The following is a 57033-nucleotide window of genomic DNA, read 5'->3' as shown; positions in this document are numbered from 1 at the left end:
CCGTCGGCATTGGTGGCACGCCACATCAGGCCCTGGGTGATGCCGGCGATCCACATCGAGACGATGTAGAACACCACGCCGAGGGTGTGCATCCAGAAGTGCACGTCGATCAGCTTGGTCGAATACATGCCCGGCAGGCCCAGCAGGCGCGGGTACAACGAGTAGAGCGAGCCGATCGAGATCATCGCCACCCAGCCCAGGGTGCCGGCGTGGACGTGGCCAACGGTCCAGTCGGTGTAATGGGAGAGCGAGTTGACGGTCTTGATCGACAGCAGCGGGCCTTCGAAGGTGGCGATCATGTAGAAGCTGATCGCCACGATCAGGAACTTCAGGATCGGATCGGTGCGCAATTTATGCCAGACGCCGGAGAGCGTGAGGATGCCGTTCATCGCACCGCCCCAGCTCGGCACCAGCAGGATCACCGAGAACACCATGCCCACCGATTGCGCCCAGTCCGGCAGCGCGGTGTGGTGCAGGTGGTGCGGGCCGGCCCACATGTAGATCGAGATCAGTGCCCAGAAGTGCACGATCGATAGACGGTATGAATAGATCGGACGCTGCGCCTGCTTGGGTACGAAGTAATACATCATCGCCAAGTAGCCGACGGTCAGCAGGAAGGCCACGCCGTTGTGGCCGTACCACCACTGCGCCATCGCATCGACCGCGCCGCTGTAGACCGAGTAGGACTTCCACAGCCCGGCGGGCATCACGATGTTGTTGACGATATGCAGCAGCGCCACCGCGATCACGTAGGCGCCGTAGAACCAGTTGGCAACGTAGATGTGCTTGACCCTGCGCTTGGCCACGGTACCGAAGAACAGCCAGCCGTAAGCGACCCAGACGATCGCGATCAGCAGGTCCAGCGGCCATTCGAGTTCGGCGTATTCCTTGCTCTGGGTGATGCCCAGCGGCAAGGTGATGACCGCCCCCAGCATCGCCGCTTGCCAACCCCAGAACACGAAGCTGGCCAGCTTGTCGGAGATCAGCCGAACATGGCAGGTGCGCTGCACCACGTACAGTGAGGTCGCGAACAGCACCGAACCGCCGAAGGCGAAGATCATGCCATTGGTGTGCAGCGGACGGATCCGGCTGTAGGTCAGCCACGGAACGTCGAAATTGAGCGAAGGCCAGTACAACTGCGCGGCGCACAGCACGCCGACGGCCATGCCGATGATGCCCCAGGCCACGGTGGCGACCGCGAATTGGTGGACGACCTTGTCGTTGTAGGTGCCGGAACTGGCGTGCATGCGGGACTCCGGGGTGCTGGACAAGCCAGAGCCATGCCATTTGATCGCGGCACGGACAGGGCATTGGGCGAAGGCAGGCCGAACGGCTCGATGCGGAGCCGTGGCTCATGCCGGGCGAAAAAAAACGCATTTGCAGGCATAATTGTACGGAAGAATCCTGCGGATTTGCAGTCGATGAATGAACCGGTCTCGTTGAGTCTCGCGCGCTTGCGCCGAAGCTGTGCGGAATGTTCGCTCCAGCAACTGTGCCTGCCGACCGGGATGAACGGCGAGGACATCGGGCGCCTGGACCTGGTCGCCCGCCGGCGGCGTCCCTTGGCCAAGGGAGAGACCTTGTTCCGCCCGGGAGATCCGCTGCGGGCGGTCTATGTCGCCAGCGAAGGCAGTTTCAAGACGATCGTGGTCAATGCCACGGGCGATGAGCATGTTCTTGGGTTCCACCTGCAGGGCGAACTGTTCGGGCTGGACGCGATCGGCACCGGCGCGCATCGCTGCGAAGCGATCGCCCTCGTCGATGCACGGGTCTGCGAATTGCCGTTCGACAACCTGGCGACGATCGCAGCCAAGCTGCCCAGCCTGCAGCAGCAGTTGCTGCGCGTCATCGGGCAGAGCGCAAACCACGACCACGATCACGTCGAAGTGCTTGCGCGCCGGCAGGCCAACGAGAGGATCGCCATGTTCGTGCACGGCCTGTCGGAGCGCTACCGGCGCATCGGGCGTCCTGCGAATGATTTCCACCTGCCGATGAGCAGGGATGAAATCGCGCGCTATCTCGGCCTGGTGCTGGAAACCGTGAGCCGTGGCTTCAGCCGCCTGCACGAGGATGGAATCATCGAGGTGCATGGACGCAGGATATGCATCCTCGACGAGAGTGCACTGCTCGCTGCCGCCAACGGTGGCGATGGTGGCGAAACCCCGGAGCCGCGCAAGCGTAGTAATGCTTGATCGACGGGTCAGGTTCATTTCCTGATGGCCCATATCGAGTAGAACTCACAAGAACTCAGGACACCCACCATCCGTTCTGCCCGCGGTCTGTTCCGGTGATGGCACCACCACCGCCATGCGCGATCTGGCATAGGCCCACGCTTCGATTTCCGGGTCGGTCGCCAAGCGCCACGCACGCGCCATCCTCACGCAAGCTCAGGCAATCCCCCCGACCTGTTGCCTGCATGTGCGTGATGGCGCGTCGACGGGTATCCTGTTGCCCCCGATGCGCCAGGTTGCAAGCATTCAGCAAGCGTTGCCCCGAGTGCGCTCCCATGGATCCCACACCCGCCACTGCAGGCGCCCACCCGCGCCAGCGCCTGCCTGCATGAGACCCGGATGAACACGAGAACCGCCCCCGCCTGGAGTCCCGAACTGGAAGCGCGCTACGCGCCGCTGGCCGCGCAGCTGGAACGCCTGATCCCGTGCATGGAGGTGCCGCTGCACCTGCCGTGGATCGATGCGATCAATACGCTCAAGCAAGAGCGCGGCGCGGTGATCATGGCGCACAACTACCAGTCGCCGGAGATCTTCTACGGCGTTGCCGACATCACCGGCGATTCGCTGGCGCTGGCACAGCAGGCTGCGACCTGCGGCAGCGACATCGTGGTGATGTGCGGCGTGCACTTCATGGCCGAGAGCGTGAAGGTGCTGGCGCCGGACAAGACCGTGCTGATTCCCGACATGGAGGCTGGCTGCTCGCTGGCGGCGTCGATCACGGCGGCCGACGTGCTGGCCCTGCGCGCCAAGCATCCTGGCATCCCGGTGGTGACCTACGTCAATACGTCGGCGGCGGTGAAGGCGGTGTCGGATTCCTGCTGCACCTCGGCCAACGCGGTGCAGGTGGTGGAATCGGTGGCCGCCGAGCACGGCGTGAAGCAGGTGATCTTCCTGCCGGACCGTTACCTTGGTGCCTGGGTGGCGCAGCAGACCCAGCTCGACCTGATCCTGTGGCAGGGCGCCTGCGAGGTGCATGAGCGCTTCACCGGGATCGAGGCACGGCACGCCCGCGAACAATTCGACGCCAAGATCGTCGCGCATCCGGAGTGTCCGCCGGACGTGCTGGCCGAGGCCGATTTCGTCGGTTCCACCACGGCGATGGGCAAGTGGCTGGAGAAGGCCAAGCCCGAACGGGTGGCGATGATCACCGAGTGCTCGATGGCCGACAACCTGCGCAATGAGTTTCCGCAGGTGGAGTTCATCAAGCCCTGCAACCTGTGCCCGTACATGAAGAAGATCACGCTGCCCAAGATCCACGCCGTGCTCAGTGACCTGAGCAACGAGGTGGTGGTGGCGCCGGAGGACATCGTCGGCGCGCGCCGGTCGCTGGATCGGATGCTGGCGGTCGGGCGTCGCGACCGGGTGTGAGTACGCACGATCCGATCATCGTCGTCGGCGGAGGCATCGCCGGCATTGCCACTGCGCTGGCCGCCGCACCGGCGCCGGTGCTGCTGTTGACGCGTGCGCCGGGTGCGCGCGGTGCCGCCAGCCTGCTGGCCCAGGGTGGGATCGCGGCGGCGATAGGACCCGGCGACACTCCTGACGACCATGCCCGCGACACCCGCGTGGCCGGCAGTCACCACAATGATCCGGCCGTTGTCGATGTGCTGGTCAAGGGTGCGGCCGAAGCCGTGCATTGGCTGCAAGCGCTGGGCGTGGCCTTCGACCGCAACCCCGATGGCAGCCTCGCGCTCGGGCGCGAGGGCGGGCATGATCGCAACCGGATCGTGCACGCCGGTGGTGATGCCACCGGGGCCAAGGTGATGGACGCGCTGGTCGCCGCGGCGCGTGCGTCCGGGCACATCACCCGCCGCGCCGGGGTCGAGGTCGATGGCCTGTTGCTGGACGATGGCAGCGTGCGTGGCGTGACGTTCACGACGGCCGATGGCGCACGCGAACAGGTGCGTGGTCGTGCGGTGGTGCTGGCGACTGGCGGTATTGGTGCCTTGTTCGCGCAGACCAGCAATCCACCTGATGCCGATGGCAGTGGCCTGGCATTGGCTCTGGCAGCCGGCGCCGCGCTGCGTGATCTGGAATTCGTGCAGTTCCATCCGACTGCGTTGATGTTGCCGGGGCAGCACAGCCTGCCGCTGGTGACCGAAGCGCTGCGCGGTGCCGGTGCGCACCTGTTCGACAGCAAGGGCCACGCCTTGATGGACGGTGTGCACCCGCTGGGCGATCTGGCCCCGCGCGACATCGTGGCGCGTCAGGTCTGGCAGGCCTGCCAAGCGGGCGGCGCGGTGCTGGATGCGCGGGTGGTCGGGGCGGCGTTTGCGGAAAAATTCCCGACCGTCCTGCGTGCCTGCCTCGATCACGGCATCGACCCGCGCGTGCAGCCGATCCCGGTCACGCCGGCGGCGCATTTCCATATGGGTGGGATTGCGACGGATGTCGATTGCCGCAGTTCGCTGCCAGGCTTGTACGCGGTGGGCGAAGTGGCCTGCAACGGCGTGCATGGTGCCAACCGGTTGGCCAGCAATTCCTTGCTGGAAGGCTTGGTGTTCGGACGCAGGCTGGGGCTGCAGTTGCGCGCCGACAGCACGGCCTCAGGTGAAGCCGCGTCCAGCATCGAGGCAGGCATCGAAGCGCGACGGCCGCCATCGCTCGACGCAGATGCACGCACGCTCCTGCGCAACCTGCTGTCGCAGGCGATGGGCCCGATGCGCGATGGGGCGGCCATGCAGACGGCGCTCCGCGAGCTCGAGCTGCTTGCAGGCGAAGGTTGGCAGGTGGGCGTGGCCCGCGCATTGCTGACGGCGGCATTCAAGCGCAAGTCCAGCCTCGGAGCGCATTTCCGCAGTGACGATGCATTGGCTTCCGGCTGAGTCTGTCGCTGTTCGATCCGAGTTCATCACCCTCGATTCTGGAAAGACCGTTCCATGCGGCATGCGTGAACGATCGCCGAGACACGACGGCATGGTTTGACCAGGATCAATCGCATTGCCCCCGCAGGGATGCCACGCTATCGCCATAAACGCCAACCCACGGAGACACCCGATGCGCCTCCAGACTGTAATTCCGATGTGTGTGCTTGGCACTCTGCTGGTGTCTGCGCCGGCATGTGCGCAATCGACTTCACACGCCGACCATGCGGCACATGCCACCCATGCCGTACACAGTGGAGCGCAAGCGGCTCCGACACAGCGCTGGGCCACCGATGCACCGCTGCGCGCCGGAATGCGCGAGATTCGCGCGGCCACCGGCATCCTTGGCCACATCCATGCCGGTCGCCTGAACACGCGCCTCCGCCCGGTCGCGGTGGCAAGGATCGATGCCGCGATCAAGAACATGATCGCCAACTGCAAGCTCCAGCCGCAGGCAGATGCCGCCCTGCACGGCTTGCTGGCCAAATTCATCGCAGGTGCCGATGCTGCCCGCCAGGGGCGGTTGAGCCCGGGTGACCTCGCGGCGATGCAGCAGGCGTTGGCGCGTTATCCGCAGTTGTTCAACGATCCGGGTTGGGCCGCGGGCAGATAACCCCGGTCCATTGCGGGCTTCACCTGCGTCGGGTGGCGCGATCGGCCGTGCGATCAGCCGTGGGTGTCCAGAGGCTTGCCTTCGGCCAGCGTGGCCTGCAGTGCGGATTGCCAAGGTGCGATGTCGAGCCGGTGGGCGACGCGCCAGTCCGGGTCGAACAGGGTCTCCCGATAGCGCTTGCCGCGGTCGCACAGCAGGCTGACGATGCTGCCGGACTCGCCCTTGGCGCGCATGGCGATGGCCAGTTTGAGGCAGCCGATGAAGTTGACGCCGGAAGAACCGCCGTAGCGGGTTCCGAGCAGGTCATCGAGCTGCAGTGCGGCTGCAACAGCGGCGGCATCGTCAACCTCGATCACGTCGTCCACGACGTCGAACAGGAAGCCCGGCTCCACCCTGGGGCGACCGATGCCTTCGATCAGGGTGGGCTGGCTGGCGATCGCGGTCCGGTCGCGCGTGCGCCAGCCGTGCACAAAGCCGCTGCCGGTGGGTTCGGCGATGCACAGTCGGGTGTCCAGTCTGCGGTAGCGAAGGTAGCGGCCGATGGTGGCCGAGGTGCCGCCGGTGCCGGCACCGCAGACGATCCAGCTCGGTACGGGTTGCGATTCGCGGCGCAGTTGGCCGAGGATCGATTCGGCGATGTTGTTGTTGCCGCGCCAGTCGGTGGCGCGTTCGGCCAGGCCGAACTGATCGAGGTGGCAGGCGCCTTCGAGGGCGTGCTGCGCCGCGCGTGCGTGGACCTGCGTCGGGTCATCCACGAGGTCGCACTGGCCGCCCAATTCCTGCACGGCGTGGATCTTTTGTGGGGCGGTGCAGGCCGGCATCACCGCGATGAACGGCAGACCCAGCAGGCGCGCGAACCAGGCTTCGGAAATCGCGGTGCTGCCGGACGAGGCGTCGACCACGGTTTGTCCGGCGCACAAGCGACCGTTGCACAGCGCGTACAGGTACAAGGAGCGCGCCAGTCGGTGCTTCAGGCTGCCGGTGGGATGGCTGGATTCATCCTTGAAATAGAAGGCGATGCCGGGGAAACCCGGGAAATCCAGCCGCAACAAATGGGTGTCCGCCGAGCGCGTGGCTTCCTGTTCCAGACGAGCGACGGCAGCGTGCAGCCAAGCGCGGCTGCCTGCTGTGACGGGGGGCGTGAGCGTGGACATGGCGTCCATGATTGCCGCTTGCGGGGCGAGGCTCAAGTGGCATGCCCCAGTGCACGCACGCGTTTGGCCAAATACTCGAAATACAGGTCGATGTAGCTGATGCCGTTTTCCCGGTCGATCAGGTACGGGTTCATCAGGGTGTGGCGGAGGATCACCAGCTTGCCGTCGCGGTCGTCGTCGAGCGTCGCCGCATCGAGTCCCAATGCGTCGAAGATGCGCAGGATCCCTTCCTCCCCCAAAGCCTCCGGCTTCAGGGTCGTGGCCGAGGCAAAGAACTCCTTGTCCTGCAGCGGATGGCTGGGGTCGATGCGCAGCTCATCGTGCAGGCGGCGGACAAAGGCGTTGGCAACGGCGACCGAGCGGTTTCCTGCCGGATTGAGGGCGAGGCAGACCAGGTTGCTGTCGGGATCGAACGGCATGATTGCCTGCGCCACGCCGGCGATGTCCCGGGTGAAGCGCTGCGCACGCGTGCGGAAATGCTCCGCGGCGCGGATGGTCTGTGCGGACAGCAGTCCGAAGTTGGCATGATCGAGTGGCAGGACACGGTGGGTCACGTACACGGCGGCGGCCGCCGCACCCGGCTTCGAGCCCTCCGGGATGATCTGGCCAAGGCTGCGGTAGCGGGTCATGTAGTCGGGCGCAGACTCGCCGTGGAAGACGTAGTCCGCAGCCTCGGTCAGCAGGGCGGTGGCGCGGTGGTCGCGACAGATGAAGGCGCCCGAGCCATAAGGAAGGTAGCCGAGCTTGTGCGGGTCCACCGTGGCCGAATCGGTGGAACCGATCGCGGCAACCGCGGCGTGGACTTCGGGCGTGGGAAAGGTCTGGAACCCGCATGCGACGTCCTCGAGTGGACGCAGGCTACCGTCTTCGTTGCGGAACAGGGTTGCGAGATAACCACCCCAGGCTGCGTCGACGTGCACGGAAAAGCCGAGGCCACGGCGAGCAAAACGCTCGCGGGCGTCCACCACCGCATCGATCGGATCCACCGTGCCGTATTCGGTGGTGCCCAGCACCGCCACCGCCATGAGCACCGGTTGCCGATCACGCAAGCAGCGTTCCAGCGTGGCCTCCAGCGCATCGATGTCGATCCGCATGCCGCGCTCCGGAAGCTGTTCAAGCTGGCCGCGCCCCAGCCCCAGCAGCTTGCAGCCCTTGCTCCACGAATAGTGCGCCGTTACCGGCGCAAGGACTTTCGGGACCTTCAGGTCAGCGTGGAGGGCGAAGAAGTCCACCAGGCCAAGGTGTTCGATTCGTTCCTTGGCCACCTTCGATTGCCAGCGCTTGCGCTCCGTTGGCGTGGCCTGCGCCAACCAGCGACCCCAGCGGTCGACCAGTGCGATGGCAGCTTGCGGATGCAGGTTGAATGCCGCCCAGTCGTCTTCGGGCAATTCCAGTTCGTCGATCCCTGCTGCGCGCAGTGCGACCGGGAAGGCCTTCTGCGCCAGCGCCAGTCGCAATGCCTGGTAGTTGGCGACGGTGCCGCCCGAGGTCAGGTGGCCAAAGGCGCAGTCTGGACGCGTCGGGTCGTCGACGTAGCCGAGCATTCGCGCCAGCTGCAGGCCGACCTTGATTTCCAGCTCCACCGTCACCGGAGCGGTGTCCTCGGTGACGTTGTTGGGGTTGTAGGGGAGGGTCAGGATCTGCGCGGCAAGTCCCGGCAGCAGCAGGTCGGAGGCCATGTGGCCGATGTAGCGCGGGCTATGGAAGGGCACGGATTTCTTCAGCGCCGCCGACAGCAGGTGCAGCTCGCGACGCATCTTCGCTTCGAAGGCGAGGTAGTCCGGGTGCAGTGCCGCGGTGGTGGAGATCGCCAACGGATCTTCGGGATGGAAGTTGCGCCGCCAGTAGACGTGGTCGCGCAGGAATTCGACCACGAGCTTTTCCAGCAGGGTGTCGTTCTGCGCATAGGGGCCGAGGAAGCAGGCATCCAGCATCCGCTGGCGCTCGCGGTCCAGGTCGTTGCTCGGTTCCGGCGGGGACAGCGTTGCGGCCATTGCGTTCTCTCGAAAGATGGAATCTTGAGCGGTGCATCAGGAGGGGCGATGCAGTCCCGGCAGGGGGGTGATTCTGCGTATTCTGAAATCAGTTTGCCAGCAGCGACAGCCAGCCAAGCGGATTGTGCATGCGGGCAATCCCGTAGATGAATCCGAAGGTCGCAAGCGCCGCCAGGTAGAACCCGAAACGCGCGCGCTGGGATCGTTTGGGGCGCATGGCGAGCACGCCGAGGACGACATACACGACCACCAGCGTGAGCTTGACTGCCAGCCATCCATTGGCGAACACCCCGCTGGGCAGGATCGCGAACAGGGTCAGGCCGGTGGCCAGCAGGGTGGTGTCGACCACGTAGCTGCCATGGCGCGCGATGGCATGCCGGGGCCAGGACGCACCCAGCAGTGAGGCGCCGCAGCGCAACGCGAAGACCAGCCCGCTGCATTGCACTGCGTGCACATGCACCCATTTGATTTGCGGGAAGTACTCCATCAGGGCCATTGCGAGGCACCGTGGGATGGCCGTGCCAGGTGCCGTGGCGAGGCGGCAGGGGTCGACCGACTCCGAGTGGACAAGCGCGCAGTCTTCATCCCGGCTTGCCGTCTGCGCGCGGATGCAGGTAGATCGACAGCGAGCGCAGCGCCCACGGCAGGAAGGCGACCAGCCATCCTGCTGCAGCAACCATCTGCCAGAGGTAGGTGTCGGGCGTGGCCTCTGCGGCGATTCGCGTCACTGCCACCAGTTGCAGCAGGGCAAAGGCGAACCAGGCAACCTTCGACATTTCGATCGGGCGTCCGGAATGACCCAGGGTGACCCGCGTGACCATCGCCACCAGCAGGCTGCCGAAGAATCCGATGTAAATCGCGTGCTGCGGTCCGCGACCGAGGATGAATTCCCCGCCGGCAGCAAGCACCGCGCTCTGGACGGCAAACAGGGTGAACGCGATGGGCAGCCAAGTGAAGCCGGCGAACAGCACCCACAGGATCGCTGGCGATTTCCCGCGCGGCCACCAGCGAAACAACACATGGGCGCTTCCCAGCGCGAGGACTGCATCGATCGGCCACGTCCACGCGTTAGCATGCATCAGCTCCAGCGTCAGATGCGCCAACAACAGTGCCCACAGTGCCGCCACCAGGCCCATTGGGCGCCACGGCCGGTATCCGTGAACCACGTTGCCGGCAAAGAACGGGAACATACGGTGGGCGACGGTCGTGTAGATCGGCAGCAGCACCGCAAACGTGCCGAGCTTGATCGAGACGAATACAGTCCACGGCCCGGCCCCGTGTAGGGACGCCGCCATCAGCAGCAGGCCGACCAAGCCGAAACCCAACGCTGCGAAGCAGGACCAGGCATGCCATGTCGGCCCCTTGCCGGCGCGCCGCTCGGCCAGCAGCACGCCAAGTAGCTGGAACAGTCCGTAGCCCCATCCGAGGATCGACAGCACCACGCCCAGATGCACGAGATGGACGATCCCGGCCAGCATGCCCGCGATCACGGACAGTTGCCCGCCGAGCAGGCCCAGTCCGACCGGGACATAGTGTGCTCGCTTGAGATCAGGGAAACCCATCCAGCGCGGGAAGGTGGTCATCAGGAAGCCGAACATGAACGGCGGGAACAGCTGGTATTGCATGACGAAGGCGTGAATCCAGCCACCAAACGGCGTGCCGGTCGGCAGATGGATGGCGTGCCAGCGCGCATCGATCAGCCACAGCAGCCACCAGCTCATCGCCAGCAGCACGTTGAGCGCACCGACGAAAAACAGCAGGCGGTGCGGCTTGACGGCCAGCAGGGCGAGGGACAAACCGGCCTCAGGCCGGGAAGGATCGTTGCGATTCATGGGTGCAAAGTCTCGCCCAATGTCGTTGTGCCGGCATTGATTCAAGTCATCCGCGCTGTGCGGTACTGAGGCTCATACGCGCCGGATCGGTGCGGCCAGCGCTTCGATCCGCACGAGGTCGAGCAGTTCGACTTCGCGCCGATCCACCACCAGCAGGCCAACATTCTGCATGCGTCGCAGCACCCGGCTGACCGTTTCGGGTGCCAAGCGCAGGTAGTTGGCGATGTCGGTGCGCGCCATGGTCAGCTGGAAGCGGGTGGCAGAGAAGCCACGTGCGGACAGGCGGCGCGACATGCCGATCAGGAACGCGGCAACCCGCTGGTCCGAAGACCAGTCGCCGGCAAGCTGGGTGGCGCGGCCGATATCGCGGCTGAGCAGGCGGAACAGCTCGGCCTGGATGCCGGGCACACGGGTGGCCAGCACCGAGATCTTCGGGAACGAGAACCGGCACAGCATCACGGTGTCGAGGGCGATGGCGTCGCACGGGTAGCGATGGCCGTCGATCGCGCTCAGGCCGACCACTTCGCCCGGAAAATAGAACCCGAGCACATGCTCGTGGCCGTCGCGGTCGATCATCCGGGTCTTGACCGTGCCGGCGCGCACCGCGGCGATGGCTTCGAAAGGATCCCCTTCGGCGAAGATGCGATCACCCGCGTGGTATGGGCCGACGTGCTCCACCAGGACGTGCAATTCGCGCAGCGCAGACTTGTCCATGCCGTGAGACAGGCACGCCTGCGAAAACGCACAGGTGGAGCAGAACGTCAGTTCGTCGCCGTCATCGGCCAGCACCTGCGGGTTCAGCCGCGGAAACGGCAGGTTGCTCATTGCGGGGTCGGGTCCGGATAGGGGCCAACCGGACGCCACCGTCGGGTTTTCAGATCGCGCGGGAGAAGCGCGGCCTGGCGTCGGCGGCAGGAGGTTCCAGATAGCGATCGAAACACATCGCAATATTACGCAAGAGCAGGCGTCCGCGCGAGGTCGCCCGGATTTGCCCGGGTGCAACTTCGACCAGCGCGTCTGCGGCCAATGGTTCCAGTTGCTGCAGGCTGTCGGAGAAATAGTCTTCGAACTGGATTCCGTAGCGTCGCTCCAGTGCGGCCACCGGGATCTCGCCTTGGCACATCAGCGCCTGGATCAGGTCTGCACGCAGTTCGTCGTCCTCGCTCATCTGCATGCCTCGGAACACCGGTAATTTCCCGTTGTCCACCGCGATCTCCCATGCGGGCAGGTCGCGCGGGTTCTGACTGAAGGTGTTGCCGACATGGCTGATTGCCGAAACGCCGAGCCCAAGCAGGTCGCTGTTTGCATGGGTGGTATAGCCCATGAAGTTGCGATGCAATCCGCCTCGCGCCTGCGCTTGGGCAAGCTCGTCATCAGGCAGGGCGAAGTGGTCCATGCCGATGTAGACATAGCCTGCCGCGGTCAGCTTCTCGACCGCCAACTGCAGCAGCGCGAGCTTGGATTCGCCGTCGAGCAGGTCCTCGTCCCTGATCTGCTTTTGCGCCTTGAACAGGTGCGGCATGTGCGCATAACTGTAGACGGCCAATCGATCCGGGCGGATGTCGGTGATGGTGTCGAGGGTGCGGGCAAACCCCTCGAGATTCTGCCTTGGCAAGCCGTAGATCAGGTCGATGTTGATCGAGCGCAGGCCGGCGGCGCGTGCCGCTTCGATGACCGCCCGGGTGTCCTCGACGCTCTGGATCCTGTTCACTGCCTGCTGCACGATGGGGTCGAAATCCTGCACGCCGAGGCTGGCGCGCGTGAACCCGATCCTGGCGAGCGTCGACATCCAGCCCGGATCGCAATAACGCGGGTCGATCTCGATCGAGATGTCGCGGTCGCTGTTGTCGGAGAAATGGAATTGACGTCGCAATGCATCGACCAGGTCCCCGAGTTGGGCGGGGTCGAGGAAGTTCGGGGTGCCGCCGCCAAGATGCAACTGGATCACCTCACGGTCGCGGTCGAACAGCGGCGCGTACAGCGCGATCTCGCGGTGCAGGCGTGCCAGATAGGCCTCGCCACGCGTCTTGTCGCGGGTGATGATGCGGTTGCAGCCGCAGTAGAAGCATGGACTGAAGCAGAAGGGAACGTGGACATACAGCGAGAGGCGACGCGGGATCGGTTCTTCGTTGCTGGCCTGGATGGCATTGCGCAACTGCATCTCGCCGAAGTCGGCACTGAATTGGGGTGCGGTCGGATACGAGGTGTAACGTGGGCCGGGCCGGTTGTAGCGGCGCAGGAGCTCGGCATCGAAGGCAACGTGCTGGGAGTGCATGGCGCCAGAATAGGCAGGCGCTTGCGAACGCGAATTGATTCCGATCAATCCCTGATTCGACCGCGCACCAGACCATACACCACCGTATCCAGCGCGGAAGTGCCAGTGACGTGGCCAGGATGTTCGCTCGGTATGGGCCGGCGTTCCAAGGGCTGGATCTCCCAGAACGGCTCGAACAGCGCACGAATTTCGCTTTCTGGCACCGAAAAGGGTGGCCCTGGGCGTTCATCCTGGGAGTATTCGAGGGTGATCATCAGTCCTCGGCATCCCTCTGGCAGCAGGGAGTAGGGCGTGCGGGCGTAGCGCTGGCGCATCTCGGGCGGCAGTGCGATCACCGCGGCGCGGTCGAACACGGCGCTGCAGTCGGCAAGCGCCGCGGCGTCCAGGTCGAACACATCGCCGCGAATGATTTCGATGTTTCCAGCCACGTGATGCAGGCCGTGTCGGCTGGCGTGGACCTGCGGCTCCAGCAGGTGTTCGCTGAAAAACGCGTCGATTGCGAGCTGGGACAGTTCCACCGCCAACACCCGATGCCCGCGCGCCGCCAGCCAGACCATGTCGAGGGATTTCCCCGCCAGTGGAACGAACACCTTGGCGCTGGTTGCAATCCCCAGTGCGGGCCAGTGCTTCTGCAGCAGCGCAGTCGGCTCGCCCTGGTGGAAACCGATCTGCTGGTGTTGCCAGCGCTGGTGCCAGAAATCAGGCTGCATGTGGGTCCTTCGCCGCGATGACGGCGGTATGCTTGAAGGTCAATATCGAACTGTGTGCCAAATCCGGGGCAGCGTGGTTTCCGAAAGCAGGAGAGTCCGGGCGGCAAGCGTACTCGCGCATCGATGGTGCGGACGGAGGCCTGGGGCAACGCTGATTCAGTCGGCGTTGCCTGCCGACCATGGATGGTCGGCCGCGGATCGATCACCGAAGTGTTTGATCCGCAATGAGCGACGTCCGGGCATGCACCGGACGCAGCGTGTACTGACACGCCCAGGTAGGGACTTGTTCAGCATTCCCTAGGATTCCACCGTCAGCGCATCCACCTTCTGCCAACCGCGTGGCAGCAGGCTGCCGCGACTGCCGCGCGTGCCCAGATAAGGCTCAAGATCACGGAAGGCCAGGGTCATCGTGCGCGCACCGGAGTGCACCAGCAGTTTGCCAACTTCGGGTACCGCAGCGACCGCCACCGCCTTTTCGGTGCCGCGCTTGGCTGTCGGAATCCCAATGATCTTGTTGCCCTTGCCCTTGTCCAACTCGGGCAGGTCGGACATCGGGAAGGCGAGGATGCGGCCGGTGTTGGTGACCACCACGAGGCGATCGGAATCGGGGGTGGCGACGGTGACCGGCGGCAGCGGATGGCCACCTTCGGACAGGGACAGCAGGGCCTTGCCGGCCTTGTTGCGCCCAGTCAGGTTCTCGAAGCGGGTGATGAAGCCATAGCCATGGCTGGAGGTGACCAGCAGGCGCGAGTCGGCATCACCGCTTGCCAACGCCTCGAACGTCGCGCCCGCGGGCGGCGAGAAGCGCCCGGTCAGCGGCTCGCCATTGCCGCGCGCCGAGGGCAGGGTATGCACGGCGGTGGAGTAGCTGCGCCCGGTGGAATCGAGGAAGGCAACCTGTTGGGTGCTTCGGGCCTGGACTGCAGCGAGCAGGCTGTCGCCTTCGCGGTAGCCAAGCGCAGTGGCATCGATGTCATGGCCCTTGGCCGCACGCACCCAGCCCTTGCGGCTGAGTACCACGGTCATCGGCTCGCTGGCGACCAGTTCGGTCTCGGCCAGGGCCTGGGCCGCCCGGCGTGCCACCAACGGGCTGCGGCGGGCATCGCCGAATTTCTTCGCGTCTGCCAGCAGCTCGTCCTTGATCAATTTCTTCAATTTCGCCTTGCTGGCCAAGGTGGCGATCAGGCGGTCGCGCTCGTTGTCGAGTTCGTCCTGCTCGCCGCGGATCTTCATTTCCTCAAGCCGCGCGAGTTGCTTGAGCTTGGTTTCGAGGATGTAGTCGGCTTGCTCATCGTCAAGTTCGAAGCGTGCCATCAGCACGGGCTTGGGCTCGTCTTCGCTGCGAATGATGCGGATGACCTCGTCCAGGTTGAGGAACGCGGCCAATAATCCTTCCAGCAGGTGCAGGCGGCGTTCGACCTTCTCCAGCCGATGCCGCAGGCGGCGGGTGACGGTGGTCTGGCGGAAGTCGAGCCATTCCGACAGCAGCTGGTGCAGGTTCTTGACCTGGGGTCGGCCGTCGAGGCCGATCACGTTGAGGTTGACCCGGAAACTCTTCTCCAGGTCGGTGGTGGCGAACAGATGCCCCATCAGCTGTTCGACATCGACACGGTTGCTGCGCGGCACCAGCACGATGCGGGTGGGATTGGCGTGGTCGGATTCGTCGCGGAGATCCTCCAGCCATGGCAGCTTCTTGGCCCGCATCTGGGCTGCAACCTGCTCGATGATTTTCGAAGGCGAGACCTGGTGGGGCAGCTCGGTGATGACGATGTTGCCCTGTTCCCTCGCGAACACCGCGCGGGCCCGCACCGAACCGGTTCCGGTTTCGTACATTGCGAGTAGATCGGCGGCTGGAGTGATGATTTCGGCTGCGGTGGGATAGTCCGGCCCGCGCACGTGTTCGCACAGGTCGCGCACGCAGGCATCGGGATCATCGAGCAGCCGGATGCAGGCGCTGGCGATCTCGCCCAGGTTGTGCGGTGGCACGTCGGTGGCCATGCCGACGGCAATCCCGGTGGTGCCGTTGAGCAGCAGGTGGGGCAATCGCGCCGGCATCCAGCTGGGTTCCTGCAGGGTGCCGTCGAAATTGGGCACCCAATCAACGGTGCCGTGAGCGAGTTCTCCCAGCAGCACTTCGGCGATGGATGCGAGTTTGGATTCGGTGTAGCGCATCGCTGCGAACGATTTCGGATCGTCGCTGGAGCCGAAGTTGCCCTGGCCGTCGATCAACGGGTAGCGCCATGAAAACGGCTGCGCCATCAGCACCATTGCCTCGTAGCAGGCGCTGTCCCCGTGTGGATGGTATTTCCCGATCACGTCGCCGACCGTGCGTGCGGATTTCTTCGGTTTGGCCGTGGCGGCCAGGCCCAGCTCGCTCATCGCGTAGATGATGCGGCGCTGCACTGGCTTGAGGCCGTCACCGATGAAAGGCAGGGCGCGATCGAGCACCACATACATCGAATAGTCGAGGTAGGCGCGTTCGGCATATTCACGCAGTGGGATCTGTTCGAAGCCGTGGAACGCGGGGCGGAAGAGGTCGTCGGTCATGGCTCCATTTTACGTTGCGCCACGGGAAGCAGGGCCGTGCGAGTCGGCGGGCCGACGCCGGGACCGTTTTCGCAGTGATGCCGTGGCCGGTGCCCCGGACCTGCCATCTGCGTTCTAGAATCCAGGCATGCAAGCCTTGCTTCCCCTGTTCGACCCCGGCGCGCTTCGAACGCTCGAGGCGCGTGGCGCAGCACATCATGGCGGCGATGCATTCGCGCTGATGGCGCGCGCTGGACAGGATGGTTGGCGCAAAGTCCTTGAGCACTGGCCGCAGGCGCAACGCGTGCTGGTTGTCTGCGGGCCGGGCAACAACGGCGGCGATGGTTTCGTGCTGGCCAGGCATGCGCGGGCCGCTGGCCGCGATGTGTGCGTCCTGCAACTGCCCGCACATTCGCCGATGACCCCACTTGCCCAGCGCGCACGCGATGAATACGTCGCGGCTGGCGGCGTCGTTTCGGTGTTCACGGGCACGCTCCCGGAAGCCGATCTGACTGTCGATGCGCTGTTTGGCATCGGGCTGTCACGGGCACCGGACCCAGCCACGACCGCCCTGATCGAAGCGATCAATACACAACCGTCCGAGGTGTTGGCGCTGGACGTGCCGAGCGGGATCGATGCGCGCCGCGGAAGTGCTCCCGGTGCCGCGGTGCGCGCCGTGCGTACTCTGCAATTCCTTGCCCGCCACCGCGGGCTGCGCACCGGCGACGCGCTCGACCATTGTGGCCAGCTGGATCTGGCAACGCTCGGTCTTCCGGAGGCATTGTTCGATGGCGTCGCGCCGGCGGCCATGGCTTGGCGGTCTGCAGCGCTGCGTGAGCATCTGTCGTTGCGCCCGCGTGATAGCCACAAGGGAGTCAACGGCCACGTCCTGTGCATCGGCGGCGACCATGGCTGTGGCGGGGCCGTGCTGCTGGCTGCACAGGCGGCGCTTCGCTGCGGCGCCGGCCTGGTCAGCGTGGCGACGCGGGCGGCCCATGTGCCTTCCCTGTTGGCGCGTTGCCCGGAGGTGATGGCGCAAGGCGTCGAGGACGGTGAACAGTTGCAACCCTTGTTGGAGCGCGCCGCTGTGGTTGCGATCGGTCCGGGGCTCGGTTGCGGCGCGTGGGGGCGGGCGCTGATGGGCGCTGCCCTGGTGGCGGGTAAACCCTGCGTCGTGGATGCCGATGCGTTGAACCTGATTGCGGTTTCCGGCGTGCGCTTGCCCCCGGGAGCGATTATCACTCCGCATCCGGGCGAGGCTGCGCGTCTACTGCACTGCACGACCGCCGACGTCCAGGCCGACCGTTTTGTTTCGGCTGCGACATTGGCCGTCCAACTGGATTGCGTGGTGGTGTTGAAGGGGGCGGGCAGCCTGGTGCAGTCGGGTTCGGAGCCGACTGCGGTGATCTGTGCCGGCAATCCCGGCATGAGCACCGGCGGGATGGGGGATCTGCTCACCGGATGCATCGCCGCATTGCGTGCACAGGGATTCCCTGCGGCAATGGCCGCCCGTGTCGGGGCGTTACTGCATGCAGCCGCTGGGGATGCCGCTGCCCGCGAGGATGGCGAACGGGGCCTGCTGCCGACCGACCTGCTGCCGTGGTTGCGCAGGCTGGCCAATCCGGTGCGACGATAGTCGCATGACGATCGATGGGTTCCTCGAAGACGAGTCGGCGACCACCGCGCTGGGCGAACGGCTGGCTCGAACCATTCCCAAACGCGCGGTGGTGTTCCTGCGGGGTGATCTGGGGGCAGGCAAGTCAACGCTGGCACGGGCGTTGCTTCGTGCGCTCGGCGTCACTGGTGCAATTCGCAGTCCCACCTACACCTTGGTCGAACCCTACCCGCTTGCAGCCGGGGGATGGGCACTGCATTTGGACCTGTTCCGGATCGGCCATCCCGGGGAGCTGGAGTTCCTGGGCATCGATCCAGCCGAGGCCTGTGTGTGCTTGGTTGAATGGCCGGAGCATGGCCAAGCTGTGCTGCCTCCGGCGGATCTAGACATTTCGTTGGCCGTGGAGGGTCATGGGCGCCGCTGCGTCCTTCAGCCACAGAGTGCATCGGGCGAGGATTGGCTGGCGAATGCAGGGTACGGATGATGCCAGGCGCGGAAGTTGTGGATTGGTTCATGAATGTTACGCAGGCTACGGATAAATCAAGGAAAAACGCTTGCATCTGTGGGATTGCAGTGGTTTACTCCCGGCATGGGCGTCTCGGGGATCTCCCGCAAAGCAGTAGTTTCGGCCGCGATGGCGTGGCTGGCGCTTGGTTTTTTCTCGGCAAATGCGTCTGAAATCAGGCAGTTGCGAATAGAGTCCGGGGCAACCGGAACACGCGCCGAGGTGCTGCTGGACGGCAGCGGCCCGTACAAGCTGATCCGCTTGTCCAATCCAGAACGGTTGGTGGTGGATTTTCCTGAAGGCCGTGTTTCCCGTGGCCTGTCCATGCCCGCAGGCAGTGGCGTGATCTCCGGTGTACGCATCGGACAGCCCGCGGCGGGCATGGTACGGATCGTGTTCGACCTTTCGCGCCCGGTCTCGGTGTTCCCGCCCCGGCTGGATACCGGCGCATCGGGCGTGCGTCTGGTGCTGGAGTGGCCCGGCGACGAACTCCCGGCACGCACGGCAGGAGGCCGCAGGCAGGATTCCGCGGCAACTTCCGTAGCGATGGCCGGTCCGAAACCCGTGCCCACGGCGATGGCTGCCCCGGCTGAGGTACGGCCAACAGGGGCGGGGGCAACCCTACCGCCCTTGGCTGCTTCCAATGCAACGCAGCTTCTCGCAACCCCCATGCAACCGCAATCGGCGGTGGCCGATCGCAGCACAGGAGCGACGACCCGGGCCCAGATGGACGATCCACCGGTGCCGGTCGTGCAGACCCCACCCATGTTGATGCGTTCCGGGATGCGGCCGCTTGTGGTTGCCATCGACGCCGGCCATGGCGGGCAGGATCCCGGCGCGCGTGGACTGAACGGAACCCGCGAGAAGGACGTCACACTGGCGATCGCCCGCGAACTTGCGCGCCAGGTCAACGCAACCCCCGGGTTGCGTGCGTTCCTGACCCGCGACAGCGACGTGTTCATCCCCCTGAACAATCGCGCCCGCCGTGCCACCCAGAACCACGCCGACATCTTCGTTTCGATCCACGCTGACGCCGCCGAAAACCGCAGTGCCCGTGGCTCGTCGATCTACATCCTGTCGACCCGGGGCGCGTCGTCGCAGCGCGCTCGTTGGCTGGCGGACACCGAGAATGCAGCCGACATCATTGGCGGTGAGCGCGTGCGTGCCGCAGGCGACACCCTCACTTCGGTCCTGCTCGACCTGACCCAGAGCGGCAACATGAAGGCCTCGGAGGATGCCGCCAGTCACATCCTCGACGAACTCAAGCAGGTCGGCAACAACCACAAGGCCGAGGTCGAGCGCGCGAATTTCGCCGTGCTGCGGACCTCCGACAAGATGCCCGCAATGCTGGTCGAAACGGCGTTCATCTCCAACCCCGATGAAGAGCGGCGATTGGCCGATCCTGCGTTCCAGCGCACCCTGGCGGGCGCGATCCTTGGGGGCATTGATGCCTATTTCACGCGCCAGCCGCCGCCGGGCACGCTGTATGCCGCGCGTGCACAGGCCGCTGAGTTGCAACCTGAGGCAGGCAGCGAGCGTTGAAATCGCTTTGAAGCAAGCGCCAGGGCAACGCGAATTTCTCGGCGTGAGCTGCGTCCGGACCTGCACCGGACGCAGCGTGTGTTGACGCGTCCAGGATGGACTTGTTCAGCATTGCCCCAGTGGGCGTGGTGGACTGGACACCCCGTGATTGATCTGCGCGAATTGCGGCATTGATCGAACGCCGGGTGATCGAGCGCCGGGATGACCGGCCCAAGGTATGACCGATTAGAATCACCGAGTGAGTATCCGCCAACTTCCCGACACCCTGATCAACCAGATCGCCGCCGGCGAAGTGGTGGAGCGGCCCGCGTCGGTGGTCAAGGAACTGGTCGAGAATGCGCTCGACGCGGGTGCCACCCGGATCGAGATCGACCTCGAGGAAGGCGGCGTTCGCCTGATCCGCATCCGTGACGATGGCGGTGGCATCGCCGCCGACGAATTGCCACTGGCGGTGAGTCGGCACGCCACCAGCAAGATCGCGTCGATCGATGACTTGGAGTCGGTTGCCACGCTCGGCTTTCGTGGTGAAGCCTTGCCTTCGGTGGCATCGGTCAGTCGCTTCCGCCTGGCCTCGCGTCGGCAGGAAGCCGATCATGGCGCGGAGTTGCGCATCGACGGCGGCAAGGTTGGCGCGGTCGCACCACATGCGCATCCGCCGGGCACCACGGTGGAAGTGCGCGACCTGTTCTTCAATGTGCCGGCGCGGCGCAAGTTCCTGCGCGCCGAGCGCACCGAGCTGTCGCATATCGAAGAGTGGCTGCGCACGCTGGCGCTGGCGCGACCGGACGTGGAGCTGCGGGTCAGCCACAACGGCAAGCCGACCCGGCGCTGGAAAGGCGAGGGTGGGCTGGCGGACGGCGGGATGTTGTCGGATTTGCGCCTGCACGAGGCCTTGGGCGAGGACTTCGCGCGCAACGCCTTGCGTGTCGAGCATGCCGGGGCCGGCATGCGCCTGCATGGCTGGATCGCGCAGCCGTCGTACAACCGCGCCAGTGCCGACCAGCAATACCTGTATGTCAATGGCCGCAGCGTGCGCGACCGCAACGTCGCCCATGCGATCCGCCAGGCCTACAGCGACGTGCTGTTCCATGGCCGGCATCCGGCCTTCGTGCTGTTTCTCGAACTGGATCCACGCGGTGTGGATGTCAACGTGCACCCGGCCAAGCACGAGGTGCGGTTCCGCGAATCGCGACTGGTGCATGACTTCGTTTATCGCAGCCTGCAAGCAGCCTTGGCGGAAACCCGCGCCGGCAGTGTCGCGGCAACAGCCCCCACGATGGCATCGTCGCATGCATCACCCTGGTCGCAAGCCCCGCAGCAGCAGGCCATCGGCCTGCGCGTGGCGGATGCGCCGGCAGCGTATGCCGCCTTGTATGCGGGACACGACGTCGCCATGGCGCACAGCCCCATGCCCGCGCAGGTGATGGCGGAGGACGACCACGGTGGCATGCCTCCGCTGGGCTTCGCCATCGCGCAATTGCACGGCATCTATATCCTTGCCGAGAACGCCGATGGCTTGATCGTCGTCGACATGCACGCCGCCCACGAGCGCATCGGTTACGAGAAATTGAAGGCGGCGCATGACGGTGCAGGCCTGCGCACGCAGCCGCTGCTGGTGCCAGCGGGCATGGCGGTGTCCGAACGCGAAGCCGACGTGGCTGAGCGTGAGGCCGAAACCCTGGCCCAACTCGGGTTCGACGTGCAGCGCAGTGGCCCGCAGTCGTTGCTGTTGCGCAGCGTGCCGGCCTTGCTGGCACATGGCGATGTGGAAGCACTGCTGCGCGATGTGCTCACCGACCTGCGCGAGCATGGCAGCACGCGCCGCATCGCCGAGACCCGCGATGCGCTGCTCGCGACCATGGCCTGCCATGGTGCGGTGCGTGCGCATCGCCGCTTGACCGTCCCGGAAATGAACGCCCTGCTGCGCGAGATGGAAGCCACCGAGCGTTCCGGGCAATGCAATCATGGCCGCCCCACCTGGACGCGTTTCTCGCTTGCGGAGATCGATCGATGGTTCCTGCGCGGTCGTTGATGAAGGCGACGGTCGTCGTTGCCGCCGTTTTCCTGATCGCTGGCTGCAATCGAGGCCATGAGCCGAGTGCGGCGGATCTGGCCGCGCAGGCACGCGCTGAGGCGACGTACCAGTCCGCGCAGCGAGCATGGCGTGCGCAGCGCGTGGCCGCGCTGACGACGCCTGACGGCTGGACCAGCCTGATCGGGCTGCATCTGCTGGATGATGGCGTGCACCGCGTGGGTAGCGGGACCGACAATGGCATCCGCCTGCTGATGGGGCCGCCCAAGCTCGGCCTGTTCACCCTTCGTGACGGCAAAGTCAGCTTCAGCGCGGATACCGCGCTGAGCCTGAATGGCCAGCCCAGTCGTGGTGGCCCCTTGCGCAGCGATGCCGATCCCGGTGGGCCTGACGTGGTCTCGTTCGACGAGGGCAAGGGCCTGGTGGCAGTGATCGAGCGCGGTGGCCGCCTGTGGTTGCGGGTGAAACACGCGGATGCCGACAGCCGCCTGCGCTTCACCGGATTGACGTATTGGCCGGGCGGGCGTGACTGGCAGGTGCAGGCACGCTTCATCGCCCATCCCAAGGGCACGACGCTGGACATCGGCAACATCATCGGCAGTTCCGACAAGATCGCCAACCCGGGTGCCGTCGAGTTCACCCGCAATGGCAAGGTCTATCGGATCGAGGCGCTGGATGAAGGCGAAGGCACCTTGTTCCTGATGTTTGCTGATCGCACCAGTGGCCACGGAAGTTACGGCGCCGGACGGTTCCTTGATGCGCCGATGCCGGATGCCAAGGGCCGCGTCCTGATCGACTTCAACCGTGCCTACAACCCGCCCTGCGCGTTCACCCTGTTCGCCACCTGTCCGCTGCCACCGCTGCAGAACCGGCTGGACCTGCGCATCGAGGCGGGCGAGAAGGCCTATGTCAAACCCAAACACTCCCCGGACTCAATCCGATGAAATTCAAGATCTACGCTGTGGTCCTGTCCTGTGCCCTGTTTTCGCCGCTCGGCGTGGCCCAAGACGCCGCGCCCACGCACCGGGTCCCGACGAAGGATGTCCCGGCGCCGGGTCCACGGCACCCGTTGCTGTGGAAAGTGTCGGATGCCGACAATTCGATTTATCTGCTCGGTTCGTTCCATTTGCTCAAGGAAAGCGATTATCCGATGCCAGAAGAAATCGATCGGGCATTCCGGGATTCTTCGTCGCTGTACTTCGAGTCCGATCCTGCAGCCATCGACGCGGCTGAAACGCAGGCGATGGCGAGGAAATACATGGGTTTTGACGATGGCAGGACGCTCAGTTCGGTGATTTCCCCGCAGGCTGCGGCGAAGCTCGGCACACTCATGAGCGCCAGCGGCACCTCGCTGCAGGCCGTCGAGCCATTCGAGCCGTGGGCGGTGAGCCTGAGCCTGTCGTTGGGGGTGATGCAGGCGCTTGGTTTCCGCTCGGACATGGGCTTGGACCGCAGGATGGCGGAACGAGCAACCGAGGCGGGCAAGCCGGTGCATGGACTGGAGACGGTGGAGGCAGGCTTCGCAGCGCTGGACGGCGTTCCCATGGCGGAACAGTTGCGTGATCTCGACGAGTTCTTGGATAACCCGCTGAAAATCGGACGTCGGCTGCAGGATTTGCATGATTGGTGGCGATCCGGGGATGTTGCTGCCCTCGAGGCGGAAATGCAGGCAGAGATGGTGGCCAAGACCCCGGAAACCTATCGACTGCTGGTCGTGGAACGCAACCGCAACTGGATGCCGCAACTGGTCCGGCGGCTGGCAGACGAGCACAAGGACAACACCCTCGTGGTCGTTGGCGCCATGCATCTGCTCGGTTCCGATGGCTTGGTCGAGCAACTGCGCGCCAAGGGCTACAAGGTGGAGCGCGTCTGCGATGGCTGCGAGGCGCCCGCAAGCGTGCATTGATGCCGCAAGGCGATGATGGTGTCGAAGCTCAGCCTGCGACCGGGTTGTCCGCCGGTTCCATCACGATGCAATCCACCGGGCAGGCGGGCACGCACAGTTCGCAGCCGGTGCACAGGTCATCGAGCACGGTATGCATGTGCTTGGGGCCGCCGATGATGGCATCCACCGGGCAGGCTTGGATGCATTTGGTGCAGCCGATGCATTCGGCTTCGACGATGAAGGCGAGCTGTGCCGGTTTGTGCTCGCCTCGGCTGCGGTCATACGGCACCGCCGCGACGCCAAGTACCTTCGCCAAGGCGCGTGCGCCGGCATCGCCACCGGGTGGGCAATGGTCGGGTCCGGCGTCGCCACGCGCCATCGCTTCCGCATACGGTCGGCAGCCGGCATAGCCGCATTGCCCGCATTGGGTCTGCGGCAACAGGCGGTCGAGGCGTTCGATGGTGTTCGATGTGTCGGATGGGATCATGGCGCGACTCCCGCGCACGCCATGTTTCCGCTTTCGCTTCCGCGAATGTCCCCCGATGCCGACGGAGCGTCGGCATCTCCTCCTTGATTTCGCTGCAGCGCAAGCGGCAACACGGCTCTTGGGTGGCGTTCTGGCGAGTTTCAGCGCACCGGCATGCCCGGAAGCGCGCCGTCATCGGCATCCAGCAGGGCCAGCGTGCCGCCATCGAAACCGGCCGACAGGATCATGCCTTCGCTGACGCCGAAACGCATCTTGCGCGGGGCAAGGTTGGCGATGAAGACGACGCGGCGACCCAACAGCGTCTCCGGATCGGTGTAGCTGGTGCGGATGCCGGAGAAGATCTGCCGCTGGCCGAGTTCGCCGGCATCCAGCAGGAAGCGAAGCAGCTTGTCGCTGCCGTCGACGAAACCGCATTCGAGCACCTTGCCGATGCGCAAGTCGAGCTTGGCGAAATCCTCGATGCCTATGGCTGGCGGCGTCTTTCCCGCAGCCTTCATTTCCCTGCCCTTTGATCCAGGATCATCCGTGCTCGTGATCTCGGCCCGGGCTGCGGTCGCGTTCCCCGCGGCTTGCCCGGAGGAGGACAGGGTGTCCTTGCTGGCCTCCACCATTGCTGCGATGTGCTTGGGTTCCATGCGGGTGAACAGGATCGGATAGGCGGACGCCAAGGTGCACCCACGGATGTCCGTGCGCGAGTCCAGCGACAACGTGACACCGAGATAGCGTTCGGCCTTGGCGATCGTGTCTGGCAGGATCGGCTTGAGCACGCTGGCAACATCGGCAAATGCTTGCAGCGCAGTACTCAGGACCAGATGCAGGGTGTCGCGAAGTTGCGGGTTCTTGGCCAGGGCCCATGGCGCATTGCGGGCAATATATTCGTTCACCAGGCCCGCGGCCGCCATCGCGGAGCGGATTGTCGCCGCTGGATTGTTCTGCTCATAGGCTTCGGCCGCGACCGCGAAGGTGAGCGATTCGACATCGGCAAGCAGGGTTGCGCTTTCGACCCGGGGGTCCTCCGCGGCGATGTCATCGCCTCCGGCCGCCGCGGAAGTGTGCAGGACGTTGTCGAAATGCGTTTCCAACAGTTTGGCGCAGCGGCTGGCGATATTGACGAACTTGCCGACGACGTCGCTGTTCACCCGGGCGACGAAGTCGGACAGGTTCAGGTCCAGATCGTCCACTCCGCCTGATGATTTTGCCGCGAAGTAATAGCGCAGCGCCTCCGGCTCGAGCCCCGCCTCGAGATAGGTTCGCGCCATGATGAAGGTGCCTCGCGATTTGCTCATCTTGGCGCCGTCCACGGTCAGGTAACCGTTGACGTGCAGCCGGGTTGGCACGCGCAATCCCGCGCCGTGCAGCACCGCCGGCCAGAACAAGCCGTGGAAGTTGACGATGTCCTTGCCGATGAAATGGTGCAGCTCGGCTTCGCTTCCGGCGGACAGGAAGGCGTCGTAGTCGACGCCGTTCTTCGCGCACAGGGTCTTGAAGCTGGACAGATACCCGATTGGTGCGTCCAGCCAAACGTAGAAATACTTGCCGGGTGCGCCGGGGATGCCGAACCCGAAGTAAGGTGCGTCACGCGAGATGTCCCAGGCGCGCAGACCGCCGTCGGCATCCAGCCATTCCATCAACTTGGCCTTGACGCTGGGCAGGGCGCTGTCACCCGAAAGCCAGGTCCGCAGGAAATCCTCGAAGCGCGCGACTTCGAAGAAGTAATGCTCGGAGTCGCGCAGTTCCGGGGTTGCCCCGGACACCACCGATCTGGGATCCTTCAGGTCCCCCGGCGCATAGGTCGCGCCGCAGACTTCGCAATTGTCCCCGTACTGGTCGGGTGTGCCGCAGCTTGGGCAGGTGCCCTTGACGTAGCGGTCGGGCAGGAACATGCCTTTGACCGGGTCATACAGTTGGGCGACGCTGCGTCGCGCGATATGGCCGCCGGCGTCCAAGCGCGCGAAAATCCACTCGGTGATCTCCCGGTTGGTGTCCGAATGGGTTGAATCGTAGTGGTCGAATGCCACGCCGAATGCCGCGAAATCACGCTCGTGACTTTCCTGGGTCCGTGAAATGAACTCCTCGGGCGTGACTCCGGCTTTCTCTGCCGCCAGCATGATCGGCGTGCCGTGGGTATCGTCGGCGCAGACATAGTGCACCGTGTCACCGCGCATCCGCCGCGCCCGCACCCAGATGTCGGCCTGGATGTAGCCGACCAAGTGACCCAGATGCAGCGGGCCATTCGCGTAGGGCAGGGCGTTGGTGACGAGTGCAGGGCAGGGCATGGTCGGGCGGGGATCGGGAGGAACGCGGATTGTCGCACGCTGCGCCGTTCCCACCGCGCGGGCCGACTCCTGAGTTCTATGGCAATGCTGATTGAGTCGGCGTTGCCTGCCGACCATGGATGGGCGGCCGCGGATCGATCACCGACGTGATTGATCCGCGTGAGCTGCGCCCGGGCATGCACCGGACGCAGCGTGTGCTGACACGTCCAGGATGGACCAGTTCAGCATTGCCCCATTGGGAGTGGTGGACAAGCGTGGAGTGTGGCGGCGATGCCGGACCCGTTGCCGGCGGCGTCATTGCACGAGCCGTGCCGCCATCACTCGCGTATCCAGATCTGTTGCCGGCACAGGAAGCTGATGCAGCCGGACATGGCCAGCCGGTTTCCGCCACCCTGCAGTTCCAGCTTGGCCTTGTAATCCCTGCCGTTTTCGGGGTCGAGGACGCGTCCGTGGCTCCAGCGATTGGCTCCGTTGGGCTTGAGTCCCCAAAGGATGACCAAGCCCCGGATCGGCTTGCCTTGGTTGGGCCCTTCGCATTCGGTGCACAGCGGGTTTGGCCCGTTCTTCAGGTCCAGCACGGCGACCACCCGTCCGGCGAGAGTGCCGTCGGCAGTCTCATATATTTCGACGACCGACTTGGGTTTGCCGGTGCTGTCGTCGATCGTCTTCCAGCGCCCGACTGGCGAGTTCTGAGCCTGCAGCAGTGTCGGGGAAACCAAGAGAAGCAAGCCGAGAACCAGACGCACAACCACCCCCAGACACGTTTGCGCGGAGGACGCAAGCATGACGTCAACCATCCCGGGTGTCGAGGGCACGAGCTGACTCTGGCCGAATCACGGCCAAGATATCGAGTGACCTCGACATGTCACCCAGTCGATGCGCGACGTCGAAGGACGCCGCGCGCCGGGAGTCCGTCAATCGGCACGGACCCAGGTTGCGGTGCGGCAGATGAAAGCGACGCAGCCCTTGACCTCCAGCTTCCTGCCGCCATCGACCAAGGTGACCGACTTGACCTTGAAGTTGCGGTCCTCGGAGGGCTTGTAGCCGTTGCCGCCGCCCCAGGTGTTCTGGCCGGTGGGCTTGAGGTTCCATAGTGTGACGATGCCGACAAATGGCTTGTTCTTGTATTGGCCGCTGCATTCGGTGCAGGTGGCGGGCATGCCGAGGTTTTCGACGATGCGGGCTGCCAGGGTCCCGTTCTGGGCTGCGTAGATTTCCGTGATCGTCATGGGCTTGCCGGTCTTGTCGTCCAGCGTTCGCCACTTGCCGATCGGCGAAGCATGGTTCTGGGCTCCGGCGCTGAAAGCAAAGGCCGAGAGCACCGCTGCCAGGATCATCTTGCGCATTGCCTGTTCCCTCCGAGGAATTGAGCGGGACGCGGCGCGTCCCCGCTCCCGCTTTATACCCCATCCGCAGCAGTATGGTCGATCTCCCGAACGGGCATTCAGGCTCTGGTGGCTTTGTGCTTGTCTTGACCTGGATCGCCGGGGGGATCGGGACCAGGCGCTAAACTGGAAGCCCCCTGCAAGTATCCTCTCCATGTCGCGACTGCCTTCCCACGCTGTCCAGGGCGAGCTCAAGCCGCTGCCCAATGCCCACAATGTCATCGTCGTCGGGTCCGGCAAGGGCGGAGTCGGCAAATCCACGGTGGCGGTCAACCTCGCGTTGGCGCTGGCCACCGAAGGCTTGAAGGTGGGCGTGCTCGATGCCGACATCTACGGGCCGAGTGTGCCGACCATGCTCGGACTGTCGGGCAAGCCGGAGAGTCCGGATGGCAAGCGCATCACGCCGATGCGCGCTTACGGGATCGAGACGATGTCGATCGGCTTTCTGGTCGGCGACGACACCCCGATGATCTGGCGCGGGCCGATGGTGACCCAAGCGCTGACCCAATTGCTGCGGGATACCCTCTGGGGCGATCTGGACATCCTCGTGGTCGACCTGCCGCCGGGCACCGGCGATATCCAGTTGACGATGGCGCAAAAGATCCCGGTTGCCGGGGCGGTGGTGGTGACCACGCCGCAGGAAGTGGCGACCATGGACGCACGCAAGGCGCTGCGGATGTTCGAGAAGGTCGAGATTTCGGTGCTCGGGCTGGTCGAGAACATGGCGGCGCATCAGTGCTCGAGCTGTGGCCATGTCGAGCACATCTTCGGCAAGGGCGGCGCGGAGTGGATGTCCGGCCAATACGGTGTGCCGGTGCTGGGCTCGCTGCCGCTGGAAATCGGCATCCGCGAACACGGCGATGCCGGCACGCCGATTGTCGTGGCCGAGCTGCACTCGGCGGCGGCGCAGGCATTCCGCGGGGTCGCCCGCAGCCTGCTGGAACGCCTCAAGGCGCGCCCCAAGGTCCGCACCGGAATCATGGCCTCGCTGTTGAAGTGAGCGGGGTGTGGGCGGATTGAACGATGCGGCAGCATCAAGCCGTGGGGATGGCCCGCGTGGGGACACGCCGCGAGTACGTCCCTGTAGGCTAATCGGCGCCATCCTTGGCGCCGATTGTCCCCACGCGGGCCATCCCCACGGCTTGATGCCGGTGTGACGCAACAAGCCTCCTGCGCCGGGGTGACGGGGTTCATGTGCTTGCCCGCTACAATGACAGCTTGACCGTCATCGGAACGACGCATGAGCATCAAAAGCGACCGCTGGATCCGGCGCATGGCCGAGCAGCACGGCATGATCGCGCCGTATGAAGCCGGGCAGGTGAAGCAGGCCGACGGCCAGCGCATCGTCAGCTACGGCACCTCGAGCTACGGCTATGACGTGCGCTGTGCGCGCGAGTTCAAGGTGTTCACCAACATCAATTCGACAATTGTCGATCCCAAGCACTTCGACCCAAAGAGCTTCGTCGACGTGGTGGGTGATGAATGCATCATCCCGCCCAATTCCTTCGCGCTGGCGCGTACCGTCGAATACTTCCGCATCCCGCGCGACACCCTGGTGGTCTGCCTGGGCAAGAGCACCTACGCGCGCTGCGGGATCATCGTCAATGTCACCCCGTTGGAACCGGAGTGGGAAGGCCATGTAACCCTGGAGTTTTCCAACACCACGCCGCTGCCGGCGCGCATCTACGCCGGTGAAGGCGTGGCGCAGATGCTGTTCTTCCAGTCCGCTGCCGACGACGTCTGCGAAACCTCGTACAAGGATCGCGGTGGCAAGTACCAGGGCCAGACCGGGGTCACCCTGCCGAAGACCTGAGCAACGTCATGCCCGCGGAAGCGCGCGTCCACGGACTTTTCCAGGATCGTCATGCCCGCGAACGCGGGCGTCCACGGGCTTTTCCAGGATCGTCATGCCCGCGAAGGCGGGCAGCCACGGACTTTTCCAGGATCGTCAGCCCGCGAACGCGGGCGTCCACGGACTTTTCCAGGATCGTCATGCCCGCGGAGGCGGGCAGCCACGGACTTTTCCAGGATCGTCAGCCCGCGAAGGCGGGCAGCCACGGACTTTTCCAGGATCGTCATGCCCGCGAACGCGGGCGTCCACGGACTTTTCCAGGATCGTCATGCCCGCGAACGCGGGCGTCCACGGACTTTTCCAGGATCGTCATGCCCGCGAAGGCGGGCATCCATGGACTTTACTCCGGTTGTTTCGGTGCTGGCGAAAGTGGGTCAAGGACAACGTCCATGGATCTCCGCTTGCGCGGAGATGACGGTTATAAACGCATGGTCCAGGGCCAGACCGGGTCACCCTGCCGAAGACCTGAGGCCGGCGGCAGGGCGGTTGCGGATCAGGCGCCTTTGGCGGGCGCGGGTGTTGTCGCAGGTGGCGTCGTGGGCGCGGTGGCTGGCGTTGCCGCCACCGGTGCCGTCCACAGTGTCGCCTCCGCAGTCCCACCGAGCATCTTCCCGCGCACCAGCGGGATCGGCGGGCCGCCATAGCTCAGGAACTGGTCGTGGAAGGCCTTCAGCGCATGCGGGCCGGGATGCTTCGCGACCCAGTCATCGCGCAGCTGCATGATCATCAGTTTGCCCATCGTGTAATTGAGATAGGCCGGATCGTAGGTGCCGCGTGCGGCCTGTTGGCGCGCGTTGCCCGGATCCTGCAGGCCCTTGTCGAGGAACAATTGTTCCGATTGCGCCATGGTCATGCCGCCGGTGTGCATGCCGATCGCGGAAAGGAAGCGCACGTCGCGCAGCAGGGCGTTGGCGAGCTGGCCGATGTGGATTTCCGGGGTGGCACCGTCGAGGCCGGCATCGAACATCATCTCTTCGCAGTAATGCGCCCAGCCTTCGGCGAAGGCATAGCCGACGAACAACTGGCCGAATTTCCAGTCCGAGCGATTGGAGTGCAGGAATTGCAGGAAGTGGCCCGGCCAGACCTCGTGCGACGAGACGAACAGCAGATCGGCCTTGCCCGGCACGTAGGCGTCCTGCTCGGCCTTGGGCCAGGTCGGATCCGGCGGCGCGATGTAGTAGACCGAGGGCAGGTTCTTCTCGTAGGGGCCGGGGATCTCGATATAGGCGAAGTTCCAGCGATTGAACGGCGGTGCTTCCTCGACCTTGGCCTGCTCGGGACCGGGGATGGTCACCAGGTCCTTGTCGACGAGGAACTGGCGCAGGCTCGTCAGTTGCGCACGCGCGCCCTCGACTGCGCCGCCCTGCGGCTTGTCGGCGGCTTGCTGCGCCACGCAATCCTTCAGGCTCTTGCCCGGTGCGAATTGGTCGCAGGCGGCTTTCAGCGCGGCAAGGTTGCGGGCGAGGTCGGCTTCGCCAGCAGCCTTCAGTTGATCCAGCGGGATATCGACGCGCTCGGTCGCATGCAGCATCTGCGCGAATTTTTCCGCGCCCAGGGCGAAATCCTGGGTGGCGTGTGGCTTCTGCGCCTTGAGCCAGTCGGCCAGGGCTTGCGTCGCCTTGATCGCGGCGGCGTTGCTGGCCTTCAGGCGCGCTTGCAGGGCGTCGTCCTTCACCTCGGCGAAGATCTTCGGCACGTCGCTGGCGAAGAAGCTGGCGTAGCCAGCGAAGGAATTCACCCCGAGGTCGATGTAGGAGGCCGGCAGCGGCAACTTGAAATTGGCCTTGATCTGCTCGACCGCCTTGGGCAGGGCTTCCTGGTAACGGATGAACGCCTCCATGCGCTGCGCCAACGGTGCGTAGGGGCGGGTCAGGTACATGCTCGGCGACAGGTCGCCGGTGTAGAAGGACGGATTGTTGTAGGGGAAGCCGGAGTCTTCCAGCCAAAACAATGCCCCGTCGATCACCGCCAGCACATAGTCGCGCCGGAAGCGCCCCTGCTCGTCGAGGGACGCGTCCTTGAACGCGGCGAAGGCGTCGCGCTGGGCGTGCAGCCAATCGGCATTGGCCTTCAGGCCGGCGGGGCTGTAGTCGGGCAATTTACCGTCGAATTCGTGTTTGCCGGCGTTGGCGGCGAACACCGGGTTGTGTTGGAAATAGCCGTCGATGAAGGCGTCCACCGCCTTGTTGAGCGCGGTGTCTTCGTTGCTGGTTGCTGTCGCTGCGGGCGTGGCGCTGGACGTCGGCGCGGTGGGATTAGTCGGGTTGCAGCCGGCCAGCGCGGCAGTAATGCAGGCGGTCAAGGCAAGGGTGCGCAGCACATGCATGGCGGTGATGTCCGGCGGGAAAGCGCCCAGCCTAGACCTGGCCGATGGCCGTCGCAAATGCCGAAGGTTGGGGCTTGGATCGCGTGCGGAACGTATCAACTGGCGCGGTTGTGAGGCGTGCCTTGCAGCCAGCCCACCGCACCACGCCCGGCGCGCAGGCCGCTGGCGAAGCAGGCGGTCAGCAGGTAGCCGCCGGTGGGCGCTTCCCAATCGAGCATCTCTCCGGCGCAGAACACGCCGGGCCAATTGCGCAACATCAGCGCATCGTCCAGACCTTCCAGCGGCACGCCGCCGGCGGTCGAGATGGCTTCGGCGATGGGTCTGGCGCTGCGCAGGGTCAGCGGCAATTGCTTGATCGTGGCGGCGACGCGTGGCATGTCCTGCAAGGCGGCCTTGTCCAGTACTTCGAACAACAGCGCCGCCTTCGCGCCCTCGATCCCGGCCTGCCGGCGCAGGTGTTCGCCGAGGCTGCGGCCGTTGCGTGGTTTGGCGAGGTCACGGGCGAGGCGTTCAAGCGCGCGCCCCGGCGCAAGATCCAGATGCAACGTCACCGTGCCATCGCGTGCCAGCACCTCGCGCAGGTCGGCGCTGATGGCGTAGATCAGGCTGCCTTCGATGCCGTGTTCGGTCAACACGCATTCGCCTTGCAGGCTGTGCGCAACACCTTCGAAATCGCGCCAATGCGCCAGCACCGGCTTCAGCGGCGCACCTGCGAATTTCTCGGCAAGGTACGGGCTCCATCCGATGTCGAAACCGCAGTTGGACGGCGCCAGCGGGGCGAGGTCGATGCCGCGTGCGGCCAGCAGCGGCATCCATGCGCCGTCGGAACCGAGCTGCGGCCAACTGCCGCCGCCCAAGGCCAGCACCACCGCATCGGCCTTGAATGGCATCGGGCCATCGGGCGTGTCGAAAGACAGCGCGCCATCATCCGTCCAGCCTTGCCAGCGGTGCTGGACATGCACGTGCACGCCGGATTCCTTCAGCCGCCGCACCCAGCCGCGCAACAGCGGCGCCGCCTTGCGATCCATCGGGAACACGCGCCCGGAACTGCCAATATAAGTGTCGATGCCAAACCCGCGCGCCCATTGCCGCAATGCCTCGCCATCGAAATCATCAAGCCAGGTTCCGACCTCGCCCGCACGCTGCCGATAACGCGCATCGAAACCGGGACGCGGCTCGGAATGGGTCAGGTTCAGCCCGCCCTTGCCGGCGATCAGGAACTTGCGGCCCACCGAACCCATCGCATCGAACAGGTGCACCTCGATCCCGGCGGCACGCGCGGTTTCCGCCGCCATCAGGCCGGCCGGGCCACCACCGATCACGGCGAGACGGGGTGGGTTGGACGTCGTGCGCATCGGCACATGATGCCGTGGATGCGACCACCCATGTCGATGTTGCCAGCCGCGTAGCCGAGGTAGTGGGTGAAGTGGTTTTCGGTGAGCAGGCGGCGCAGCGTGGCGAAAATCCGGTTCACCGTGCGCGCTCCTGCTTGATCAGGCCGAGGATGTCCTCGAAACGTTGTTGTTGCCGGGTCACGTCGGCGAGGTCGTCATAGGTGTAATTGCGGACGGCGGCGACGGCGGCCTGGAAGCGGCGATCCTTGCAGGCGGCGTCGAAGTCGATGTCGAGCTGGTTCCAGCGGATCTGCGCGCCGCCCCCGATGGCGCCGTGGATGAGGTAGATCACATGGCTGTCCACGTAGGCCATGTGCGGATCGGTGCGCGCGGCGATCAGACGGAACACGGCTTCGTGCGAGTCCTGCATGCGCGCGGTCTCGTTGAGGGCATGCCGGAGCTTGTCGTCGCCGATCAGATCCAATCGCCCGCTGTCGCGCAGTTCGTCGAAGGTGGTGCGGACGAAGCGTGCCGGGGTGATCTTGCCGAGTCGATACAGGCCGGTGGCGAACGCATCGCGGTCCTGCTCGGCCAGATGGCAGCTGCGCAGGCTGTCGAACACGAGGTCGGCGCCACGCGCGTTCCCCGCCATGAAGATCATGCTCTGCCCGGTCAACTCGAACGACTGTTGCATGTCGTCCTGCAGGCGCTGCATCGCATCGCGCGCCTGTCGCCGTTCGGTTTCCGACGTATTCCAGTTGCTGGCCTGGATGCCGAGGAACACGCCCAATACCAGCAACACGAACTCGATGGCGATGGCCGTCCAGTTCTGTTCCTTCAATGATCTGGCGAGGCCGCGCAGGATCATGGCACGCTGTTCAGGCGCGTGCGCGCCAGCATGTCCTTCACCAGCGGCGTGTAGTTGCTGATCACGACCAGGGATACGCTCTGGTTGGCCACCCAGAAACGCAGTTCTGGCAGCAGGTCAGGATCGTTCATGTAACGGTCCAGGATGGCCTGCGCCTGTGCTTCCGGAATCGGCGCGTCGCAGTCGTACAGGTACTGTTCGCCCGGGTTGGGCTGGCGCCAGCACTTCGCCCAGATGTGGTCGGCCACGGTCTGGGGCGTCAACCCGCGCACGATCCTTCGGTATTCCGGTTGCAGCATGAACAGGTACTCGGTCCCGGGCCCGTTCTCCACGTAGTACCGGGACAGTGCATCGCGCAGCACCTGATCGCGGATCAGGCCCAGTTCGCCGCCGCTTCGCAATTCCTGATAGGTCGAGTCGGACGTTGCCCATTGCCAGAGTTGGCTGGCTTGGTAGAACGCCAGCACCGTCTTCCACGCTGAGCCGTCCACCTTCTCGCCAGTCTCGGCGTAATGGATCGCCTGCTTGCCGTAGGCGATCACGCGCGTCCAGAACACTTCGCGACGTTGAATCGAGTGCGCGTCGGTCTCCAGGTTGATGCGGATGCGTTCCAAGAAGGCGCGGGCCTTGGCGTCCTCTTCGCGCTGTGCGTTCCAGTTCGATGCTTGGATGCCGAGGAACACGCCCAGCACCAGCAGCACGAACTCGACCAGGATCGCCGTCCAGTTCTGTTCCTTCAACGATCTGGCGAGGTGACGCAGGATCATGGCGAGATTGTCCTTCGCGATCGACACGGTGCCAATTGGAGGGCTGGGGCGTCGTCTGGCTGGCTCACGTAGGCTTGCCTTGGTCGAGAGTGAGGGTTGCGCAGGGCGAACCGAAGCAGGGCCAAGCATAACGGTGTGGTTGGTTCCTCAAGCCAATACGCCACGCAGTGCCGTCACGCGTTCGACCAACTCCTCCGGCTCGTACGGACGGGCGTCGGCGGCGCCCCAGACCGGGCGCGGCCAGGCGATGTCGTCATGGAAACGGGCGATGACGTGGACGTGCAACTGCGGGACCAGGTTGCCGAGTGCGGCAACATTGAGCTTGTCCGGCTTGAACAGGGTTTTCAGCGCGCGCGAGGCGATCGCGATTTCCGCATTCAGCAGGGTGCGTTGTGAGGGCGTCAGGTCGATCAGTTCCACCGCGTCCTGCACCTTCGGTACCAGCACCAGCCAAGGGTGGTTGGCATCGTCCATCAAGCGCACTTCGCACAGCGGCAGGTCGGTCACCGGTGCGGTGTCGTCGGCGAGTCTCGAGTCCAGGTGCCATTTGTTCATGACAGGTGCTCCGTGAGGAAGGCAAGGCTGCGCTGCCAAGCCAGCGCGGCGGATGCGGGTTCGAAGGGTGGATCGGGGTCGCGGTTGAAGGCGTGGTCGGCGTCTTCGTAAACGAACACCTGGGATTGCGGCTGTTTTTGTCGATGCTGGGCAATGGCCTCTGCCGGGATGGCGGGGTCGAGTGCGCCGAAATGGAACATCAATGGGGCGCAGGCCGGCTCGTCCAGAAACGGCAGGTTGCGGGTGGCGTAATAACTGACAGCGGGCAGGCCGAGCCGGGTGTTGGCCAGCAGGGCCACGGTACCACCCCAGCTGAATCCAACGACACCGACCGGATGGCCAAAGCCATTGAGCATGTCGAGTGCGGTTTCGGTGGTGTCGATCGCGCAATCCAGCCCGAGTCGATCCACCGTGGCGCGCCCACGGTTGGAACCGGCGAGATCGGTGGCGAACACCAGGCCGGGTTCGATCAGGTCGAAGTAGGCCGGCGCCATGGCGATGAATCCGGCTTGGGCCAGACGCTGGCACAGGGTCTGGTAGTGCGGCAGCATGCCGTAAATTTCGTGCGCCACCACCACCGCGCCGCGGGGGTCGCCCTCGGGCTGTTCTAGCCATGCCTGCACGCTGCCGCAGGCGGTGTACAACGGCTGCCATTCGCCCATGGTGTTCCTCGTATCTCCATGGCCGGGATCGGCCAAGCGTGATCCACTCCGACCCTGCCGAGGGTAGTCGCCACGCGATGCGAAGTCGAACGCCGGAACCGGCGTAGGATGGCGGGAATGGCCGGCGCAGGCAGGGGTCATGGGTGATGACCTTCCGGGTGGCCAATGGACCAGCCCGTATAATTCCGCACCTTTTCCTGCGTGTCGCACCATGTCCCTGCAGCAGCCAAAGATCGGATTCGTCAGCCTCGGCTGCCCCAAGGCCTTGGTGGATTCCGAACGCATCCTCACCCAACTGCGGGTCGAGGGATACGACCTGGTGCAGACCTATGACGATGCCGACGTGGTGGTGGTCAACACCTGTGGCTTCATCGACAGCGCGGTGGCCGAATCGCTGGACACCATCGGCGAGGCATTGGCGGAAAATGGCAAGGTGATCGTGACCGGCTGTCTTGGCAAGCGCGCCGATCTGATTCGCGAAGCGCATCCGGGCGTACTGTCGATCAGCGGCCCGCAGGATTACCAGAGCGTGATGGACGCGGTGCACACGGCGCTGCCGCCCAAGCACGATCCCTTCCTCGACCTGTTGCCCGACTACGGCCTGAAGCTCACCCCGCATCACTACGCTTATCTGAAGATTTCCGAAGGCTGCAACCACCGTTGCACGTTCTGCATCATCCCGTCGATGCGCGGCGATCTGGTGTCGCGCCCGGTCGATGAGGTCCTGCGAGAAGCCGAGAAGCTGGTGCGCGGCGGGGTCAAGGAATTGCTGGTGGTGTCACAGGACACCAGTGCCTACGGCGTGGATATCAAATACACGCCGCGGCTGTGGCGAACCGGAATGTACGAAACCCGGATGAAGGCACTCTGCGAAGGCCTGTCCGAGCTGGGCGTGTGGACACGGCTGCATTACGTCTACCCGTACCCGCATGTGGATGAGGTGATCCCACTGATGGATGACGGGAAACTCCTTCCGTACCTGGATATCCCGTTCCAGCACGCCAGCCCGCGTATCCTCAAATTGATGAAGCGCCCCGGCGCGGTTGACAAGACCCTGGAGCGGATCCAGCGTTGGCGCGAGATCTGCCCGGAATTGACGATCCGCAGCACCTTCATCGTCGGCTTTCCCGGCGAGACCGACGACGAGTTCGAGCAGCTGCTGGACTTCCTCGACGAAGCCCAGCTCGACCGCGTCGGCGCGTTCGCCTATTCGCCGGTGACCGGCGCCAAGGCCAATGACCTGCCGGATCCGGTTGATGAGGACGTGAAGCAGGAGCGTCTGGCGCGCTTCATGCAGCGGCAGGCGGAGATTTCAGCAAGCAAGCTAGAAGCCAAGGTCGGTAGCGTGCAGACCTGCCTCGTTGATGCGCTCGATGGTGAACTGGCGATCGCACGCTCGATGGCCGACGCGCCGGAGATCGATGGGCTGGTGCAAATCCAGGACGGCCGCGACGCCGGCCTGCGGGTGGGTGAATTCGTGCAGGTGCGGATCATGGGCAGCGACGAGCACGACCTGTACGGCGAGGTCGAGTACAACGCTGGAAACTGAAGCCCTTCTCCCTCCGGGAGAGGGGTTGAGGTGAAGGTATGGGGCCTGCGGTGCCGATGCCCGTGCCACACCCTCATCCGCCCCCGCCTTCGCGGGGGCAGGCTCTGCGGGCACCTTCTCCCGGAGGGAGAAGGGAGACGGGAGACGGTCAGTCGCGGTAGCGCACTGCCACGATCACGAAGCTGGCTTTGCCGCCCGGTAGCTGGGCCTCGAATTCATCGTCCACGCGCTTCTTCAGCATGACGCGTGCCAGCGGTGCGTCGATGCTGATCCAGCCCAGCTTCGCATCGGTTTCGTCGGGGCCGACGATGCGGTAGGTCACGCTGTCACCGCTGTCGATGTTTTCCAGTTCCACGACGGCACCGAAAAACACTGCAGACGGGTCGCTCGGCGCGGCGTCCACAACTTTAAGTACCTCCAGCCGCTTGCTGATGTAACGCACGCGGCGGTCGATCTCGCCCAACTGCTTCTTGCGATAGATGTACTCGGCGTTTTCCGAACGATCGCCTTCTGCGGCGGCGGCCGATAACGCTTTCACCACCTCGGGACGACGCACGCGCCAGAGTTCATCCAGTTCGGCTTTCAGCCGATCATGCCCGGCGCGGGTGATCAGCGCGGTGCTTGCCGCGGCGGGTGGTCGCCAGCGGCTCATGCGCTCGGCAGCGACTGGATCGCCGCATCGATGCGGGCGATGGCGGACGCGTCCCGCAGCCCGGCGCGCGCAGAGAGCAGGGTGTCGCGCGCGGCAGCGAGATCATTGAATCGCTCGTGCAGCAGTTGTGTAGCGCGCAAGGCCCATTCCACTGCATTCGGATGGCGCGGATCGATCCGCAACATCGATCGCCACGCATCCACGGCCAGCCGGAACATGCCAAGGTCCAGCGCCCGTTGCGCCAGCCATTCCCCATGCCCGGGATCGAGTCGTGCGAACGCGGGATTGTCGCGCACCGCTTCGAGCAGCAGGGCCAAGGCGGCATGGTCCTGCTTGTCATGCGCCAGCATGGCGATGGACCGGCCGGCGTGCTCGTCCAGTGCTTCGCCATCACCGGCTTGGCGCAGCAGTTGCCGGTAGCGCTCGTGCACGGCCATCGTCACCGTGTGCTCGCGGATTTCGTCACGCAGCACGACGATCGCACCGGCCATGTCGCCTTCCGCGACGTGCGTGTCCACGCGCTCCAACAGGTGCTGGTCGCGATCCTGCAAGGTGGGCAGCGTGTCCTCATGCGCGGATGGCGTGTAGCCGAGGCGGCCGTGGTGCTGGTACATCACGCGCCCCAGCAAATGGAAGCTGGCGAACAAGCCCCAGTAGAACAGCGCATCGACCAGCAATGAGGCAAGGAATACCGGCAGCAGCGATGCCAGCAGCCTGCCCGAAAGCAGGGCAGCCAGTTGGAAGATGAACAATGCGAGGGCGATGAGAAAATAACTCGCACCGATGCGCCCGATCATGCGCAGTGTGTTGGCTGGGTTGAGTGCTTCCAGCAAACCGGCGCCCATCGCCAGGGAGGCCAGGAGGCAGGGCTGGATGAGGGCAAACAGCGCCAGCACCAGCACCCCGGCCGGGGCCATGTCCTTCTCCATGGCGAACCTGACGGCGACCAACAACAACAGCAGCAGGCTGAGCAGGCGCCAGACCGCGCCGGTCTGCGCCTCGATGGCAACAGCCGGCGAATCGTTGTGGCCGTGGGCAGTCCGCAGCAGGATTTCGAAGGCGTAGTAGTAACCGGAGAAATACGCCACGATCACGAACAGCCCGCCGGCTCCGGGCAGCCACCCCAGCATGCCGAACGCGGTCAGGACGATCAGGCTCAGCAATGCCGCGCCGCGCAGCGGGTAGAGCAGGATCTCGCCCGGGGACTGCCAAGGCGAAGTCATGACGGGGACGGGGCGTGGCGGTGGCTGCGGCATGGGCCGCTGCGGGGCAGGCGAAGCCGGGCGCGTGCTAAGGCGGGAACGGCGCGATCCGTCAGCGCGCGCGCGTCAGCACGTCCGGCGTCACGTTGCGGGCCAGCGGCGTGCCGTCGTCATCCAGCCGTGTCAGCGTGTCCTTGGTGCTGACCGCCCACAACTGGCTCCCGTCTTCCTTGCGGATCGGGTCCAAGCGCAGGCGCTTGCCACCTTCTTCGGAAGTCCAGTTGCCGGTGTTGCCCGGGTTGTTGCCGCTGCGCTTGACCGTGTAACTGCCGTCGACGTTGAGCGTCAAGGTGGCGGTGTCGCTGCCGCAGCCCTGGCATGAGATCGGGCCTTGGTAATTGCCCGCGAAAGTGGCGGGGGGCGGTTCGGCCACGGTCGGCACGTCCGGAACCTGCTGCAGGTCCGCGACCGGCGCTGCGGTTGCTGGCGTGTTGCCCGCCGGTACGGCGTCGCCCGCTTCGCGCGCTTCCTGCAGCAGGGTGTCCTGTTCGTTCGCCGGCTTCTTGCAACCTGCGAGCGCAAGGGTGGCCAATCCCACTGCCACGGCCAATGAAAGCTTGCGAATCATGGGGAACTCCTGGGTAAAGATTGGGTGCCGATCAGGTCAACGCTTGCCGCCGAAAATACCGCCGAGGATCCCGCGCATGATCTGCCGACCGACCTGGCTGCCAACCGTGCGTGCGGTCTGCTTGGCCATGGTCTCGATCATACCTTGCCGCCGTTTGGTGCCGAACAGCGCGTCCTTCACCGCACCGCCGAAGCCGTGCTCGTTCGGGTCTTCCTGTGCCGCGGTCTTGGCGGCCGGGGCCTGCGCCTGCTCGGTCTTTGCATCGGCTTTCTGGGCCAGTCGTTCTGCGGCGGAATCGCGGTCGATCGCGGTGTCGTACTTGCCACCCACGGGGCTGCTGGCGCGCACCTGTGCGCGTTCGGCCTCGGTGATCGCGCCCATTCGGCAGCGCGGCGGTGCGATCAGGGTCTTTTCCACCGGCATCGGCACGCCCTTGTCCAGCAGCATCGACACCAGGGCCTCACCGACCCCGAGCTGGCCGATGGCCTGGGCCACGTCGAGCGCGGGATTGGCGACGAAGGTTTCCGCTGCGGTCTTGACTGCTTTCTGGTCGCGCGGCGTGTAGGCACGCAATGCGTGCTGGACGCGGTTGCCGAGCTGGCCGAGCACGTTGTCCGGCACGTCATCCGGGAACTGCGAACAGAAATACACGCCCACGCCCTTGGAGCGGATCAGCCGCACCACTTGCTCGATGCGTTGCTGCAGCGCGGGCGGTGCATCGTCGAACAGCAGGTGTGCTTCGTCGAACACGAACACCAGCTTGGGTTTTTCCAGATCGCCCACTTCCGGCAGGGTTTCAAACAGTTCCGAGAGCAGCCACAGCAGGAAGCTGGAATACAGGCGCGGCTTCAGGATCAGCTGGTCGGCGGCGAGGATGTTGACCACGCCGCGGCCGTCGTAGGTGGTGCGCATCAGGTCGGCCAATTCCAGCGCCGGCTCGCCGAAGAACATCTCGGCACCTTCCTGATCCAGCCGCAGCAGGGCGCGCTGGATGGCAGCGATGGATTGGGTGCTGACCAAGCCGTAACTGGTCGAAACGTCCTGCCGTTCCTCGGCGATCAGACCGAGCAGGGCACGCAGGTCGGCGAGGTCGAGCAGCAGCAGGCCGCGGTCGTCGGCGAGCTTGAACAGGATGTCCAGCACGCCGCTTTGGGTGTCATTGAGTTCGAGGATGCGCCCAAGCAGGGTGGGGCCGATCTCGCTGACTGTGGTGCGCACCGGGTGCCCGAGCTTGCCCCACAGGTCCCAGAACACCACGGGTGCCGCTTCGTTGCGGTAGCCACTGACGCCGATGCGTTCGACCCGTTGCTGCAGCTTGTCACTGCTGGTGCCGGGAACAGCGAGGCCGGCCACATCGCCTTTGACGTCGGCCATGAACACCGGCACGCCGAGGCGGGAAAATCCTTCGGCCAGTGTCATCAGGGTCACCGTCTTGCCGGTGCCGGTGGCGCCGGCGACCAAGCCGTGGCGGTTGCCGTAGCCGGGCAACAGCACGACGCTGCCGCCTGCATCGGTGGTGATGGCCTTGCCGACGAGTATTGGGTCCATGGCGCGCTTCGGGTCAGTCAACGTTCGGTGACCGGTCTGATTCTAATGCGATTCCAGGCCTACGGCATGGGACCGATGGCGGTTGCCAGTGCATCATGCCCACGGCTACCCTGCATCCTCTTCAATGCCCCAAGGCCGCGTAATGACGGGTCGATCCTTTTGCACAGCCTTCATCCTGAGTTTGGTGCTGGCCGCCACGACCACGGCGCCGGTTGCCCAGGCGAGTTCTCGCAGTGACCAAGCCGCAATTGCCGTATTGCAGCAACGGATGGCAGCGGCGGAAAATCGCTACCGTGACGCCCAGGCGATGGAGGATGAGGACGCTGGATCCAAGGCTGCACAACAAGCACTTGCCGACATGCAGGCGGTCGTCGGTGACTGTGCGAAGCAGCGGGGCTGCGTGGTGGCGGACATGCTGGAGGCGTATGAGCGCCTGTTGAAGGCCAATGCGGAAAACCTTGCCGGAGATGAATCCAGCGGTGACCCGATCGACGAAGGCGAGCTGGCTGGCACTGACGTTCCTGATGAAGCCAGCGCCAACGTGTTGCTCAGCGAGGAGGGGCGTCGTTTCGTTCGCACGGTGCAATTCAACCCGGCGGTGCAGGCTGGCATCAAGCGCTGGTTGACCGATCTACGGCCATCACTGATGGACAGTTACGAGAACTACCGCTACATGCAGCACCTGATGTCGCCGGCGTTCAGGCAGCGTGGCCTTCCGGAAGCGCTGTTGTTCGGGATCATGGCCAAGGAGTCCAACGGTAAAGTCCACGTCGGCTCGCGCGCTGGTGCGGTGGGCCCGCTGCAGTTCATGCCAGCCACTGGCAGGCGCTTCGGCTTGGGCGATGACGGCACCGGATTCGACACCCGATACGACCCGCGTGCATCGGCCGATGCAGCGGCGGAATTCCTCTCCGAACGCCTGGCCCAACTCAACAGCAGCATCGAATTGGCGCTGGCTGGATACAACGGCGGCGAAGGACGTGCGCTGCGGGTGTTCCAGGCCACCGGTGGCCGGAGCTTCTGGGATTCGGATGTGTACAGCCAGTTCCCGGCCGAGACCAAGGACTACGTGCCGATGGTGATCGCCGCTGCGTGGCTGTACCTGCATCCGAAGGATTACGGGATTCGCTGGCCGCGGGTGAGCGTGCGTCCGGCCACGGTCCAGTTGGTCCAGCCGGCATCGTTGTACGAGTTGACGATCTGCCTCGGCAACTACGGCTCGCGCGATGGCTACCTGCGCGCCTTGCGCAACCTCAATCCGCGTTGGGCACCAGCAACGACCTTGCCTGTTGGAACGACACTCAACGCAACTGCGCGCATTGCTTGGCTGTACAGGCTGCACTGTCGCAGCGGGTCAAGGGTCGAGATGGCCAGGGAGTTGGTGGCCAGCGATGTCAATGCGGCGATCGTGCGGGTTGGGGATCCAGTCAACGCATCGTCGCCGCCAGCGACGCCTTCGCCGAGCCAAGAACCGACTCCGGCACCGTCACGGGCCGCACCCAAACCACGGCAGCACCGGGTCAGGCGAGGCGAGAGTTTGCAGGAGATTGCAAGGAAGTACCGTTGCACCCTGCCCACGCTGGCGCGTTCCAACGGACTGAGGTCGCCGCGGTATGCGATCCATCCCGGGCAGACGCTGGTGTTGAAGGGCTGCAAGGGTTGAACGGTTCCATTCGTTTCGGAGGGGATTGCCATGCTGATGCGACTCCAGCCACTTCGCTGGCCGACTGCACTGGCGTTGATCCTGGCGTTGGGCGGCTGTACGGATGCCGCCACCCGCCTTGCCGGTGACGTCGAGGAGAGTGCGTCCCAGCTTCGCCGGTTTGGCGGCTCGACGATTGTTCTCGAGCACATTCCCAACGGGTTTCCGGAAGGCTGCACGAAGGCATATGACATTCAGTTCAGTGCAGCATCGTCCCTGCTGGTCTGGTGCAAGGATGCCAAGGGCGGCGAAGCCACCAGCAGCCACACGACCACCCACCACCTGCGTTTCGTCAAGGTGCCTGAAACCTTGCGGGTGGAGAAATCGGCGGGTGAGACTACCTACATCACCCTGACCCGCGAAGGCAGTGATGTGGTGGTGAGCGCCATGCGCTGATGCAGTCGTCTAGCGCAGCAGTGCCAGCCGCTGGCCCAGCCGCACTGGGGTTTCCGCAGCAAGTGCGGGATCCAGCGCGGCCACGCCCTTCGGCAGCAGAGTGATGACCGTGCTGCCGTAGTTGAAGCGCGCCATTTCGTCGAAGCGCTCCAGGGTGATGCCCTTGCCGCGCCAGTCCTTGCGGGTGACGGCATCGGCATAGGCGGGAATTTCCACGCCACTCCACACGGTTTCCACGCCCGAAACCAACAGCGCGCCGACCATCACCTGAACCATCGGGCCGAAGTCGGTATCGAAATGACAGGCCAGCCGTTCATTGCGTGCGAACACGCGTGGCACGCTGGCCACCGCGTCGGTGCCGACCGAAAACAGGCGTCCCGGCACGTGCACGGTTTCACGCAGCGTGCCGGTCCAGGGCATGTGTACGCGGTGGTAATCGCGCGGCGAAAGATAGACGGTGGCGAACACGCCATCGTGGAACGGTTCGGCATCGGCTTCGCTGCCCAGCAGTTCGGCGGCGGTGAAACTCTGCCCCTTGGCCTGGAAAATGCGGCCATCGACAATCGGTCCGCATTGGCTGATGTGGCCATCGGCGGGCATCAGCAGGGCATTCGAATCGGGATCGGGCGTGCGCACGCCGGGCTTCAACGCGCGGGTGAAGAAGGCGTTGAAACTTGGATAGGCGGTGGGATCGGGCTGTGCCGCTTCCGAGAGGTCAACGCCGAATTTGCGGGTGACGGTGTCGATCAACCACTGTTTCAGTGGACGGTTGCGGGAATAGGCCAGCCGTCGTGCCAGCGAGGACAGCAGGCGGTGCGGCAGGACATAGGTGAGGGCGGTCAGTGCGTTCATGGGTTGGCCGGGGTCAACGTCGTGAGGTCGTCGGCAAGGCCCTTGATGTCGAACGGCGGCGTGACCACCCCCGCCATCCGTGCCTGCGGGTCCAGCAGCACCAGCGTGGCGGAGTGATCGATGCTGTAGTCATCGGGTCGGCCGCTGGTGCCGGGCACCTTCATGAACACCAGCGACAACGAACGGGCAAAGTGTTGCAGGTCCGGCGCCGGCGCGGTGGCCGCCAGCGAATCCTTGTGGAAGGCATGGGCGTAACCCGCCACCAACTCGGGCGTATCACGTTCCGGATCGGCCGACACGAACAGCACCCGCGGCCGCGTGGCCGCCGGCAATGCCGCCCACTGCTTCTGTGCGGTGGACAGTTGCGCCAGCGTGGTTGGGCAGACATCCGGGCAGTGAGTGAAACCGAGGAAGACCACGGTCCAGTGACCCTTCAGTGTGTCCTGGGTGAGCGGTGCGCCGCTGGCCTGCCGGAGGGCGAAGCCGGGCAGGGTGCGCGGTGAAGGCAGCAGGGTGATGGCATTCGGCGCGGGCAGCGTCACAGGCGCGGGCGCATGGAACAGCAGGCGTGCTGCAATGAAGCCGAGTGCGGCTGAAAGAGCAGCGGCGAGCAGCAGGAGGGCAGTGCGTTTCGGCATGCGGGCGAGCAGGATCCGGGACCGCGATGATACCTGCGTGCGGCCGGTATACTGCTTTCTCCATGATCGGATCGGGCCCATGTCCCAGGAATTGCAGACCATCATCGACCTGATCCGCTACGGCGCCAGCCGCTTCAACGCGGCCGGGCTGACCTTCGGTCACGGCTTCGATAACGCGCTGGACGAGGCCACCCAGCTCACCCTGCACGCCCTGCACCTGCCGCACGACCTGTCGCCGGTGTACGGCAATGCGCGCATCACCGAGGCCGAGAAAGAAGACGTGCTCGGCCTGTTTTTGCGCCGGATCGAAGAGCGCGTGCCAGCGGCCTACCTCACCGGCGAGGCTTGGTTTGCCGGGCTGAGCTTCAAGAGCGACCCCCGCGCGCTGGTGCCGCGCTCGCCGATCGCCGAGATGATCGAAGCCGGCTTCCAGCCCTGGCTGGGCGACCGCGACGTGCGCCGCGCGCTCGACCTGTGCACCGGCTCCGGCTGCATCGCCATCGCGATGGCCCACTACAACCCGGACTGGCATGTCGATGGCGCCGATCTCAGCGTCGACGCGCTGGCGCTGGCCCACGAGAACGAAGCGCGGCTGCTGGTGCGCAACGTCCGCTTCGTGCAGTCGGACCTGTATTCCAACCTGCCCGGCGAACGCTACGACCTGATCGTCAGCAACCCGCCCTACGTCACCAATGCCGAAACCGACGCCCTGCCGCGCGAGTACGCGCATGAGCCCGAACTCGGCCTGCGCGCCGGCGACGACGGCCTCGACATCGTGCTCCAAATCCTGCGCGACGCGCCCCTGCACCTGACCGAAGACGGCCTGCTGGTGTGCGAAGTGGGCGAAGCCGAGCGCGCACTGGTGGCATTGCTGCCGGAGCTGCCGATGCTGTGGGTCGAGTTCAAGGTCGGGCAGATGGGCGTGTTCGTCGCCGAATGCGCCGACCTGATCGAACACAATGCACGGATCACACGGCTTGCCGATGCCCGCGCGGTGAAGTCGGCACCGGCTGGGTTGTTCTAGACCTTCAGCGTGTCCTGCAATGCAGGAAAGAGTGACTTATCAATGTTGTCGAAAATGCGCGGCATGACTCCCCCTCAAATCAATCAATTCGCATTGACGCGCTCGCGATACTCACGGCGCAATCAATTTCCCCAACGGCAAATACAACGTATGCGAATTCGCCATGGCTTCCCGGAAGCCATAGGCGCGATAGAAACGGGCGGCTTTCACGTCCAGTGCATCGACCAGCAGCACCCGCACGCCGAGCGTTTCGCGCAGGGCACTGGCGCAGTTGGCGGCGTGGCCGACCAGAAGCCGACCATAGCGGTGGCCATGCGCACCGGCTGAGACGGCCAGCCTTGCCATGCGGACGGCGGGCACCGGGTAGGTGGGGAGCCGCTTGCGGTCTGCCGGTTGCAACTCGCTCAGGTTCAGTTGCGCTGCGGCGAGGCTGCAATAGCCCAGGATGTGCCGTGGTTGGGCGGCGTCGACCAGCACATGGGTGGTGGCAATGCCGTTGCGCTGGTGTTGCCCGGCCTGCTCGCGCAGGTAGGTGTCCAGGCTCGGCACGCCACAAGTGAAGCCAGCGCGATCGTGCAGGCGACCGTCGAGCAGCGTGAGATGCAACGCCACGGGCGGGTGTCAGCGCGGCTTGGCGAGACGGGCTGCGTCGGCCATGGCCTTCTTCAGCTTGGCATTGGGCTGGAAGGGGGCATCCAGCGCCTTCAGGAAGCGCCGGGATTCTTCCGCCGATAGGGTGACGGTCAGTTCGGCAGCCATCACGCTTTCGGCTTCGCGCAACACCGCATCGCGCACGAAGGCGGATAGCGGCACGCCGCGCAGGTCGGCGGCACGGGAAATCCGCGCCTTGTCGGTGGGGTTCAGGCGCAGGTCGAGGCGGGCGGCAGCAGTAGTCATGGCGGTTCTCCTTGTACGGAATATTACCGTACGGGAGGCGCAAGTCAAATGTCAGACTCAGGACGCTCAGGCGTGCCGACGCACATCGCCACCATCAATTGGAAAGCATCAATCGCCGCCGTCGCTCCCATGCGCACACAGGCGGTGCGAACTCAGCTTCGTCTTCGGGTGCCAGTTGGGCCAAGATTCAGTCTTGATCGGCTTCGCCACGAGGTGCTCCGTTTCGGCCTTGTACTGAAACTGCACCTGCCAAAAGAAAAAGGACCTAGCCGCGAAGCTAAGTCCTTGAATTTCTTGGCGCCCGAAGTTGGACTCGAACCAACGACCCCCTGATTAACAGTCAAGTGCTCTAACCGGCTGAGCTATTCGGGCGGGGGACGCGCATTGTAGTCGGGGCGTCCGTCGCGGGGCAAGCACTGGTGTTCATCTGGGAGCCGCGGTGCGGGTCGGGCTGGCGCAGGCAGGCAACGCTTGCGCCGCGGCGGGCGGGACTCACGCCGGGCACGACGTGGGAGCGGATGGGCGGACGCTGCGGGCGCGGCCGATGTTGTTGACGATGACCTGGCCGAGCAGGGTGTTGCTGCGGCCGCAGATCGAGATCGTGATGTTGCTGCCTCCACTGGTGCCATCGCTTTGATAGACCAGCCGTTGACGGCCATTGCTGCTGGTGATGCGCAGGGTGCCGTCGTCGGCGTGCAGGTCGGTGCGCAGGATGTCGTCGCCGGGACCCGGTTGGCGATCGCGGTTGGTGTCGACATAGACCATCCATCCGCTGCTCCAGTCCATGCCGCCGCTGCAGCGCAATCCATCTCGGCTGGGGCAGACGATGGCGGCATGGTTGCGCGAGATGGCCGCCATCCGGGCCAGCGCGAGGTGCGATTCCAGCGACTCGATCGCAGCGGTTGCGCGCCGATGTTCCAGCAGGCCGGCGAACGGCCCGATCGAAATGCTGGCCAGGATGCCGATGACTGCGGTGGTGACGGACAGTTCGATGAGTGTGAATCCGGCGGTGCTAGGACGCATGGCGAGGCTCCCGAGGGCGTGTGATCAGGCTAGGGCGGCTCCTCGGTGGTGCCGATCAGCCGCTGCCGCGTCGAGACCTAGGATTTCCGGCCGTGTTCGCCTCGGGTGTTGCCGCACCGACAGCCGCCGCGACCGTCGCGCTACACTTCGCTGTTGCGTTGCATGTGCACGAAATGACCACCCCCACGCCCACCGACGTCGAGCTTTCGACCCATTCCGACCGCTTCGAGCTGACGGCGCCCTACCAGCCGGCCGGCGACCAGCCGCAGGCAATCGAGAAGCTCGTTGCCGGGTTCGAAAACGGACTGGCCAAGCAGGTGTTGCTGGGCGTCACCGGCTCGGGCAAGACCTTCACCATGGCCAATGTCATCCAGCGGGTGCAGAAACCGACCCTGGTGATGGCGCACAACAAGACCTTGGCGGCGCAGTTGTACGGCGAGTTCAAGGCGTTCTTCCCGCACAACGCGGTCGAGTATTTCGTCAGCTATTACGACTACTACCAGCCCGAAGCCTACGTGCCGTCGACCGACACCTTCATCGAGAAGGACAGTTCGATCAACGACCATATCGAGCAGATGCGGCTGGCGGCGACCAAGGCCTTGCTCTCGCGCCGCGACACCATCGTGGTGGCCTCGGTGTCGGCGATCTATGGCCTCGGCGCGCCGGAAGACTATCTGGCGATGCGGCTGATCCTGTCGCGCGGTGATCGCATCGACCAGCGCGAGCTGCTGCGGCATCTGACGACCTTGCAGTACACCCGCAACGAGCTGGTGCTCGATCGCGGCACCTTCCGCGTGCGCGGGGAAACCGTGGACGTGTTCCCGGCCGAATCCGACCTCGAGGCGTTGCGGATCGAGTTGTTCGATGGCGAGGTCGAGCAGTTGTCGATGTTCGATCCGCTGACCGGGCAGATCCTGCGCCGGCTGCCGCGCTACGTCGTCTATCCCAAGACCCACTATGCGACGCCGCGTGAACGCATCCTCGCGGCGGTTGGGACGATCAAGGAAGAATTGCGCGAACGCCAGGAACAGCTGTATGCGGCGAACAAACTGGTGGAAGTGCAGCGGCTCAGCCAGCGCACCCAGTTCGATCTGGAGATGATGGCGGAAGTTGGGTTTTGCAGCGGGATTGAAAACTATTCGCGCCACCTGACCGGACGTAAACAGGGCGAGCCGCCACCGACCCTGTTCGACTACTTGCCCACCGATGCGCTGCTGGTGGTCGATGAATCGCACGTCACCATTCCGCAGATCGGCGCGATGTACAAGGGCGACCGCTCGCGCAAGGAGACCCTGGTGGAATTCGGGTTCCGGCTGCCGTCGGCGCTCGACAACCGGCCGCTGCGTTTCGAGGAATGGGAGGCCCGCGCGCCGCGCAGCGTCTATGTGTCGGCCACGCCGGGGCCCTACGAATTGCGCGAGGCCGGTGACGAGGTCGTCGAGTTGGTGGTGCGCCCGACCGGGCTGGTCGATCCCGAGGTCGAGATCCGCCCGGTGACGACCCAGGTCGATGACCTGCTCGGCGAGATCCACGACCGGGTGGCGCTGGGTGACCGCGTGTTGGTGACCACGCTGACCAAGCGCATGGCCGAGAACCTCACCGAATATCTCGGCGAGCACGGCGTGAAAGTGCGCTACCTGCACTCGGACGTGGAAACGGTGGAGCGGGTGGAAATCATCCGCGACCTGCGGCTCGGGATGTTCGACGTGCTGGTCGGCATCAACCTGTTGCGTGAGGGTCTGGATATGCCCGAGGTGTCGCTGGTGGCCATCCTCGATGCCGACAAGGAAGGCTTCCTGCGCAGCAGCGGCGCGCTGATCCAGACCATTGGCCGCGCCGCGCGCAACCTGCGCGGCAAGGCGATCCTGTACGCCGATTCCATCACTCGTTCGATGAAGATCGCCATCGACGAAACCGACCGCCGCCGCGGTCGCCAGCAGGCCTACAACGCCGAGCACGGGATCACCCCGCAGTCGGTGCAGCGGGCAGTGCGCGACGTGATGGAAGGCGCGCGCGCCGAGTCGGGCGAGCTGAAGGGACGCGGCAAGCTCAAGCGCGTGGCCGAGCCGGAGCTGGACTACCAGCGCCTGTCACCGCGGGAGCAGGAAGCGAAGATCCATGCGCTGGAACAGCAAATGCACCAGCACGCCCGCGATCTGGAGTTCGAGGCGGCGGCGCAGGTGCGTGATCAGATTCGGCGGCTGCGCGAGGCGGGGCTTTGACGGCGGGGAGGCCGGCGGCGAGATATGCCCGTCGGTTCACGCTCAGGTGCTGCAATCCGCGTCGAGCGCTTCGCCCGAGGACTTCAGGGCTTCCGCGATGATCGCCAGCATCCGCCGGTTCGTCGCCGCATCCTTGACCGCGATCCGGAACGTCCACGCGTCGATCCGCGTGCCGAAGTTGTCGAGGCTGCGCAGGAACAGCTTGCGCTGGCGGCAGCGCTCGATCAGCACCGATGCGGTGATGGCCCGATCGCGCAGCGAACACAGCAGGAAGTTCGCCTGCCCGCCGATCACGTTGATCCCGATGGCCTCCAGCGCCTGCGCCAACTGCGTGCGCAGCACGCGGGTCGCGGCCCATTGCTGTTCGTAGTAAGCGCGATTGCGCAGGGCGGCGACCACCGCCATCTGGGTTGGCAGGCCGAGCACCCACGGCGGCGTGATATGCCGCACCTGCGCAATCCGCTCCGCATTGCTGCAGAGATAGGCCGCGCGCAGCCCCGAAAGCGCATAGCATTTCGACAGCGATTTGCAGACCACCACCCGCGGATGTGCAGCGGCCAGCGGTTCCAGCGTCATCGCCGGATCGACGTAGTCGACGTAGGTTTCATCCAGCCACAGATGGGTGTCCGGATGCAGGGATTCGAGCAGGGAGGCCAGCGTGGCGTGATCCAGCGTGGTGCCGGTCGGGCTGTTCGGGTTGACCAGGAAAATCCAGTCATGGCCGCGGGCGAATTCGGCGCGCAGTGCTTGCGGATCGATCGCATAGCCCGTCTCCGCCGACAGTGCAAAGCGCTGCAGGTCGCAACCGATCACGTGTTCGAGAATATGGCCGTATTCGCCATAGGTTGGATCCGGCAGCAACACCCGGCTGTGCTTGCCCACCCACAGGCGCATGGCCCGGAACATCAGATCGGACGAACCTGCGCCCAGCGCGAAGTGCGCCTGCGGCAATCCGCGGGATTCGGCCAGCGTTTCCAGCACGCCTTCGGCGTGGGTGGGCGGCGAGGTGCGCATCGCGAAGGCCAGATGCTGCCCGATGGCCGCGACCGCCTCCGGTGCCGGATCGAACCATGCGTCCAGCACGTCGGCGCTGATGACCTCGTCTTTTGCGTCCAGCGCATCGAAGCGTGGGCCGATGGCCTCGAAGAACGCGCCGCCGTGGTAGGCCTTGGCGGGTGGGGCGACCTGGGCATCGGCCGGGCCGGCGGGGGTGGGCGTTGTCCGGAGCAGCCGCGCGCCGTGGCGCTGGAAGCCGGCTTCATCGATCAACATCAATTCGTAGCTGACGCGTCCGGACTGAATGCTCAATCCGAGCCGCTGGAAGCCGAGGCCTTCGTAGAGTTCGAGGATTTCCCGGCGGCCAATCGCGATGGCCTCGGTGGCACCTAGCGCGTGCAGGTGTCCGAAGGTGGCTTCGACCAGCCGCCGCAGAAGCATCGAGTGCCGGTACCCGGCGCAGACGGTCAGCAGCCGCAGTTCGTACAGGGAGGAATGGAACCGGATCGGCAGGTCCGTGCGGGAGAAATACTTGTCGATCGAAAACGTGGCGGCCGTGGGCGGGGTGATCGCGACGAAGGCCACCACCCGATCCTGTTCCAGCACGACGATGTAGTCGTTGACGGCATCCAGCGCGTCGCGCAGCGCACCTTCCGCATTGCGCGGATGCTGGCCGAGTTCTTCCGCGTAGACGGCGTGCCGAATCCGGTAGATTTGCTCCCGGTCCGAACCGGTGGCGAGGCGGGTCGTGAATCCGGATCCCATCGCATGGCCCCTGTCGGTGTGACGGATTGTCCGGGTCTGTGGGGTTCAGCGCACGCTTCCTGCGGCGTGGACGAGTGCGCCGGTCCGCTTATTCCAATGCGGCTTTCACCGCCTGCGGATCGGCCAGTGCCTGCACCTGCCGCAGCAGGCGCACGACGTTGCCGCCCAGGATGCCTTGCACCTGCGCGTCGCTGTAGCCGGCGTCCAGCAGGGCTTGCACCACCTTCGGCAGCGCGGTGATGTCCTCGTAGCCGATGACGCCGCCGCCGCCGTCCCAGTCGGCGCCCAGGCCCACGTGCTCCCAGCCCGCCACCTCGATGATGTGCAGCAGGTGGCGCATGTAATCGTCGAAATCCGCCTTGCGGATGCCGTACTTCCCGTCGAGCGCTGCCATCTGCGCGCGGAATTGCGCGCGTTGCTCGGGCGTCAGGGCATCGGGGTTGCCCATCGATTCCCACAGTTTGCGCATCTCGGCGCGGTATTCGGGCGTGGCGCCGGTATCGATCAGGTAGCCGCCCAGCGAGTTGACCTGGATCACGCCGCCTTTCGCAGCCAGCGCGCGGATGCGCGCATCGTCGATGTTGCGCGAGTGCGCGAAGACATCGTAGGCGCCGCTGTGCGAAAGGATGATCGGCGCTGTGCTCAGTTCCAGCATCTGGTCGAAGACGGCGTTGGATGCGTGCGACTGGTCGATCAGGATGCCGAGACGGTTGGCCTCGGCGATCAACGCCTTGCCCTGCGCGCTCAAGCCGCCGTGTTCGCCTGCGGGGGCGACGCCCATGCCGGCCGAATCGGCGAAATCGTTGTGGCTGGTATGCACCAGCGACAGCATGCGCAGGCCTTGTTTGTAATAGAAGCTCAGCAGGCTTGGGTCTTGCTCCAACGGGTAGGCGTTTTCCATGCTGATATAGACCGACTTTTTACCGGCGGCCTTGATCCGCGCCGCATCGTCGGCGGTGGTGGCCAGTTCGAACTTGTCCGGGTTGGCCGCCACCATCTCGCGGATTTCGGCCAGTCGCCTGAGGCCGGCGTCGCGTGCCTGGCGATTGCCGGCCGCATCGCGGGTGCCCTGGCCGGTGTAGATCACCCAGAAGCCGCCGTCCAGGCCGCCTTCCACCATGCGCGGGTAGTCCACCTGGGATCCGTCGACTTGGTAGGAGTGGCGGTCGGTGATCTTCCAGCCCGGATTCGAGAACAGCCCTGGGGTGTCGAGATGGGTGTCCAGGTTGATGGCCTGCGCCTGCACGGCGCGGGCGCGGGCGCTGATGGTGGCCGGGCCGGTGCCGGCGGTCACGCAGGTGGAGGCGGCCAACAGCGTGGCCACCGCGATCGTCCGAGCCAGTCTCATGGCGGTCCCGTCGTGGATGGATTGCCGGGATAGTGGCACGGATTGCTTCGGAACCGTGTCGGCCATAGGTCATGGACGCCGTCACAGCAGCGCAGCTTCGCCGAGTTGCCAAGCGGCACTGCGGGCTTCACCGTGCTTGTCCGCGTACGGGCAAACACGCTACAATTCGCGCCCTTGCGGGCGGTTAGCTCAGCGGTAGAGCACTACCTTGACATGGTAGGGGTCACAGGTTCGAACCCTGTACCGCCCACCACGCTTCCGGCGTGGTCACGACGTGAAAGGTGCATCGAGGAACAGGTGGCCTGCGGCAATGCCGGCCGAGCGTGCGACATGGACACTAGTAGCGACCAGCACTGAATCCGCCGACGCTTTCGATCCCCGATGGATCATCGAAAGGCGCTTCGGCGCCTTTTTCGTATCCGCGATCCGATTTTCCCGGCTGGCTGCAGTCGGATGCCTCCGAGACATACCGCCATGGTCAATATCACCCTTCCCGACGGCTCGATCCGTCAGTTCGAACACTCCGTCAGTGTTGCCGATGTCGCCGCCTCGATCGGTACCGGGCTGGCCAAGTCCACCTTGGCCGGCAAGGTCGATGACCGGCTGGTCGACGCCAGCTTCGTGATCGAACGCGACGCTGCACTGGCCATCGTCACTGAAAAATCGCCGGAGGCGCTGGACATCCTGCGTCATTCCACCGCCCACCTGCTGGCGCAGGCCGTGCAGCGCCTGTTCCCCGGCGCGCAGGTGACCATCGGTCCGGTGATCGACAACGGCTTCTATTACGACTTCGCCTATGAGCGCCCGTTCACGCCGGAAGACCTGCCGGCGATCGAGGCAGAGATGCACAAGATCGTCAAGGAAGCGCTGCCGCTGGCGCGCAGCGTGAAATCGCGCGACGAAGCGGTGGCGTTCTTCAAGGGGATCGGTGAGGCCTACAAGGCCGAGATCATCGAAAGCATCCCGGCGGATCAGGAGCTGTCGCTGTATTCCCAAGGTGAGTTCACCGACCTCTGCCGTGGCCCGCACGTGCCCGGCACCGACAAGCTGCGCGCGTTCAAATTGATGAAGGTGGCGGGTGCCTACTGGCGCGGCGACCACAACAACCAGATGCTCAGCCGCATCTACGGCACCGCCTGGATCAACGATAAGGATCTGAAGGCCTACCTGACCCAGTTGGAAGAGGCGGAGAAGCGCGACCACCGCAAGATCGCCAAGGCGCAGGACCTGTTCCATCTGCAGGAAGAAGGGCCGGGGCTGGTGTTCTGGCATCCGAAGGGCTGGAGCATCTGGCAGGTGGTCGAGCAATACATGCGCGGCGTGTACCGTGCCACGGGCTATGGCGAGGTGCGCTGCCCGCAGATCCTCGACGTGGATTTGTGGAAGAAGTCCGGCCACTGGGACAACTACAAGGACAACATGTTCTTCACCGAGTCCGAGAAGCGGACGTACGCGGTGAAGCCGATGAATTGCCCCGGCCACGTGCAGGTGTTCAACCAGGGCTTGCACAGCTACCGCGACCTGCCTATCCGCTATGGCGAGTTCGGCGCCTGCCATCGCAATGAACCCTCGGGCGCGCTGCACGGCATCCTGCGCGTGCGCGGCTTCACCCAGGACGACGGCCACATCTTCTGCACCGAGGGCCAGATCGAATCGGAAGTGCGCGCGTTCCACGAACAAGCGCTGAGGGTGTATTCCGATTTCGGTTTTTCCGACATCCAGATCAAGATCGCGCTGCGCCCGGATTCGCGGCTGGGCGACGATGCGACCTGGGACAAGGCCGAAGCCGCGCTGCGCGATGCCCTGCGTGCCTCCGGCGTGGAATGGCAGGAATTACCGGGCGAGGGTGCGTTCTACGGGCCTAAGATCGAGTACCACCTGAAAGATGCGATCGGCCGCACCTGGCAGCTCGGCACCATGCAGGTCGACTTCATGATGCCGGGCCGGCTGGGCGCCGAATATGTCGATGAACACAGCCAGCGTCGGCATCCGGTGATGCTGCACCGTGCCATCGTCGGCTCGATGGAGCGTTTCATCGGCATCCTGATCGAGCACCATGCCGGCCAGTTCCCGGCGTGGCTGGCGCCGGTGCAGGCGGTGGTGATGAATATCACCGATGCGCAGGGCGATGCCGCGGAGGAGATTCGGAAAACCCTTGCGAATCAAGGATTCCGCGTGATTTCGGATTTGCGGAATGAAAAAATCGGCTATAAAATCCGCGAGCACACGCTGCAGCGTGTCCCGTACCTGCTGGTGATCGGAGATCGCGAGAAGGACAACGGCACGCTGTCGGTGCGCACGCGGGGTGGGGAAGACCTCGGCAGCATGGCCGTTGATGACTTCATTGCGCGTCTGCGTGCGGAAGGCGTTGCCTGACGCCGCAGTGGTTCGAATACGGTTCGTGATTCCGGAATCACGGACCAACCTGCCCAGATGGGCCCATGTTTGGAGATAGCCACAATCAGTACCCCGGACACGAAGCAAAATCGGCGCAACGGCGAGATCCGCGTTCCGCGCGTGCGCGTCATCGGCAGTGATGGCGAGATGATCGGCGTGCTGACGCGCGACGAGGCCCTGCGCATGGCGGAGGACGAGGAGCTCGACCTGGTCGAGATCCAGCCCAACGCCGACCCGCCGGTCTGCAAGATCATGGACTTCGGAAAGTTCAAGTTCGAACAGCAGAAGAAGGCCAACGAGGCGAAGAAGAAGACCCGCCAGGTCGAGATCAAGGAAGTGAAGTTCCGTCCGGTCACGGACGAGGGCGATTACCAGATCAAGCTGCGCAAGATGCGTGAATTCCTCGCCGAGGGCGACAAGATCAAGGTCAACATCCGTTTCCGTGGTCGCGAGATGAGCCATCAGGAATTGGGGCGCGACATGGCGACCCGGATCGAGACCGATCTGGGCGAAGACATCCTGATCGAATCCCGTCCGCGGCTGGAGGGCCGGCAGATGGTGATGATGATCGCGCCGAAGAAGAAGTGAGTCCCGCGAGGGCGGCTGCCGGGGATTCCGGGCAGTCGCTCCCCGATACTCGCTTGGTGCCCGAAAGCCCCGGCCGTCGCCTCTAGACTCTCCGGTAGCTCGCAAAGCTCTGATTTCGCAAGGAAACATTGCAAACCAGGCATCGGCCCGCCATAATGCGCGGCCCGGTTCGCCGGGTTTGTGGTCGAGTTCCAACAGGACCCGCCCGGAGTCTTTCTGAATCAAGGGCTTACCACCGGCAGGGCAGGATGGAAAGTGTGGCGAAGCCGCAAGGTGCCGCCGCCGCCTCGGCCAGTTTGTTGATTTCGCAAGGATT

The 57033-nt window shown here is 64.9% G+C and carries 50 protein-coding genes and 2 tRNA genes (1 of these 52 only partly in view); 20 read left to right on the top strand and 32 right to left on the bottom strand.

Annotated elements, in window-relative coordinates; all coding sequences use genetic code 11:
* Positions 1 to 1247: the 5' portion of a cytochrome-c oxidase, cbb3-type subunit I gene (gene ccoN / locus IT472_RS00505; protein ID WP_297176740.1), read on the bottom strand. Its footprint begins 193 nt before the window's first position; only the first 1247 of its 1440 coding nucleotides appear in the window; its start codon is at positions 1245 to 1247; the stop codon falls past the left edge of the window.
* A gap of 174 nt (positions 1248 to 1421) precedes the next feature.
* Here ccoN and IT472_RS00500 point away from each other — a divergent pair, with 174 nt between their 5' ends.
* The 4 genes from IT472_RS00500 to IT472_RS00485 all read left to right on the top strand — a co-directional run bounded on the left by IT472_RS00500 (position 1422) and on the right by IT472_RS00485 (position 5708).
* Positions 1422 to 2192: a helix-turn-helix domain-containing protein gene (locus tag IT472_RS00500; RefSeq protein WP_297176737.1), complete on the top strand. Its 771-nt coding sequence runs from the start codon at positions 1422 to 1424 to the stop codon at positions 2190 to 2192.
* A 378-nt stretch (positions 2193 to 2570) separates the two neighbouring features.
* The gene (gene nadA / locus IT472_RS00495; protein ID WP_297176734.1) at positions 2571 to 3599 is read left to right on the top strand and encodes a quinolinate synthase NadA; all 1029 of its coding nucleotides are present in this window, start codon (positions 2571 to 2573) and stop codon (positions 3597 to 3599) included.
* Positions 3596 to 5056 carry an L-aspartate oxidase gene (locus tag IT472_RS00490; RefSeq protein WP_297176731.1) on the top strand — a complete coding sequence of 487 codons (1461 nt, stop codon included), beginning with the start codon at positions 3596 to 3598 and terminating at the stop codon, positions 5054 to 5056. Before nadA ends, IT472_RS00490 begins: the two co-directional genes overlap by 4 nt.
* A gap of 172 nt (positions 5057 to 5228) precedes the next feature.
* Positions 5229 to 5708, top strand: a complete 480-nt coding sequence (locus tag IT472_RS00485) for a DnrO protein (RefSeq protein WP_297176728.1) — start codon at positions 5229 to 5231, stop codon at positions 5706 to 5708.
* A 53-nt stretch (positions 5709 to 5761) separates the two neighbouring features.
* On the opposite strand, the gene IT472_RS00480 is transcribed toward IT472_RS00485, so the two are convergent.
* The 8 genes from IT472_RS00480 to parC form a co-directional block, all read right to left on the bottom strand.
* Positions 5762 to 6862, bottom strand: coding sequence for a pyridoxal-phosphate dependent enzyme (locus IT472_RS00480; protein WP_297176725.1), 1101 nt, complete (start codon positions 6860 to 6862; stop codon positions 5762 to 5764).
* A gap of 32 nt (positions 6863 to 6894) precedes the next feature.
* On the bottom strand, positions 6895 to 8856 hold the full coding sequence (locus IT472_RS00475; RefSeq protein WP_297176722.1) for a pyridoxal-dependent decarboxylase: 1962 nt from the start codon (positions 8854 to 8856) through the stop codon (positions 6895 to 6897).
* Positions 8857 to 8944: 88 nt separating this feature from the next.
* Positions 8945 to 9352 (bottom strand): SirB2 family protein, encoded by a 408-nt coding sequence (locus IT472_RS00470; protein WP_343231794.1) that lies wholly within the window; start codon positions 9350 to 9352, stop codon positions 8945 to 8947.
* 85 nt (positions 9353 to 9437) lie between these two features.
* Positions 9438 to 10688, bottom strand: coding sequence for an NnrS family protein (locus IT472_RS00465; RefSeq protein WP_297176719.1), 1251 nt, complete (start codon positions 10686 to 10688; stop codon positions 9438 to 9440).
* 72 nt (positions 10689 to 10760) lie between these two features.
* Entirely contained in the window at positions 10761 to 11513 is a 753-nt protein-coding gene (locus IT472_RS00460) for a cyclic nucleotide-binding domain-containing protein (protein ID WP_297176716.1), read from the bottom strand.
* 49 nt (positions 11514 to 11562) lie between these two features.
* Positions 11563 to 12963 (bottom strand): oxygen-independent coproporphyrinogen III oxidase, encoded by a 1401-nt coding sequence (hemN, locus tag IT472_RS00455; protein ID WP_297176713.1) that lies wholly within the window; start codon positions 12961 to 12963, stop codon positions 11563 to 11565.
* 44 nt (positions 12964 to 13007) lie between these two features.
* Positions 13008 to 13673: a thiopurine S-methyltransferase gene (locus IT472_RS00450; protein WP_297176710.1), complete on the bottom strand. Its 666-nt coding sequence runs from the start codon at positions 13671 to 13673 to the stop codon at positions 13008 to 13010.
* A 297-nt stretch (positions 13674 to 13970) separates the two neighbouring features.
* Entirely contained in the window at positions 13971 to 16220 is a 2250-nt protein-coding gene (parC, locus tag IT472_RS00445; RefSeq protein WP_297176707.1) for a DNA topoisomerase IV subunit A, read from the bottom strand.
* 127 nt (positions 16221 to 16347) lie between these two features.
* Here parC and IT472_RS00440 point away from each other — a divergent pair, with 127 nt between their 5' ends.
* From IT472_RS00440 to IT472_RS00415, 6 genes are all read left to right on the top strand, one after another.
* Positions 16348 to 17835 carry an NAD(P)H-hydrate dehydratase gene (locus IT472_RS00440; RefSeq protein WP_297176704.1) on the top strand — a complete coding sequence of 496 codons (1488 nt, stop codon included), beginning with the start codon at positions 16348 to 16350 and terminating at the stop codon, positions 17833 to 17835.
* A gap of 4 nt (positions 17836 to 17839) precedes the next feature.
* A complete protein-coding gene (gene tsaE, locus IT472_RS00435; RefSeq protein WP_297176701.1) occupies positions 17840 to 18298 on the top strand; it encodes a tRNA (adenosine(37)-N6)-threonylcarbamoyltransferase complex ATPase subunit type 1 TsaE in 459 nt (152 codons plus the stop codon).
* A 150-nt stretch (positions 18299 to 18448) separates the two neighbouring features.
* The gene (locus IT472_RS00430) at positions 18449 to 19861 is read left to right on the top strand and encodes an N-acetylmuramoyl-L-alanine amidase (RefSeq protein ID WP_297176774.1); all 1413 of its coding nucleotides are present in this window, start codon (positions 18449 to 18451) and stop codon (positions 19859 to 19861) included.
* Between the two features lie 238 nt (positions 19862 to 20099).
* Positions 20100 to 21893 carry a DNA mismatch repair endonuclease MutL gene (gene mutL, locus IT472_RS00425; protein WP_297176698.1) on the top strand — a complete coding sequence of 598 codons (1794 nt, stop codon included), beginning with the start codon at positions 20100 to 20102 and terminating at the stop codon, positions 21891 to 21893.
* The gene (locus IT472_RS00420) at positions 21872 to 22837 is read left to right on the top strand and encodes a DUF1684 domain-containing protein (protein ID WP_297176694.1); all 966 of its coding nucleotides are present in this window, start codon (positions 21872 to 21874) and stop codon (positions 22835 to 22837) included. Before mutL ends, IT472_RS00420 begins: the two co-directional genes overlap by 22 nt.
* On the top strand, positions 22834 to 23799 hold the full coding sequence (locus IT472_RS00415) for a TraB/GumN family protein (RefSeq protein WP_297176692.1): 966 nt from the start codon (positions 22834 to 22836) through the stop codon (positions 23797 to 23799). The genes IT472_RS00420 and IT472_RS00415 overlap by 4 nt, the downstream gene beginning before the upstream one ends.
* Positions 23800 to 23827: 28 nt before the next feature.
* Here the strand turns inward: IT472_RS00415 and rnfB are convergent, their stop codons facing one another.
* The 4 genes from rnfB to IT472_RS00395 form a co-directional block, all read right to left on the bottom strand.
* Positions 23828 to 24265 carry an Rnf electron transport complex subunit RnfB gene (gene rnfB, locus IT472_RS00410; protein ID WP_297176691.1) on the bottom strand — a complete coding sequence of 146 codons (438 nt, stop codon included), beginning with the start codon at positions 24263 to 24265 and terminating at the stop codon, positions 23828 to 23830.
* Positions 24266 to 24405: 140 nt separating this feature from the next.
* Positions 24406 to 26541, bottom strand: a complete 2136-nt coding sequence (gene metG, locus IT472_RS00405) for a methionine--tRNA ligase (RefSeq protein ID WP_297176688.1) — start codon at positions 26539 to 26541, stop codon at positions 24406 to 24408.
* 317 nt (positions 26542 to 26858) lie between these two features.
* Complete coding sequence (locus IT472_RS00400) at positions 26859 to 27326, bottom strand: DUF2147 domain-containing protein (RefSeq protein ID WP_297176685.1); 468 nt, start codon at positions 27324 to 27326, stop codon at positions 26859 to 26861.
* 129 nt (positions 27327 to 27455) lie between these two features.
* Entirely contained in the window at positions 27456 to 27887 is a 432-nt protein-coding gene (locus tag IT472_RS00395) for a DUF2147 domain-containing protein (RefSeq protein WP_297176683.1), read from the bottom strand.
* Between IT472_RS00395 and apbC the strand changes: the two genes are divergently transcribed.
* Together apbC and dcd are read left to right on the top strand one after the other, a co-directional pair.
* On the top strand, positions 27769 to 28926 hold the full coding sequence (gene apbC, locus IT472_RS00390) for an iron-sulfur cluster carrier protein ApbC (protein WP_297176680.1): 1158 nt from the start codon (positions 27769 to 27771) through the stop codon (positions 28924 to 28926). The two genes, IT472_RS00395 and apbC, sit on opposite strands and share 119 nt — an antisense overlap.
* A gap of 240 nt (positions 28927 to 29166) precedes the next feature.
* Positions 29167 to 29739: a dCTP deaminase gene (dcd, locus tag IT472_RS00385; protein WP_297176677.1), complete on the top strand. Its 573-nt coding sequence runs from the start codon at positions 29167 to 29169 to the stop codon at positions 29737 to 29739.
* Between the two features lie 532 nt (positions 29740 to 30271).
* Here the strand turns inward: dcd and IT472_RS00380 are convergent.
* From IT472_RS00380 to IT472_RS00350, 7 genes are all read right to left on the bottom strand, one after another.
* A complete protein-coding gene (locus IT472_RS00380) occupies positions 30272 to 32104 on the bottom strand; it encodes a DUF885 domain-containing protein (protein WP_297176674.1) in 1833 nt (610 codons plus the stop codon).
* Between the two features lie 95 nt (positions 32105 to 32199).
* Positions 32200 to 33459: a TIGR03862 family flavoprotein gene (locus IT472_RS00375; RefSeq protein WP_297176672.1), complete on the bottom strand. Its 1260-nt coding sequence runs from the start codon at positions 33457 to 33459 to the stop codon at positions 32200 to 32202.
* Entirely contained in the window at positions 33423 to 33578 is a 156-nt protein-coding gene (locus IT472_RS00370; protein ID WP_297176669.1) for a hypothetical protein, read from the bottom strand. Before IT472_RS00370 ends, IT472_RS00375 begins: the two co-directional genes overlap by 37 nt.
* On the bottom strand, positions 33575 to 34306 hold the full coding sequence (locus tag IT472_RS00365) for a hypothetical protein (protein WP_297176666.1): 732 nt from the start codon (positions 34304 to 34306) through the stop codon (positions 33575 to 33577). Before IT472_RS00365 ends, IT472_RS00370 begins: the two co-directional genes overlap by 4 nt.
* Positions 34303 to 35100: a hypothetical protein gene (locus tag IT472_RS00360; RefSeq protein ID WP_297176663.1), complete on the bottom strand. Its 798-nt coding sequence runs from the start codon at positions 35098 to 35100 to the stop codon at positions 34303 to 34305. The genes IT472_RS00365 and IT472_RS00360 overlap by 4 nt, the downstream gene beginning before the upstream one ends.
* Before the next feature lie 120 nt (positions 35101 to 35220).
* A complete protein-coding gene (locus tag IT472_RS00355; RefSeq protein ID WP_297176660.1) occupies positions 35221 to 35628 on the bottom strand; it encodes an HIT family protein in 408 nt (135 codons plus the stop codon).
* Complete coding sequence (locus IT472_RS00350) at positions 35625 to 36431, bottom strand: dienelactone hydrolase family protein (protein WP_297176658.1); 807 nt, start codon at positions 36429 to 36431, stop codon at positions 35625 to 35627. The genes IT472_RS00355 and IT472_RS00350 overlap by 4 nt, the downstream gene beginning before the upstream one ends.
* A 70-nt stretch (positions 36432 to 36501) precedes the next feature.
* Between IT472_RS00350 and rimO the strand changes: the two genes are divergently transcribed.
* Positions 36502 to 37839, top strand: a complete 1338-nt coding sequence (gene rimO / locus IT472_RS00345) for a 30S ribosomal protein S12 methylthiotransferase RimO (RefSeq protein WP_297176655.1) — start codon at positions 36502 to 36504, stop codon at positions 37837 to 37839.
* A 148-nt stretch (positions 37840 to 37987) separates the two neighbouring features.
* Here the strand turns inward: rimO and greB are convergent, their stop codons facing one another.
* From greB to IT472_RS00325, 4 genes are all read right to left on the bottom strand, one after another.
* On the bottom strand, positions 37988 to 38491 hold the full coding sequence (gene greB / locus IT472_RS00340; protein ID WP_297176653.1) for a transcription elongation factor GreB: 504 nt from the start codon (positions 38489 to 38491) through the stop codon (positions 37988 to 37990).
* A complete protein-coding gene (locus IT472_RS00335; RefSeq protein WP_297176650.1) occupies positions 38488 to 39714 on the bottom strand; it encodes a hypothetical protein in 1227 nt (408 codons plus the stop codon). Before IT472_RS00335 ends, greB begins: the two co-directional genes overlap by 4 nt.
* A gap of 91 nt (positions 39715 to 39805) precedes the next feature.
* Positions 39806 to 40321, bottom strand: coding sequence for a copper resistance protein NlpE N-terminal domain-containing protein (locus tag IT472_RS00330; RefSeq protein WP_297176646.1), 516 nt, complete (start codon positions 40319 to 40321; stop codon positions 39806 to 39808).
* A 36-nt stretch (positions 40322 to 40357) separates the two neighbouring features.
* The gene (locus IT472_RS00325) at positions 40358 to 41869 is read right to left on the bottom strand and encodes a helicase HerA-like domain-containing protein (protein ID WP_297176644.1); all 1512 of its coding nucleotides are present in this window, start codon (positions 41867 to 41869) and stop codon (positions 40358 to 40360) included.
* 142 nt (positions 41870 to 42011) lie between these two features.
* Here IT472_RS00325 and IT472_RS00320 point away from each other — a divergent pair, with 142 nt between their 5' ends.
* The gene (locus tag IT472_RS00320) at positions 42012 to 43532 is read left to right on the top strand and encodes a transglycosylase SLT domain-containing protein (protein WP_297176641.1); all 1521 of its coding nucleotides are present in this window, start codon (positions 42012 to 42014) and stop codon (positions 43530 to 43532) included.
* 30 nt (positions 43533 to 43562) lie between these two features.
* Positions 43563 to 43967 (top strand): hypothetical protein, encoded by a 405-nt coding sequence (locus IT472_RS00315; protein ID WP_297176638.1) that lies wholly within the window; start codon positions 43563 to 43565, stop codon positions 43965 to 43967.
* A gap of 9 nt (positions 43968 to 43976) precedes the next feature.
* Here IT472_RS00315 and asd read toward each other — a convergent pair whose 3' ends face one another.
* Together asd and IT472_RS00305 are read right to left on the bottom strand one after the other, a co-directional pair.
* Positions 43977 to 44819 carry an archaetidylserine decarboxylase gene (gene asd, locus IT472_RS00310; protein ID WP_297176635.1) on the bottom strand — a complete coding sequence of 281 codons (843 nt, stop codon included), beginning with the start codon at positions 44817 to 44819 and terminating at the stop codon, positions 43977 to 43979.
* Complete coding sequence (locus IT472_RS00305) at positions 44816 to 45457, bottom strand: SCO family protein (RefSeq protein ID WP_297176632.1); 642 nt, start codon at positions 45455 to 45457, stop codon at positions 44816 to 44818. The genes asd and IT472_RS00305 overlap by 4 nt, the downstream gene beginning before the upstream one ends.
* A 79-nt stretch (positions 45458 to 45536) precedes the next feature.
* Here IT472_RS00305 and prmB point away from each other — a divergent pair, with 79 nt between their 5' ends.
* A complete protein-coding gene (gene prmB, locus IT472_RS00300) occupies positions 45537 to 46481 on the top strand; it encodes a 50S ribosomal protein L3 N(5)-glutamine methyltransferase (RefSeq protein WP_297176629.1) in 945 nt (314 codons plus the stop codon).
* A 111-nt stretch (positions 46482 to 46592) separates the two neighbouring features.
* Here the strand turns inward: prmB and IT472_RS00295 are convergent, their stop codons facing one another.
* The 4 genes from IT472_RS00295 to IT472_RS00280 form a co-directional block, all read right to left on the bottom strand.
* A complete protein-coding gene (locus tag IT472_RS00295; protein ID WP_297176626.1) occupies positions 46593 to 47093 on the bottom strand; it encodes a GNAT family N-acetyltransferase in 501 nt (166 codons plus the stop codon).
* A gap of 9 nt (positions 47094 to 47102) precedes the next feature.
* The gene (locus IT472_RS00290; RefSeq protein ID WP_297176623.1) at positions 47103 to 47378 is read right to left on the bottom strand and encodes a DUF1778 domain-containing protein; all 276 of its coding nucleotides are present in this window, start codon (positions 47376 to 47378) and stop codon (positions 47103 to 47105) included.
* 295 nt (positions 47379 to 47673) lie between these two features.
* Positions 47674 to 47750, bottom strand: a tRNA-Asn gene (locus IT472_RS00285).
* A 120-nt stretch (positions 47751 to 47870) separates the two neighbouring features.
* Complete coding sequence (locus IT472_RS00280) at positions 47871 to 48401, bottom strand: GspH/FimT family pseudopilin (RefSeq protein WP_297176620.1); 531 nt, start codon at positions 48399 to 48401, stop codon at positions 47871 to 47873.
* A 173-nt stretch (positions 48402 to 48574) separates the two neighbouring features.
* Between IT472_RS00280 and uvrB the strand changes: the two genes are divergently transcribed.
* Entirely contained in the window at positions 48575 to 50623 is a 2049-nt protein-coding gene (uvrB, locus tag IT472_RS00275; RefSeq protein ID WP_297176617.1) for an excinuclease ABC subunit UvrB, read from the top strand.
* Positions 50624 to 50665: 42 nt separating this feature from the next.
* On the opposite strand, the gene IT472_RS00270 is transcribed toward uvrB, so the two are convergent.
* Together IT472_RS00270 and IT472_RS00265 are read right to left on the bottom strand one after the other, a co-directional pair.
* Entirely contained in the window at positions 50666 to 52384 is a 1719-nt protein-coding gene (locus IT472_RS00270; protein WP_297176614.1) for a histidinol-phosphate transaminase, read from the bottom strand.
* Positions 52385 to 52472: 88 nt separating this feature from the next.
* Positions 52473 to 53732 (bottom strand): dipeptidase, encoded by a 1260-nt coding sequence (locus tag IT472_RS00265; RefSeq protein WP_297176611.1) that lies wholly within the window; start codon positions 53730 to 53732, stop codon positions 52473 to 52475.
* Positions 53733 to 53910: 178 nt separating this feature from the next.
* Here IT472_RS00265 and IT472_RS00260 point away from each other — a divergent pair.
* The 3 genes from IT472_RS00260 (at position 53911) to infC (ending at position 56717) form a co-directional block, all read left to right on the top strand.
* A tRNA-Val gene (locus IT472_RS00260) sits at positions 53911 to 53985 on the top strand.
* 221 nt (positions 53986 to 54206) lie between these two features.
* A complete protein-coding gene (gene thrS / locus IT472_RS00255; RefSeq protein ID WP_297176608.1) occupies positions 54207 to 56108 on the top strand; it encodes a threonine--tRNA ligase in 1902 nt (633 codons plus the stop codon).
* 57 nt (positions 56109 to 56165) lie between these two features.
* Complete coding sequence (infC, locus tag IT472_RS00250) at positions 56166 to 56717, top strand: translation initiation factor IF-3 (protein WP_297176605.1); 552 nt, start codon at positions 56166 to 56168, stop codon at positions 56715 to 56717.
* The last annotated feature ends 316 nt before the right edge of the window (positions 56718 to 57033 follow it).

This window comes from Thermomonas sp. (genome assembly GCF_020850895.1).
Taxonomy (GTDB): domain Bacteria; phylum Pseudomonadota; class Gammaproteobacteria; order Xanthomonadales; family Xanthomonadaceae; genus Thermomonas.
Note: the sequence above shows the minus strand (reverse complement) of the source record. Positions and strands in the feature narration are given on the sequence as shown.

Coding starts and splice junctions, on each gene's coding strand:
- parC (WP_297176707.1), bottom strand. CDS start 16,220: ATGACCGACGACCTCTTCCGCCCCGCGTTCCACGGCTTCGAACAGATC.
- IT472_RS00265 (WP_297176611.1), bottom strand. CDS start 53,732: ATGAGACTGGCTCGGACGATCGCGGTGGCCACGCTGTTGGCCGCCTCC.
- IT472_RS00335 (WP_297176650.1), bottom strand. CDS start 39,714: ATGACTTCGCCTTGGCAGTCCCCGGGCGAGATCCTGCTCTACCCGCTG.
- IT472_RS00470 (WP_343231794.1), bottom strand. CDS start 9,352: ATGGCCCTGATGGAGTACTTCCCGCAAATCAAATGGGTGCATGTGCAC.
- IT472_RS00375 (WP_297176672.1), bottom strand. CDS start 33,459: ATGCGCACGACGTCCAACCCACCCCGTCTCGCCGTGATCGGTGGTGGC.
- IT472_RS00485 (WP_297176728.1), top strand. CDS start 5,229: ATGCGCCTCCAGACTGTAATTCCGATGTGTGTGCTTGGCACTCTGCTG.
- rnfB (WP_297176691.1), bottom strand. CDS start 24,265: ATGATCCCATCCGACACATCGAACACCATCGAACGCCTCGACCGCCTG.
- hemN (WP_297176713.1), bottom strand. CDS start 12,963: ATGCACTCCCAGCACGTTGCCTTCGATGCCGAGCTCCTGCGCCGCTAC.
- uvrB (WP_297176617.1), top strand. CDS start 48,575: ATGACCACCCCCACGCCCACCGACGTCGAGCTTTCGACCCATTCCGAC.
- IT472_RS00280 (WP_297176620.1), bottom strand. CDS start 48,401: ATGCGTCCTAGCACCGCCGGATTCACACTCATCGAACTGTCCGTCACC.
- IT472_RS00290 (WP_297176623.1), bottom strand. CDS start 47,378: ATGACTACTGCTGCCGCCCGCCTCGACCTGCGCCTGAACCCCACCGAC.
- IT472_RS00325 (WP_297176644.1), bottom strand. CDS start 41,869: ATGGACCCAATACTCGTCGGCAAGGCCATCACCACCGATGCAGGCGGC.
- dcd (WP_297176677.1), top strand. CDS start 29,167: ATGAGCATCAAAAGCGACCGCTGGATCCGGCGCATGGCCGAGCAGCAC.
- prmB (WP_297176629.1), top strand. CDS start 45,537: ATGTCCCAGGAATTGCAGACCATCATCGACCTGATCCGCTACGGCGCC.
- asd (WP_297176635.1), bottom strand. CDS start 44,819: ATGAACGCACTGACCGCCCTCACCTATGTCCTGCCGCACCGCCTGCTG.
- IT472_RS00305 (WP_297176632.1), bottom strand. CDS start 45,457: ATGCCGAAACGCACTGCCCTCCTGCTGCTCGCCGCTGCTCTTTCAGCC.
- IT472_RS00315 (WP_297176638.1), top strand. CDS start 43,563: ATGCTGATGCGACTCCAGCCACTTCGCTGGCCGACTGCACTGGCGTTG.
- IT472_RS00450 (WP_297176710.1), bottom strand. CDS start 13,673: ATGCAGCCTGATTTCTGGCACCAGCGCTGGCAACACCAGCAGATCGGT.
- IT472_RS00430 (WP_297176774.1), top strand. CDS start 18,449: ATGGCGTGGCTGGCGCTTGGTTTTTTCTCGGCAAATGCGTCTGAAATC.
- rimO (WP_297176655.1), top strand. CDS start 36,502: ATGTCCCTGCAGCAGCCAAAGATCGGATTCGTCAGCCTCGGCTGCCCC.
- greB (WP_297176653.1), bottom strand. CDS start 38,491: ATGAGCCGCTGGCGACCACCCGCCGCGGCAAGCACCGCGCTGATCACC.
- tsaE (WP_297176701.1), top strand. CDS start 17,840: ATGACGATCGATGGGTTCCTCGAAGACGAGTCGGCGACCACCGCGCTG.
- IT472_RS00500 (WP_297176737.1), top strand. CDS start 1,422: ATGAATGAACCGGTCTCGTTGAGTCTCGCGCGCTTGCGCCGAAGCTGT.
- IT472_RS00420 (WP_297176694.1), top strand. CDS start 21,872: ATGGTTCCTGCGCGGTCGTTGATGAAGGCGACGGTCGTCGTTGCCGCC.
- IT472_RS00440 (WP_297176704.1), top strand. CDS start 16,348: ATGCAAGCCTTGCTTCCCCTGTTCGACCCCGGCGCGCTTCGAACGCTC.
- apbC (WP_297176680.1), top strand. CDS start 27,769: ATGGGCTTGCCGGTCTTGTCGTCCAGCGTTCGCCACTTGCCGATCGGC.
- IT472_RS00365 (WP_297176666.1), bottom strand. CDS start 34,306: ATGATCCTGCGCGGCCTCGCCAGATCATTGAAGGAACAGAACTGGACG.
- IT472_RS00330 (WP_297176646.1), bottom strand. CDS start 40,321: ATGATTCGCAAGCTTTCATTGGCCGTGGCAGTGGGATTGGCCACCCTT.
- IT472_RS00475 (WP_297176722.1), bottom strand. CDS start 8,856: ATGGCCGCAACGCTGTCCCCGCCGGAACCGAGCAACGACCTGGACCGC.
- IT472_RS00460 (WP_297176716.1), bottom strand. CDS start 11,513: ATGAGCAACCTGCCGTTTCCGCGGCTGAACCCGCAGGTGCTGGCCGAT.
- IT472_RS00400 (WP_297176685.1), bottom strand. CDS start 27,326: ATGCTTGCGTCCTCCGCGCAAACGTGTCTGGGGGTGGTTGTGCGTCTG.
- IT472_RS00465 (WP_297176719.1), bottom strand. CDS start 10,688: ATGAATCGCAACGATCCTTCCCGGCCTGAGGCCGGTTTGTCCCTCGCC.
- nadA (WP_297176734.1), top strand. CDS start 2,571: ATGAACACGAGAACCGCCCCCGCCTGGAGTCCCGAACTGGAAGCGCGC.
- IT472_RS00480 (WP_297176725.1), bottom strand. CDS start 6,862: ATGTCCACGCTCACGCCCCCCGTCACAGCAGGCAGCCGCGCTTGGCTG.
- IT472_RS00350 (WP_297176658.1), bottom strand. CDS start 36,431: ATGACCCCTGCCTGCGCCGGCCATTCCCGCCATCCTACGCCGGTTCCG.
- IT472_RS00355 (WP_297176660.1), bottom strand. CDS start 35,628: ATGAACAAATGGCACCTGGACTCGAGACTCGCCGACGACACCGCACCG.
- IT472_RS00395 (WP_297176683.1), bottom strand. CDS start 27,887: ATGCGCAAGATGATCCTGGCAGCGGTGCTCTCGGCCTTTGCTTTCAGC.
- IT472_RS00320 (WP_297176641.1), top strand. CDS start 42,012: ATGACGGGTCGATCCTTTTGCACAGCCTTCATCCTGAGTTTGGTGCTG.
- IT472_RS00380 (WP_297176674.1), bottom strand. CDS start 32,104: ATGCATGTGCTGCGCACCCTTGCCTTGACCGCCTGCATTACTGCCGCG.
- IT472_RS00415 (WP_297176692.1), top strand. CDS start 22,834: ATGAAATTCAAGATCTACGCTGTGGTCCTGTCCTGTGCCCTGTTTTCG.
- IT472_RS00270 (WP_297176614.1), bottom strand. CDS start 52,384: ATGGGATCCGGATTCACGACCCGCCTCGCCACCGGTTCGGACCGGGAG.
- thrS (WP_297176608.1), top strand. CDS start 54,207: ATGGTCAATATCACCCTTCCCGACGGCTCGATCCGTCAGTTCGAACAC.
- metG (WP_297176688.1), bottom strand. CDS start 26,541: ATGCCCTGCCCTGCACTCGTCACCAACGCCCTGCCCTACGCGAATGGC.
- infC (WP_297176605.1), top strand. CDS start 56,166: ATGGGCCCATGTTTGGAGATAGCCACAATCAGTACCCCGGACACGAAG.